At 65.8% G+C, this 54,235-nt stretch carries 59 protein-coding genes (2 of these 59 cut by a window edge); 24 read left to right on the top strand and 35 right to left on the bottom strand.

The window, feature by feature from the left end; translation table 11 throughout:
* On the top strand, positions 1-37 hold the 3' end of the coding sequence (locus B6S44_RS26955) for a sulfite exporter TauE/SafE family protein (protein ID WP_248309778.1). It extends 821 nt beyond the left edge of the window; only the last 37 of its 858 coding nucleotides appear in the window; the start codon falls outside the window, past its left edge; the stop codon is at positions 35-37.
* A 62-nt stretch (positions 38-99) separates the two neighbouring features.
* Positions 100-1,728, top strand: a complete 1,629-nt coding sequence (locus B6S44_RS26950) for an acyl-CoA synthetase (protein ID WP_129159932.1) — start codon at positions 100-102, stop codon at positions 1,726-1,728.
* 13 nt (positions 1,729-1,741) lie between these two features.
* Here B6S44_RS26950 and B6S44_RS26945 read toward each other — a convergent pair whose 3' ends face one another.
* The 6 genes from B6S44_RS26945 to B6S44_RS26920 all read right to left on the bottom strand — a co-directional run bounded on the left by B6S44_RS26945 (position 1,742) and on the right by B6S44_RS26920 (position 6,873).
* A complete protein-coding gene (locus B6S44_RS26945; RefSeq protein ID WP_129159931.1) occupies positions 1,742-2,644 on the bottom strand; it encodes a sensor domain-containing diguanylate cyclase in 903 nt (300 codons plus the stop codon).
* A 111-nt stretch (positions 2,645-2,755) separates the two neighbouring features.
* Entirely contained in the window at positions 2,756-3,859 is a 1,104-nt protein-coding gene (gene argE / locus B6S44_RS26940; RefSeq protein ID WP_129159930.1) for an acetylornithine deacetylase, read from the bottom strand.
* 8 nt (positions 3,860-3,867) lie between these two features.
* Positions 3,868-4,815, bottom strand: coding sequence for a DMT family transporter (locus tag B6S44_RS26935; RefSeq protein WP_129159929.1), 948 nt, complete (start codon positions 4,813-4,815; stop codon positions 3,868-3,870).
* Between the two features lie 8 nt (positions 4,816-4,823).
* The gene (locus tag B6S44_RS26930) at positions 4,824-5,543 is read right to left on the bottom strand and encodes an alanyl-tRNA editing protein (protein WP_129159928.1); all 720 of its coding nucleotides are present in this window, start codon (positions 5,541-5,543) and stop codon (positions 4,824-4,826) included.
* A 68-nt stretch (positions 5,544-5,611) separates the two neighbouring features.
* Positions 5,612-6,460, bottom strand: a complete 849-nt coding sequence (locus B6S44_RS26925) for an AraC family transcriptional regulator (protein ID WP_206735248.1) — start codon at positions 6,458-6,460, stop codon at positions 5,612-5,614.
* Positions 6,461-6,684: 224 nt separating this feature from the next.
* Complete coding sequence (locus B6S44_RS26920) at positions 6,685-6,873, bottom strand: YdcH family protein (RefSeq protein ID WP_057190633.1); 189 nt, start codon at positions 6,871-6,873, stop codon at positions 6,685-6,687.
* A 231-nt stretch (positions 6,874-7,104) separates the two neighbouring features.
* Here B6S44_RS26920 and B6S44_RS26915 point away from each other — a divergent pair, with 231 nt between their 5' ends.
* From B6S44_RS26915 to B6S44_RS26895, 5 genes are all read left to right on the top strand, one after another.
* The gene (locus tag B6S44_RS26915; protein WP_110488657.1) at positions 7,105-7,323 is read left to right on the top strand and encodes a YdcH family protein; all 219 of its coding nucleotides are present in this window, start codon (positions 7,105-7,107) and stop codon (positions 7,321-7,323) included.
* Positions 7,324-7,542: 219 nt separating this feature from the next.
* Positions 7,543-8,040, top strand: a complete 498-nt coding sequence (gene purE / locus B6S44_RS26910; RefSeq protein ID WP_129159927.1) for a 5-(carboxyamino)imidazole ribonucleotide mutase — start codon at positions 7,543-7,545, stop codon at positions 8,038-8,040.
* A complete protein-coding gene (locus tag B6S44_RS26905; protein WP_129159926.1) occupies positions 8,037-9,137 on the top strand; it encodes a 5-(carboxyamino)imidazole ribonucleotide synthase in 1,101 nt (366 codons plus the stop codon). The genes purE and B6S44_RS26905 overlap by 4 nt, the downstream gene beginning before the upstream one ends.
* Positions 9,138-9,305: 168 nt before the next feature.
* Entirely contained in the window at positions 9,306-9,560 is a 255-nt protein-coding gene (rpsU, locus tag B6S44_RS26900) for a 30S ribosomal protein S21 (RefSeq protein WP_126116403.1), read from the top strand.
* Between the two features lie 182 nt (positions 9,561-9,742).
* Positions 9,743-10,591: a tetratricopeptide repeat protein gene (locus tag B6S44_RS26895; protein WP_248309777.1), complete on the top strand. Its 849-nt coding sequence runs from the start codon at positions 9,743-9,745 to the stop codon at positions 10,589-10,591.
* Between the two features lie 10 nt (positions 10,592-10,601).
* Here the strand turns inward: B6S44_RS26895 and B6S44_RS26890 are convergent, their stop codons facing one another.
* The 6 genes from B6S44_RS26890 to B6S44_RS26865 form a co-directional block, all read right to left on the bottom strand.
* The gene (locus B6S44_RS26890) at positions 10,602-11,456 is read right to left on the bottom strand and encodes an alpha/beta hydrolase (protein ID WP_129159924.1); all 855 of its coding nucleotides are present in this window, start codon (positions 11,454-11,456) and stop codon (positions 10,602-10,604) included.
* Positions 11,457-11,544: 88 nt separating this feature from the next.
* Positions 11,545-12,951, bottom strand: a complete 1,407-nt coding sequence (locus B6S44_RS26885; RefSeq protein WP_129159923.1) for an NAD(P)(+) transhydrogenase (Re/Si-specific) subunit beta — start codon at positions 12,949-12,951, stop codon at positions 11,545-11,547.
* A gap of 5 nt (positions 12,952-12,956) precedes the next feature.
* Positions 12,957-13,388, bottom strand: a complete 432-nt coding sequence (locus B6S44_RS26880) for an NAD(P) transhydrogenase subunit alpha part 2 (protein WP_126115929.1) — start codon at positions 13,386-13,388, stop codon at positions 12,957-12,959.
* A gap of 25 nt (positions 13,389-13,413) precedes the next feature.
* Positions 13,414-14,553 carry a Re/Si-specific NAD(P)(+) transhydrogenase subunit alpha gene (locus B6S44_RS26875; protein WP_129159922.1) on the bottom strand — a complete coding sequence of 380 codons (1,140 nt, stop codon included), beginning with the start codon at positions 14,551-14,553 and terminating at the stop codon, positions 13,414-13,416.
* Between the two features lie 20 nt (positions 14,554-14,573).
* Positions 14,574-14,858, bottom strand: a complete 285-nt coding sequence (locus B6S44_RS26870) for an aa3-type cytochrome c oxidase subunit IV (RefSeq protein ID WP_129159921.1) — start codon at positions 14,856-14,858, stop codon at positions 14,574-14,576.
* A gap of 238 nt (positions 14,859-15,096) precedes the next feature.
* Positions 15,097-16,461, bottom strand: coding sequence for an ABC1 kinase family protein (locus tag B6S44_RS26865; protein ID WP_129159920.1), 1,365 nt, complete (start codon positions 16,459-16,461; stop codon positions 15,097-15,099).
* A gap of 510 nt (positions 16,462-16,971) precedes the next feature.
* On the opposite strand from B6S44_RS26865, the gene B6S44_RS26860 reads away from it, so the two are divergent.
* The gene (locus B6S44_RS26860; protein WP_129159919.1) at positions 16,972-18,195 is read left to right on the top strand and encodes an acyltransferase family protein; all 1,224 of its coding nucleotides are present in this window, start codon (positions 16,972-16,974) and stop codon (positions 18,193-18,195) included.
* 60 nt (positions 18,196-18,255) lie between these two features.
* On the opposite strand, the gene B6S44_RS26855 is transcribed toward B6S44_RS26860, so the two are convergent.
* Both B6S44_RS26855 and B6S44_RS26850 read right to left on the bottom strand, forming a co-directional pair.
* Positions 18,256-19,143: a beta-keto acid cleavage family enzyme gene (locus B6S44_RS26855; protein ID WP_129159918.1), complete on the bottom strand. Its 888-nt coding sequence runs from the start codon at positions 19,141-19,143 to the stop codon at positions 18,256-18,258.
* Positions 19,140-20,156 (bottom strand): cupin domain-containing protein, encoded by a 1,017-nt coding sequence (locus B6S44_RS26850; RefSeq protein WP_129159917.1) that lies wholly within the window; start codon positions 20,154-20,156, stop codon positions 19,140-19,142. Before B6S44_RS26850 ends, B6S44_RS26855 begins: the two co-directional genes overlap by 4 nt.
* Positions 20,157-20,359: 203 nt before the next feature.
* Between B6S44_RS26850 and B6S44_RS26845 the strand changes: the two genes are divergently transcribed.
* Positions 20,360-22,726, top strand: coding sequence for a xanthine dehydrogenase family protein molybdopterin-binding subunit (locus tag B6S44_RS26845; protein ID WP_129159916.1), 2,367 nt, complete (start codon positions 20,360-20,362; stop codon positions 22,724-22,726).
* Between the two features lie 55 nt (positions 22,727-22,781).
* On the opposite strand, the gene B6S44_RS26840 is transcribed toward B6S44_RS26845, so the two are convergent.
* Positions 22,782-23,471 carry a hypothetical protein gene (locus B6S44_RS26840; protein ID WP_129159915.1) on the bottom strand — a complete coding sequence of 230 codons (690 nt, stop codon included), beginning with the start codon at positions 23,469-23,471 and terminating at the stop codon, positions 22,782-22,784.
* 298 nt (positions 23,472-23,769) lie between these two features.
* Between B6S44_RS26840 and B6S44_RS30155 the strand changes: the two genes are divergently transcribed.
* A complete protein-coding gene (locus B6S44_RS30155; protein WP_349236389.1) occupies positions 23,770-23,898 on the top strand; it encodes a hypothetical protein in 129 nt (42 codons plus the stop codon).
* Positions 23,899-23,952: 54 nt separating this feature from the next.
* On the opposite strand, the gene B6S44_RS26835 is transcribed toward B6S44_RS30155, so the two are convergent.
* Positions 23,953-24,834, bottom strand: coding sequence for a L,D-transpeptidase family protein (locus B6S44_RS26835; RefSeq protein WP_248309776.1), 882 nt, complete (start codon positions 24,832-24,834; stop codon positions 23,953-23,955).
* Between the two features lie 373 nt (positions 24,835-25,207).
* Here B6S44_RS26835 and B6S44_RS26830 point away from each other — a divergent pair, with 373 nt between their 5' ends.
* The 3 genes from B6S44_RS26830 (at position 25,208) to B6S44_RS26820 (ending at position 26,580) form a co-directional block, all read left to right on the top strand.
* Positions 25,208-25,507 carry a PepSY domain-containing protein gene (locus tag B6S44_RS26830; protein ID WP_129159913.1) on the top strand — a complete coding sequence of 100 codons (300 nt, stop codon included), beginning with the start codon at positions 25,208-25,210 and terminating at the stop codon, positions 25,505-25,507.
* A 26-nt stretch (positions 25,508-25,533) separates the two neighbouring features.
* Complete coding sequence (locus tag B6S44_RS26825; RefSeq protein ID WP_129159912.1) at positions 25,534-26,067, top strand: general stress protein; 534 nt, start codon at positions 25,534-25,536, stop codon at positions 26,065-26,067.
* 213 nt (positions 26,068-26,280) lie between these two features.
* Entirely contained in the window at positions 26,281-26,580 is a 300-nt protein-coding gene (locus tag B6S44_RS26820) for a SemiSWEET family sugar transporter (protein ID WP_129159911.1), read from the top strand.
* Positions 26,581-26,602: 22 nt separating this feature from the next.
* On the opposite strand, the gene B6S44_RS26815 is transcribed toward B6S44_RS26820, so the two are convergent.
* Genes B6S44_RS26815 through B6S44_RS26805 form a run of 3 tightly spaced genes read right to left on the bottom strand, consistent with a single transcriptional unit; the run spans position 26,603 to position 28,236 of the window.
* Positions 26,603-27,193: a CinA family protein gene (locus B6S44_RS26815; RefSeq protein ID WP_129159910.1), complete on the bottom strand. Its 591-nt coding sequence runs from the start codon at positions 27,191-27,193 to the stop codon at positions 26,603-26,605.
* A gap of 58 nt (positions 27,194-27,251) precedes the next feature.
* Positions 27,252-27,680, bottom strand: coding sequence for a low affinity iron permease family protein (locus tag B6S44_RS26810; RefSeq protein WP_129159909.1), 429 nt, complete (start codon positions 27,678-27,680; stop codon positions 27,252-27,254).
* A 49-nt stretch (positions 27,681-27,729) separates the two neighbouring features.
* A complete protein-coding gene (locus B6S44_RS26805; RefSeq protein WP_129159908.1) occupies positions 27,730-28,236 on the bottom strand; it encodes a YciE/YciF ferroxidase family protein in 507 nt (168 codons plus the stop codon).
* 523 nt (positions 28,237-28,759) lie between these two features.
* On the opposite strand from B6S44_RS26805, the gene B6S44_RS26800 reads away from it, so the two are divergent.
* Complete coding sequence (locus B6S44_RS26800) at positions 28,760-29,503, top strand: Crp/Fnr family transcriptional regulator (protein ID WP_248309775.1); 744 nt, start codon at positions 28,760-28,762, stop codon at positions 29,501-29,503.
* 27 nt (positions 29,504-29,530) lie between these two features.
* Positions 29,531-29,776 carry a DUF6894 family protein gene (locus tag B6S44_RS26795; protein WP_129159907.1) on the top strand — a complete coding sequence of 82 codons (246 nt, stop codon included), beginning with the start codon at positions 29,531-29,533 and terminating at the stop codon, positions 29,774-29,776.
* A gap of 204 nt (positions 29,777-29,980) precedes the next feature.
* Here B6S44_RS26795 and B6S44_RS26790 read toward each other — a convergent pair whose 3' ends face one another.
* From B6S44_RS26790 to argH, 8 genes are all read right to left on the bottom strand, one after another.
* Positions 29,981-30,610, bottom strand: coding sequence for a DUF4286 family protein (locus B6S44_RS26790; protein WP_129159906.1), 630 nt, complete (start codon positions 30,608-30,610; stop codon positions 29,981-29,983).
* Entirely contained in the window at positions 30,607-31,611 is a 1,005-nt protein-coding gene (locus B6S44_RS26785) for a zinc-dependent alcohol dehydrogenase (RefSeq protein ID WP_129159905.1), read from the bottom strand. The genes B6S44_RS26790 and B6S44_RS26785 overlap by 4 nt, the downstream gene beginning before the upstream one ends.
* A gap of 10 nt (positions 31,612-31,621) precedes the next feature.
* Complete coding sequence (locus B6S44_RS26780; RefSeq protein ID WP_129159904.1) at positions 31,622-32,602, bottom strand: Bug family tripartite tricarboxylate transporter substrate binding protein; 981 nt, start codon at positions 32,600-32,602, stop codon at positions 31,622-31,624.
* A gap of 87 nt (positions 32,603-32,689) precedes the next feature.
* Positions 32,690-33,583: a LysR family transcriptional regulator gene (locus tag B6S44_RS26775; protein WP_129159903.1), complete on the bottom strand. Its 894-nt coding sequence runs from the start codon at positions 33,581-33,583 to the stop codon at positions 32,690-32,692.
* An 80-nt stretch (positions 33,584-33,663) separates the two neighbouring features.
* Positions 33,664-34,494 (bottom strand): ABC transporter substrate-binding protein, encoded by an 831-nt coding sequence (locus B6S44_RS26770; protein ID WP_129159902.1) that lies wholly within the window; start codon positions 34,492-34,494, stop codon positions 33,664-33,666.
* Positions 34,495-34,523: 29 nt separating this feature from the next.
* Positions 34,524-35,288 carry an amino acid ABC transporter ATP-binding protein gene (locus B6S44_RS26765; protein ID WP_129160020.1) on the bottom strand — a complete coding sequence of 255 codons (765 nt, stop codon included), beginning with the start codon at positions 35,286-35,288 and terminating at the stop codon, positions 34,524-34,526.
* 5 nt (positions 35,289-35,293) lie between these two features.
* Positions 35,294-36,187 (bottom strand): amino acid ABC transporter permease, encoded by an 894-nt coding sequence (locus tag B6S44_RS26760; RefSeq protein ID WP_129159901.1) that lies wholly within the window; start codon positions 36,185-36,187, stop codon positions 35,294-35,296.
* A complete protein-coding gene (gene argH, locus B6S44_RS26755) occupies positions 36,184-37,599 on the bottom strand; it encodes an argininosuccinate lyase (protein ID WP_129159900.1) in 1,416 nt (471 codons plus the stop codon). Before argH ends, B6S44_RS26760 begins: the two co-directional genes overlap by 4 nt.
* Before the next feature lie 96 nt (positions 37,600-37,695).
* Between argH and B6S44_RS26750 the strand changes: the two genes are divergently transcribed.
* The 3 genes from B6S44_RS26750 to B6S44_RS26740 all read left to right on the top strand — a co-directional run bounded on the left by B6S44_RS26750 (position 37,696) and on the right by B6S44_RS26740 (position 41,136).
* A complete protein-coding gene (locus B6S44_RS26750; protein WP_129159899.1) occupies positions 37,696-38,601 on the top strand; it encodes a LysR family transcriptional regulator in 906 nt (301 codons plus the stop codon).
* A 55-nt stretch (positions 38,602-38,656) separates the two neighbouring features.
* Positions 38,657-39,550 (top strand): dTDP-4-dehydrorhamnose reductase, encoded by an 894-nt coding sequence (rfbD, locus tag B6S44_RS26745; RefSeq protein WP_129159898.1) that lies wholly within the window; start codon positions 38,657-38,659, stop codon positions 39,548-39,550.
* 158 nt (positions 39,551-39,708) lie between these two features.
* Positions 39,709-41,136, top strand: a complete 1,428-nt coding sequence (locus B6S44_RS26740; RefSeq protein WP_129159897.1) for an FAD-binding oxidoreductase — start codon at positions 39,709-39,711, stop codon at positions 41,134-41,136.
* Between the two features lie 16 nt (positions 41,137-41,152).
* Here B6S44_RS26740 and B6S44_RS26735 read toward each other — a convergent pair whose 3' ends face one another.
* Positions 41,153-42,823 (bottom strand): thiamine pyrophosphate-dependent enzyme, encoded by a 1,671-nt coding sequence (locus B6S44_RS26735; protein WP_248309774.1) that lies wholly within the window; start codon positions 42,821-42,823, stop codon positions 41,153-41,155.
* Between the two features lie 43 nt (positions 42,824-42,866).
* Entirely contained in the window at positions 42,867-44,036 is a 1,170-nt protein-coding gene (locus B6S44_RS26730) for an amino acid aminotransferase (RefSeq protein ID WP_129159896.1), read from the bottom strand.
* A gap of 152 nt (positions 44,037-44,188) precedes the next feature.
* Between B6S44_RS26730 and B6S44_RS26725 the strand changes: the two genes are divergently transcribed.
* The gene (locus B6S44_RS26725; protein WP_129159895.1) at positions 44,189-44,656 is read left to right on the top strand and encodes an Lrp/AsnC family transcriptional regulator; all 468 of its coding nucleotides are present in this window, start codon (positions 44,189-44,191) and stop codon (positions 44,654-44,656) included.
* Between the two features lie 38 nt (positions 44,657-44,694).
* On the opposite strand, the gene hpaD is transcribed toward B6S44_RS26725, so the two are convergent.
* From hpaD to B6S44_RS26710, 3 genes are read right to left on the bottom strand one after another with little or no spacing between them, the layout of a single operon-like run.
* A complete protein-coding gene (gene hpaD / locus B6S44_RS26720; protein WP_129159894.1) occupies positions 44,695-45,675 on the bottom strand; it encodes a 3,4-dihydroxyphenylacetate 2,3-dioxygenase in 981 nt (326 codons plus the stop codon).
* Positions 45,676-45,720: 45 nt separating this feature from the next.
* Complete coding sequence (hpaE, locus tag B6S44_RS26715) at positions 45,721-47,259, bottom strand: 5-carboxymethyl-2-hydroxymuconate semialdehyde dehydrogenase (RefSeq protein WP_129159893.1); 1,539 nt, start codon at positions 47,257-47,259, stop codon at positions 45,721-45,723.
* The gene (locus B6S44_RS26710) at positions 47,256-47,651 is read right to left on the bottom strand and encodes a 5-carboxymethyl-2-hydroxymuconate Delta-isomerase (RefSeq protein WP_164985976.1); all 396 of its coding nucleotides are present in this window, start codon (positions 47,649-47,651) and stop codon (positions 47,256-47,258) included. The genes hpaE and B6S44_RS26710 overlap by 4 nt, the downstream gene beginning before the upstream one ends.
* Positions 47,652-47,848: 197 nt before the next feature.
* Here B6S44_RS26710 and hpaR point away from each other — a divergent pair, with 197 nt between their 5' ends.
* Positions 47,849-48,280 (top strand): homoprotocatechuate degradation operon regulator HpaR, encoded by a 432-nt coding sequence (hpaR, locus tag B6S44_RS26705; protein WP_129159891.1) that lies wholly within the window; start codon positions 47,849-47,851, stop codon positions 48,278-48,280.
* 18 nt (positions 48,281-48,298) lie between these two features.
* Here the strand turns inward: hpaR and B6S44_RS26700 are convergent, their stop codons facing one another.
* Complete coding sequence (locus B6S44_RS26700; protein ID WP_129159890.1) at positions 48,299-49,213, bottom strand: dihydrodipicolinate synthase family protein; 915 nt, start codon at positions 49,211-49,213, stop codon at positions 48,299-48,301.
* Between the two features lie 96 nt (positions 49,214-49,309).
* On the opposite strand from B6S44_RS26700, the gene B6S44_RS26695 reads away from it, so the two are divergent.
* From B6S44_RS26695 to B6S44_RS26680, 4 genes are all read left to right on the top strand, one after another.
* A complete protein-coding gene (locus tag B6S44_RS26695) occupies positions 49,310-50,056 on the top strand; it encodes a FadR/GntR family transcriptional regulator (protein WP_129159889.1) in 747 nt (248 codons plus the stop codon).
* Positions 50,053-51,021, top strand: a complete 969-nt coding sequence (locus tag B6S44_RS26690) for a Bug family tripartite tricarboxylate transporter substrate binding protein (RefSeq protein ID WP_129159888.1) — start codon at positions 50,053-50,055, stop codon at positions 51,019-51,021. The genes B6S44_RS26695 and B6S44_RS26690 overlap by 4 nt, the downstream gene beginning before the upstream one ends.
* A gap of 75 nt (positions 51,022-51,096) precedes the next feature.
* Positions 51,097-51,570 (top strand): tripartite tricarboxylate transporter TctB family protein, encoded by a 474-nt coding sequence (locus B6S44_RS26685; protein WP_129159887.1) that lies wholly within the window; start codon positions 51,097-51,099, stop codon positions 51,568-51,570.
* A gap of 6 nt (positions 51,571-51,576) precedes the next feature.
* On the top strand, positions 51,577-53,082 hold the full coding sequence (locus tag B6S44_RS26680) for a tripartite tricarboxylate transporter permease (protein WP_129159886.1): 1,506 nt from the start codon (positions 51,577-51,579) through the stop codon (positions 53,080-53,082).
* A 33-nt stretch (positions 53,083-53,115) separates the two neighbouring features.
* On the opposite strand, the gene B6S44_RS26675 is transcribed toward B6S44_RS26680, so the two are convergent.
* Positions 53,116-53,799 carry a class II aldolase/adducin family protein gene (locus B6S44_RS26675; RefSeq protein ID WP_248309773.1) on the bottom strand — a complete coding sequence of 228 codons (684 nt, stop codon included), beginning with the start codon at positions 53,797-53,799 and terminating at the stop codon, positions 53,116-53,118.
* Positions 53,796-54,235: the 3' portion of a VOC family protein gene (locus tag B6S44_RS26670; RefSeq protein ID WP_129159884.1), read on the bottom strand. 418 nt of this gene lie beyond the right edge of the window; 440 of the gene's 858 nt are visible here — the last part of the coding sequence; its start codon lies off the right edge, out of view; its stop codon occupies positions 53,796-53,798. Before B6S44_RS26670 ends, B6S44_RS26675 begins: the two co-directional genes overlap by 4 nt.

Genomic DNA, 54,235 nt, shown 5'->3' with positions numbered 1-54,235 from the left:
ACTCGTCTTCGACGGGCTGCGTCCGCTGTTCAGCTGATTGCCCGCAGCAAGGCGCGCTTCTAGGCTGACCAGCAACGACAGCCGGGAACGCCGAACGCCATGCCGATTTCGCCCTACGATACCGATCTCGACCGTAACCCGGCGAACTTCCAGCCGCTCTCGCCGCTGCCCTTCCTCGAGCGCGCCGCCAGTGTCTTCCCGAACCATATCGCCGTCATCCATGGCCCGCTGAAGCGGTCTTATGCCGAGTTCTATGCCCGCACACGCCGGCTCGCCTCCGCCTTGAAGCAGCACGGCATTGGCAAGAACGACACGGTCGCGGCGATGCTGCCGAACACGCCGGCCATGCTCGAATGCCATTACGGCGTGCCGATGTGCGGCGCGGTGCTGAACACGCTCAACACCCGCCTCGACGCCGCGATCATCGCCTTCTCGCTCGACCATGGCGAGGCCAAGGTGCTGATCGCCGATCGCGAATTCTCGAAGACAGTCAGGGAGGCGCTTACGCTCTGCAAGGTGAAGCCCCTCGTCATCGACTATGACGACCCGGTCTATGACGGGCCGGGCGAGCGCCTCGGCAGCATCGAGTACGAGGAGTTCCTCAAGCAGGGCGATCCCGAGTTCGACTGGGTCATGCCATCGGACGAGTGGGACGCGATCGCGCTGAACTACACTTCCGGCACCACCGGCGACCCCAAGGGCGTGGTCTACCATCATCGCGGCGCCAACCTGCTGGCGACCTCGAACGTGCTCACCGGCGGCATGGGGCGGCACCCGGTCTATCTCTGGACCTTGCCGATGTTCCACTGCAATGGCTGGTGCTTCCCCTGGACGATCTCGCTGCTCGCCGGCACCCATGTCTGCCTGCGCCAGGTCCGCGCCAAGGCGATGTACGACGCCCTCGCCGACCATGGCGTCACCCATATGTGCGGCGCGCCGATCGTGATGTCGGCGCTGCTCAACGCGCCCGATGCCGAACGCCGCCGCTTCGCCCAGAAGGTCAACTTCTTCACCGCCGCGGCCCCGCCTCCCGAAGCCGTGCTCGCCGGCATGGCGCAGGCCGGCTTCAACGTCGTCCATCTCTACGGGCTGACCGAGGTCTACGGCCCCGCCGTGGTCAACGAATGGAACGGCGCCTGGGACGCCCTGCCCGGCGGCGAGCAGGCCGCGCTGAAGGCCCGCCAAGGCGTACGCTATCCGGCACTGGAGGGGCTCGACGTGCTCGATCCCGAGACGATGGAGCGTGTGCCGCATGACGGCCAGACGCTGGGCGAGGTGATGTTCCGCGGCAATGTCGTGATGAAGGGCTATCTCAAGAACCCGAAATCGACCAAGGCCGCCTTCGAGGGCGGCTGGTTCCATTCCGGCGATCTCGGCGTGATGCATCCCGACGGCTACATCCAGCTGAAGGACCGCTCCAAGGACATCATCATCTCCGGCGGCGAGAACATCTCCTCGATCGAGGTCGAGGACGCGCTCTACAAGCACCCGGCCGTGCAGGCCGCCGCCGTCGTCGCCCGCCCCGACGAGAAATGGGGCGAGACGCCCTGCGCCTTCGTCGAGCTGAAGCCGGGGCAAACAGCCACGCAGGACGAGATCATCGCCTGGTGCAAGACCCTGCTCGCCTCGTTCAAATGCCCACGGACCGTGGTCTTCACCGAGGTGCCCAAGACCTCGACCGGCAAGATCCAGAAGTTCAAGCTGCGCGAGATGGCGCGGGCGTTGTGAACTCGCCCTACCCTCAGGCGGACATCTGCCGGCCACGGCCGCCGACCTTGGCATCGTAGAGGGCAGCGTCGGCGCGGTGATAGACCTCTGCCAGCGTATCGCCTGGCCTGATCTGCGTCAGGCCCGCCGAGAACGAATAGTGGAAGCCAGGCTGCGACGGTAGCGATCCAGGCCGGCCGACCGCTCTGAACAGACGCTCGATCAGAAGCTCGGCTGCCGCCGGCCCGAGCTGCGGCAGGATCAGCAAGAACTCCTCCCCGCCGACCCGGCCGAAGCTGTCGGCAGGACGCAGATTCCTCTGCACGCTCTTGCCGAAATCGATCAGCACCGCGTCGCCGAACTGATGGCCGAAACGGTCATTGATCTGCTTGAAGCGATCGATATCGAGCAGCGCGACGCAGGTTTCGCTAACCTCGCCAAGGCTCGCCTTCGCAATGGTCTCCTGCAGCACACTCATGCAGTAGCGCCGGTTCGAGATGCCGGTCAGTTCGTCGGTCTGCGAGGCCTTGCGGGCGCTGTCCCGGTCCTGGCGCAGGCTGCGCTCACCCGTTCGCAGCTCGGTGATGTCGGACGCAATGCACAGCATCCAGCCGGTCGGCGACACCGTCTCGGTCATCCATAGCCAGCGGCCATCGGTGACATCGGTCTCGAAGGCGCGGTATGGGCTCTTCCCGCGGCGGGACCGGGCCGAGGTCAGCCAGTGCTCGAAATCCTCGGTCGCGACGGCGACGCCGCGTCGCTGCTCGAAATTGCGCCGCAGGATCTCGGCCCAGCTGATCTCCTCATTGGCGGCGACACCATAGGTCTCGCGATAGGCCGCGTTCGACCGCCGCAGGATGTCCTGCGGATCGAAGAGCGCCACAAGCGTGCCGCTGGTCTCGAAGAGACTCTCGGTGATATCGCCGAACAACGCCATGTACGCCGCACTCCTGACGATACGCTAAGCTGGAGTCTTTAGCGGCGGGTAAAACCGGGCTGTCGAAAGTGCAATGTCGGCTACAACACGGCTCGCCGGGAAGTCTTCGCCTCACAGCTCCGCGGCTGCCCAGTCTCCGACACGCGCGAGGAAGCGGTCAGCCGCCGCGAGCTCGGAGATGGCGATCCACTCATTCGGCTGATGCGCCTGCGCGATCGAGCCGGGGCCGCAGACCAAGGCCGGGATGCCCGCCTGCTGGAAAAAGCCGGCCTCGGTTCCGAACGGCATCGTGATCGGTGGCCATAGGCCGCCAAGCTGGCGTGCCACGCCGACTGCCGGACTGTCGGGGTTGCAATTGAGCGGCGGCACGCTCGCGAGCGGGACCGTTTCGACGCTCACCCCGGCCTCCAGCCCAGCCGCCAGGCCCTCCACGACGGCGAGAACAGCCTCGGCGGCAGTTGCGTCGGGCGGCCGAAACTCCCAGACAATCTCGCAGCGCTCGGGGACGATGTTGATGGCGCTGCCACCCTCGATCCTGCCGATGTTGACTGTGGTTCCACCGCCACCGCTTCGCTCGTCTCCGAATGCAGCAAGCGCCGCGACCAGCGCCGCCGCCGGCTCGATCGCGCTGGCGCCGAGGCGCGGGTCGCTCGAATGGGCCGCACGGCCACGAAAGACGCTGCGGTAGCCGTAGAAGCCGCGATGGCTGAGACCGATGCGCATCTGCGTCGGCTCGCCGATGATCGCGAGCGCCGGTCGTGGGCAATGCGCGAGCATGTCGGCGATCAGCAGCGGCACGCCCACACAGCCGACCTCCTCGTCATAGGACAGGGCAAGGTAGATCGGCCGGCGCAGATCCCGGGCCAGCCATGCGGGGATGGCTGCAAGGCAGGCCGCGACGAAACCCTTCATGTCGACGGCGCCGCGGCCATGGAGGCGCCCATCCCGGCTGATGAGCGAGAAGGGGTCGCTATCCCAATCCTGGTCGTCGACGGGAACGACATCAGTATGTCCGGAGAGGATGATGCCGCCCGGTGCATCGGGGCCGACCGTCGCCAGGATATTGGCTTTTTCGCCCGAGGCATTACTGGTCAGACGGACCCGCGCTCCTGCGCTGTCGAGATAGTCGGCGGCCCAGTGGACCAGATCGAGATTGGAGCGCCGCGAGGTGGTGTCGAAGGCCACAAGCCTGCGCAGGATCTCGGTGGTATCCATGACAGCCCTCAGAGCCGAGACGCGCCGGGTTGCCGTGCCGGCCGCAGCCGAGCGCCTATCCAGTTGCCGGTCGCGAGGAAGAATCCGGCGAGGATCAGCGCCATGCCCACGAGGTGGAAGCCGCGCACCGGCTCGCCCAGAACCGCGACCGCGAGCAGGGCCGTGAACAGCGCCACCAGATGGAACGAAACGCCGGTGACGCTTGGCCCGAGGGTCGCCACGCAATGGCCCCAAAGGATGAAGGCGATGAGCGAGGCGAACACACCGATATAGAGAACCGCCGCAACCGAGCCCGCATCGGTCGGAATGTGAGCACCCTGCATCAGCTCGAAGGCCCAGAACGGCGCGAGCACGACGAGCCCCGCCGCCATGGTGGCGGCCAGGAACACCAACGGGCTCAAGGCTGCCGGCTTGCGCCGAAGCAGGACGGAATAGACGGCATAGTTGGCAACCGCGATGAGCACGAGGAACTCGCCGCCATCGGCCCGCAATCCGCCGAGCTGCTGCAGATCGCCCCGCGCGACGATCCAGACCACGCCGGCGAAGGACACGGCAATGCCGGCGAGCGTACGGCCGGAAACGCGCTCGACGCCGAGCACGAAGGCTGCGAGTGGCACCATCAACGGCAAAGTCGAGTTCAGGAAGGCGACGCTGGCGGCAGGCGTCGTCCGCAGGGCGAGATATCCGAGCGCATTATAACCGGCCACGCCGAACGCGCCGCAGGCGACGATCAGGGCAAGGTGCTGCCGCAGCAGCGCCCGCTCCCGCCAGGCCTGCCGGCCGATGAAGGGCGCAAGGCAAGCCAGCGCCACGAGCCAGCGCGCAAGCGCGAGCGAGACAGGTGGAAAGCTCGCGCCGAGAGCGCGACCAAGGACGAGGTTTCCGGCCCAGAACAAGGGCGGCAGCCACAGCAGCAGCAGCGGTCGTTCCCAGAGCCCTTTGAGGATGGCGGGCATGGTCGACTTCACGCGCCTTCAAGGCCGATGCGAAGGCGCCGGTTATGGCGGCCCTTATTGTCGATCTTCAGGATGCGCAGCGGACGTGACGCGCCCGTCGCCGACAAATGCGTGCCGCCGCAGGCCTGGCGATCGAGGCCAGCGATCTCGACGACCCTGATCCTGCCATCAGCCGTCGGAGGCGGCGTGACCGAGCGCGAGCGGATCAGGCCTGGCTCGTCGAACGCCTCATCCTCGGTGACATAGGTCTCGAGGACCGGCAGGTCCTGTCTGATCACATCGTTGATCGCGCCTTCAAGGCCGCGCAAACGCTCATTATCGGCTTCCGGTAGATCGAAATCGATCCGCGCGGTGCCATCCTCGTTCATCTGCACGCCAGTCACGAGCGCGCCGTCGAAGCCCTGGTAGACGAGCGCATTGACGATGTGCAGGTCGGTATGGAGCTCGCGCATCAGCTGCCGGAACGGGCGATCGACCTGCGCGACCACGGCGCCCGAGGGCACGACCGGCTCGGCGAGCAGGTGCCAGATGCCGTCTGCCTGCGTCTCGAATCCGGTGATCGCGACCTCGCCGCCCGACCAGTGCAATCTGCCCCGGTCGGCAAGCTGGCCGCCACCGCCGGGATAGAACGGCGATCGGTCGAGCCGAACGCGCCCCGGCTCGGCAGCCGTCACCGCGGTTTCGAGCTCGAACACCTCCGGCTCGTCCAGACAGAAATAGCGCGTCACCCGAAGACTCCTTTTCGATGAGGAGTCTGGCGACCTGGCTCAGTGCGGTATTGGCGGAAATTGAAAGATCATCGCCCGGCGCTGATACTCGCCCGCTGGAACTGCAGCGGCGTGATTCCGAACGAGCGCTTGAAGTGCCTGGTCAGCGCGCTCTGGTCATAAAAGCCGCTGGCCAGCGCGGCTTCGGCAATGGGCACGCTGGCTTTCAGTTGCCGAACCGCCGTCTTCAAGCGAAGCTGTGTCAGATAGGCGTGAGGCGTCAGCCCGACCGTGCGCTTGAACAGGCCGATGAGCTGGAACGGCGTCAGGCCGACCCAAAGGCCCATCTCGGTCAGGGTCAGCGCGCTTTCGGCGTGCCGGGACGTCATTCCCTTCGTCACCAATGAGACCGCCGCCTCGTCGCGTGGCGCAGTTGGGATCGATCGGGCGCCGTCGCCATGGCGGGCAAAGAGCTGGCCGAAGCTGGCGACGAGCAGTTCGCGCTCCTCGAGCGGGTCGTGGCCATCGTCGAGGACATGGTGCAATCGAGCGAACGCCGCGATCAGGTCGGCATCGGCAAGAACATTGCGCATGAAATAGGCCGGCCGGGCGATCCCCAGATCGGCGCTCACCGCCTCGATCGCGGGCTGCGTCAGATAGAGCGAGCGATAGCGCCAGTTTTTGCTCCAGCCCATCCGGCCGGAATGGGGCTCGGCAGGATTGAAGACCAGCAGAACGCTCTCGCGGGCTTCATCGCAGCGCCCGCGGCTCTTGAATTCGGAGCCGCCGCTCTCCGTCACGGCGACGACGAAGGCGTCGTGCTGGTGAGGCGCGTAATCATGCGTCGTGAAGTCGGCGTGAAGGCAGCTGAGGCCGTCGATGCCGGGCACGTTCCAGTAGCGGGTGGTGTTGCGTGGATCGACGCGAGGCAACGGCACGTCTCCCTGTCTCGATTGATTCTTGCATTGTTGGCGGAGCGCTTCAAACCCCTCTGGTTCCGGAGCATCGGGTCGCCGCCGATTCTGCCGTTCTCACCCCCCGATCCGTCAGCTCGCAACAAATCCGGCACCCGATTTCTCTTAAAGAAAAACCGGCCCCTCTCGGGGCCGGCTATCCGCATTTTGCGTGAGTTCGATGCGGGCCGCCGCGGCCCGCTGTCATCTTAATGTAGTGTCGGCGACGGCATGGTGAGCCGCACGCGCTCGATCTCATCCTTCAGCAGCAGCTTCTTTCGCTTGAGCTCGGCCACGCTGAGATCGTTCGACGAGGGGCTTGATACCGCCTGGGCGATAGCGTCCTCGAGCTGGCGATGCTTGCGTTCGAGCTCGGCGAGATGTGTCTGCAGCGACATCTGGATCCTCCTGATGAGCGTTCTGGCAGGGTGAAGTCTGACACAGAGCCGGCTTCACGTCTGCGGGGCAGACGTGCACCGCACCATGAGTTTCTGTGATCCCTTCCGAGACCTTTCCCGAGGCGCGTGAATGCGAGCGAGCCGGCCCGCATCTGCCCGGGCGACACCCTTGCCGCGCCGCCCGTGCCTGCGCATAGTCGCGCCCGATCGCGGCGATGATGAGACGGCTTCATGGGATTCGAACTGAGCCCGGAGGAGATCGAAGTCCTGGAGGCGGAGCTGGCCCGCTTGCGCGAGGAGCATCGCGATCTCGACAGCGCGATCGACGCCCTCGAGCGGCTCGGCCCGGTGAACCAAATCCAGATCCAGCGCCTGAAGAAGCGCAAGCTCTATCTGCGCGACCGCATCTCCTATCTCGAAGACCAGCTGACGCCGGATATCATCGCCTAGAGCCCGCTCCGATCAGCTTGTCTGCAAGCTGATCGGCAAAAGCGGTCTCTAAACCAGAAGTAAGAGACGGATTCACCCATCAGGCCGCTTCGGCCTGATGGGTGAATCCGTCTCTAGAGCGCGGGAATTCCGCAGGAATCTCGATTCGGCCCTTGCCTGTGACGCTGCGGCCGGTCTAGATCGCGCGCTTCCTCCCTCCTGCCGGGAAGCACGTATTTCATGGCCGAGCCGACCCCTCCCGTCGCCATCATCATGGGCAGCCAGTCCGACTGGGCGACGATGCGCCACGCCGCCGAGACACTCGGCGAACTCGGCATTGCGTTCGATGCGCGCATCATGTCGGCTCATCGCACGCCCGACCGGATGTACGCTTTCGCCAAGGGCGCAAGGGCGGAAGGCTTTAAGGTCATCATCGCTGGCGCCGGCGGCGCCGCGCACCTGCCGGGCATGACGGCCTCGTTGACGCCGCTGCCCGTCTTCGGCGTGCCGGTCGAATCCAAGGCGCTCTCCGGCCAGGACAGCCTGCTCTCGATCGTGCAGATGCCGGGCGGGATTCCCGTCGGCACGCTCGCCATCGGCAAGGCCGGCGCGATCAACGCCGCCCTGCTCGCAGCCGCGGTCCTGGCACTCTCCGATTCCGATCTTGCCGAACGCCTCGACGCCTGGCGCGCCCGGTTGAGCAATGCTGTCGCCGAACGCCCGAAGGACGAGGCATGAGCCAGCCCGATCCGCGGGGCTTAGGCCCCGGCGCCGTCCTCGGCATCCTGGGTGGTGGCCAGCTCGCCCGCATGCTGGCACTGGCCGCGGCCGATCTCGGCGTGCGTGCCCATATCTTCGCGCCCGAGCCCGACAGCCCGGCCTATGAAGTCGCCGCCCGCCACACCATCGGCGCCTATGAGGACGAGGCGGCGCTCGCCAGCTTCGCCGACGCCGTCGACGTCGTGACCTACGAATTCGAGAACGTCCCGGCCGCGACCGCGGCCTTCCTCGCCGCCCGCACCCCGCTCCATCCCGGCGCCCGGGCGCTCGCGGTGACGCAGGACCGTCTCAGCGAGAAGCGGTTCGTCGCCGGGCTCGGCCTCGCGGTCGCACCGTTCGAGCAAGTCGATTCGCTCGCCGATCTCGATAAGGCCGTGGCCAGGCTCGGCCGCCCGGCCGTGCTCAAGACGCGACGCTTCGGCTATGACGGCAAGGGGCAGGTGAAGATCACCGATAGCGTCGATCTCGCGCAGGCCTGGGATGAGATCGGTCATTTTCCAGCTGTACTCGAAGGTTTCGTCACCTTTTCGCGTGAGGTCTCGGTCGTCGCCGCACGTGCCGCTGACGGCTCTTCCGCCGCCTTCGACGTCTGCGAAAACGAGCATCGCGACCACATCCTGGCGCTGACGCAGGTGCCAGCGCGCATCAGCCCAGCAGCCGCCGACGCCGCCATCGAGGCCGCCAGACGCATCGGTGACGCGCTGGGGTATGTCGGCGTCTTCGCCGTCGAGTTCTTCCTGGTCGAGGGTGAAAGCGGCGAGCAGGTGGTCGTCAACGAGATCGCCCCACGTGTGCACAATTCCGGGCACTGGACCAGCGAGGGCGCGCAGACCTCGCAGTTCCACCAGCATGTCCGCGCCGTCTGCGGCTTTCCGCTCGGCGCGACGGCGCGGCGGGGCCATGTCACCATGCAGAACCTGATCGGCGATCAGGCGAACGACTGGCAGGCCATCCTGGCGGAACCCGGCGCGCACCTGCACCTCTACGGCAAGCGCGAGGCGAGACCCGGCCGCAAGATGGGCCACGTCACCCGCATCCTCCCCGAAGCCGGCTGAGGGAAGAACGCCCGCAACCCGCCAAAACCGCGCATTTGCGGCGGTTTTGCCGTGGTGCAGCGTGGACAGCTCGCGGGAATTCTGGTATCCGCACCAGCTTCGCGGCGATCTTTCCCTGGAGAGGTCGCCGCCCGGATTCCGGACCACCGATAACGACGGACACTAGACGTGCAGGTTCTCGTTCGCGACAACAACGTCGATCAGGCGCTGCGGGCGCTGAAGAAGAAGATGCAACGCGAGGGCATCTTCCGTGAGATGAAACTCCGCGGCCATTACGAGAAGCCGTCCGTTAAGAAAGCACGCGAGAAGGCCGAAGCCGTCCGCCGCGCCCGCAAGCTGATCCGCAAGAAGCTGCAGCGCGAGGGCCTCCTGCCGGCGCCGGTCAAGCCGAAGCGTCCTGAGCGCCCCGCTCGGCCGGTCTGACCAGCTATCGCCGCCCAGAGCCTCTCTGGTATCCATCCGCGCCTGGAGCTTCTCCGGGCGCTGTCATTTTTGTAGGGCCGTTAACCAAACTTTGTCAGGGCTTGGGCGTTTTGGAAGACGGGCGGTGTGCCGGGGCGGTCGTGCCGCATGGCAGGCGAGAGCTTGAGCGGATGGGTAAGAACATGGTCACAGGCAGGAACTGGCTGATCGCGACGGGCCTCGCGCTCGCGCTCGCAGGCTGCGACACGGTGAGCATGGGCTCCGGCGCCGGCATCGCCGAGCTCCAGACCGAGAACACCGAGGCTGCAAGCGTCAATATCGGCTCGCTCAGCGAGGTGGTCAGCCGCAACCCGAACGACCCGCAGGCTTATAATACGCGTGGCGCGGCCTATGCCCGCGTCGGCCGCTACTCCGACGCCATCTCCGACTTCACCAAGGCGGTGCAGATCGATTCCAATTTCGCGCCGGCCTACACCAATCGTGGCCTGGCCCTGCGCCAGACCGGGCGCAACGACGCCGCACTACAGGACTTCAATCGCGCGACCACGGCCAATCCGAACTACGCCCCGGCCTACATTGCCCGTGCCAATCTGCTGCGGGTGCAGGGCAACAGCCAGCAGGCGCTGGCCGATCTCAACGCCGCGATCCGCCTCAACCCGGAAGCGGCCGAAGCGTTCCACGCCCGTGGGCTGGTCTACCAGAAGGAAGGCCAGCACCAGCACGCCGTCACCGATTTCGACTCGGTGATCGACCGCAACCCCTATACCGCCCCGCCCTACATCGCCCGCGGCGAAAGCCTCAACGCATTGGGCAAATACGACCCGGCGCTCGAGGATTTCACCGCCGCGCTCAACGTCGACAACCGCAATGCCGCCGCCTGGGCCGGCCGCGGCTTCGCCTTCGAGAAGCAGGGCAAGAAGACCGAGGCGAGCGAGGCCTATCAGCGCGCCCTCGGCCTCGACGGCAACAACCAGATCGCCCGCGCCGGCTCAGCCCGCCTCGGGGGCGGCGGTGGCATGTTCCGCTTCTGAGACGCTCTGCTCAGGGCCTCTCTGCCGTCTTCATCTCACTGCCCGTCAGGCGGTTGGCGTCGAGATCGGCGAGGAAGCGCCTGATTTCCGGCACCGAGCCATGCGCCGGCAGGTTCTCGTGATTGCCTTCCGGGAACCGGATGAAGCGCTTCGGCGGGTTGGCCAGTTCATAAAGAGCCCGCCCCTGCGCGAAGGGAATGACCCGGTCACGCTCGCCATGCAGCACCAGGAGCGGCGCCCGCACCCTGCCGATCACCGTGTCAGAGCGGAACTGGTCCTTCATCAGGAGCGCGACCGGGACATAGGGATAGGTCAGCTGCGCGACCGCGGCTGTCGATAGATAGGGCGCATCGAGAATCACGGCCTTGAGCGGCTGCTCGGCCGCAAGCTTCAGCACCACGCCGGTCCCGAGCGATTCGCCATAGCCGATCAACCGCCCGGCCCCGAAGCGTGCCACCGCGGCGGTATAGGCGGCACGTGCATCGAGCAGCAGGCCCGCCTCGCTCGGCGTCCCGGTCGAACCGCCATAGCCGCGATAGTTCACGGCGAAAAGCCCGGTGCCGTCCTCGGTCAGCGCGCCGAAGCGCGTCCGGCGATTGCCACGGGCGAAATTGCCGCCATTGCCGTGAAAATACAGCAATACAGGCTTGCCCTCGCGTGGCGGCACCACCCAGGCAATAAGCCGTTCGCCGTCGGAGGTCGTCAGCTCGGTTTCCTCGACGCCCGGCAGGTCGACCGTCGCGATATCGATACGGGCCGGGTTGCGCGGATAGAGCAGGTCGCGCTGCTTGACATAGAGCAGCGCCAGCACGGCGACATAGGCGCCGAGCCCGCCGATCACGAGAAGCTTCAGGATCCTGCGCATCGCCTGTTGCCTTCGGCAGTCGCTCGAAGCGAAAGGGCCGGCATCGAGCCGGCCCCTTGCAACATCGCTGTGACGATCGCTGCGCTGGTCAGTGCGCCATCGCCTTGACGATGTCGTCAGTGACCTTCTTGGCGTCGCCGAACAGCATCATCGTGTTGGGCCTGAAGAACAGCTCGTTCTCGACGCCGGCATAGCCGGCCGCCATGCCGCGCTTGATGAAGAGCACGGTCTTGGCCTTCTCGACGTCGAGGATCGGCATGCCGTAGATCGGCGAAGCCTTGTCGGTCTTGGCAGCCGGGTTGGTGACGTCGTTGGCGCCGATGACGAAGGCGACGTCGGCCTGGCCGAACTCCGAGTTGATGTCCTCGAGCTCGAAGACCTCGTCATAGGGCACGTTGGCCTCGGCCAGCAGCACGTTCATGTGGCCGGGCATGCGGCCCGCCACCGGGTGGATGGCGTACTTCACCTCGACGCCCTCCTTCTTGAGGAGATCGGCCATCTCGCGCAGCGCATGCTGGGCCTGGGCCACCGCCATGCCATAACCCGGCACGATGAGAACCTTGGCAGCGTTCTTCATGATGTAGGCCGCGTCGTCGGCCGAGCCCTGCTTGACCGGCCGCGCCTCGGCCGTGCCGCCCGCGCCGGCCGCGGCGTCATCGCCGCCGAAGCCGCCGAGGATGACGGAGATGAAGCTCCGGTTCATCGCCTTGCACATGATGTAGGACAGGATCGCGCCGGACGAGCCGACGAGCGCGCCGGTGATGATCAGCGCCATGTTGCCGAGGGTGAAGCCGATGCCCGCCGCTGCCCAGCCTGAATAGGAGTTCAGCATCGAGACGACGACCGGCATGTCCGCGCCGCCGATCGGGATGATCAGCAGCACGCCGAGCGCGAAGGAGACCAGCACGATCAGCCAGAAGACGAGATGGCTCTCCGTCTTCAGGAAGATCAGCAGCATCACCAAAAGCGCGATGCCGAGGCCGATATTGATGCCATGGCGCTGCGGCAGCATGATCGGCTTGCCGCTCATCCGCCCGTCGAGCTTGAGGAAGGCGATGATCGAGCCGGTGAAGGTGATCGCGCCGATGGCGACGCCGAGCGCCATCTCGAACAGGCTGGCGCCCTTGATCTTGCCGACCTGGCCAATGCCGAAGGCCTCAGGCGCATAGAGCGCTGCCGCTGCCACCAGCACCGCGGCGAGGCCGACCAGCGAGTGGAAGAAGGCGACGAGCTGCGGCATCTGCGTCATCTGCACGCGCTTGGCCATATAGGCGCCAAAGCCGCCGCCGATCGCGATGCCGAGGATGACGAGAAGCCAGCCGGAGAAGCCGGCCGGCGGATAGAAGATCACCGTGGTCAGCACGGCGATCGCCATGCCGATCATGCCGTAGCGGTTGCCCTGGCGCGAGCTCGTCGGATGCGACAGCCCGCGCAGGGCCATGATGAACAGGACACCTGAGACGACGTAGAGAAGGGCGGCGAGATTGGCGGCCATGCGCGTCAGCCCTTCTTCTTGTACATCGAGAGCATGCGCTCGGTGACGAGGAAGCCGCCGAAGATGTTCACCGAAGCGAGGATCAGCGCGATGAAGCCGAAGACCTTGGCCCAGAGCGGCCCGTCGCCCATGGCCGGCGCGGCCTGGACACCGACCGCCAGCAGCGCGCCGACCACGATCACCGAGGAGATCGCGTTGGTGACCGACATCAGCGGCGTGTGCAGCGCAGGGGTCACCGACCAGACGACATAGTAGCCGACGAAGACCGCGAGCACGAAGATGGCGAGCCGGTAGACGGTCGGGTCGACGCCGGTCGCGGCGCCGGCGGCGGCGGCGGCCTGCTCGGCGTATTTCTCCGCGAGCTCGGCCGCCTGTTTCGCCAGGGCCGCGGCGGAGCGGGCCTGTTCGAGCGCCTGTTCGGGTGTCGGATTAGCCATGACGTGACACTCCCCTTTGTGCGCTTCAGGCCTTGGCCACGAAATTCGGGTGGACGACGGCGCCGTCCTTGGTCAGGCAGGTCGCCTTGACCAGCTCGTCGTCCCAGTTCACCGCGAGCTTCTTCTCGGCCTTGTCGATCAGCGTCTCGACGAAAGCGAAGAGGTTCTTGGCATAGAGGCTGGAAGAGGTTGCCGGCAGCCGGCCCGGCACGTTGAGATGGCCGACGATCTTGACGCCGTTTGCGGTGGTCACGACCTCGCCCGGCTTGGCGAGCTCGCAATTGCCGCCGCGCTCGACCGCGAGGTCGATGATCACCGAACCCGGCTTCATGCTCTCGACCATCGCCGCCGAGATCAGCTTCGGCGCCGGGCGGCCCGGAATCAGCGCGGTGGTGATGACGATGTCCTGCTTGGCGATATGGCTCGCCGTCAGCTCGGCCTGCTTGGCCTGGTATTCCTTCGACATTTCCTTGGCGTAGCCGCCGGCGGTCTGCGCCTGCTTGAATTCCTCGTCCTCGACGGCGAGGAATTTTGCGCCGAGCGACTCGACCTGCTCCTTGGTGGCCGGGCGGACGTCCGTCGCAGTGACGATGGCGCCCATGCGACGCGCGGTGGCGATCGCCTGCAGGCCGGCGACGCCGACGCCCATGATGAAGATCCTTGCCGCCGGCACGGTGCCGGCCGCGGTCATCATCATCGGCAGCGCGCGGCCGTATTCAGCGGCGCCGTCGATCACGGCGCGGTAACCGGCGAGGTTGGCCTGCGAGGACAGCACGTCCATCACCTGCGCCCGGGTGATGCGCGGCATGAACTCCATCGCGAAGGCCGCGACATTGGCCTTGGCCAGCGCCTCGACCTGCGCCTCGCTGCCATAGGGGTCCATGATGCCGACGATGAGCGCGCCGGCCGGCAGGCCCGCAATCTCGCTTTCGGCCGGACGGCGCACCTTCAGCACGATCTCGGCGCCCTTGAGGGCGTCCTTGGCGTTCTTGGCGATTGTCGCGCCAGCCGCCTCGTAATCGCCGTCGGTAATCCCGGAGGCGAGACCCGCCCCCTTCTCCACTGCGATCTCGGCCCCGAGGCCAATGAACTTGCGGACGGTTTCCGGCGTCACGGCGACGCGGGTCTCCGCCCCTTGCGTTTCGGCTGGGACAGCGATGCGCATGGAGGCCAGGCCTTTCGGGCTTAGTAGAGGAGGAGCGCGAGCAGCATCAGAACGAAGGGAACGAGCGTGGCGCGCCAGCCGATCGACGGGGCGGCGATGCCGACGCCGGTGCCGACCAGAGTCAGCAGCGTGCCGATGATGGCAGTGCCCCAGGCGTGCTTGGTGCCACCGACGGCGAGCGCGGCGACGATCGCGAGGCAGGCCACCGTGCCGACCTCGGCAAAATGCACGAAGCCCACATAGGTGCGCTCATGCTCCGGGTAGTCCATCTGCGGAATGTCGGCAGCGTGTCCGTGGTCGGCCATGAAAAGAGTCCCGAGTTCAATCCTATCCTTACGCCCTGTACCGCACCTGCCAAGGGTCGGCAACGGAGCGTCGGAGCGGCCACGCCCATTTTCTCGGCAGCAGCGTCATGACGCTAAGGAAAAACCGCATCGACAACGACTTAAATCGATTTAAATCGCGATATCAAGCATAACCTTTGGCAGCAACTCTGGCGAAACATGTGGTGCCCCGTCACAACTGTATTGACGATTCCGATCGTCAGGAACTGCTGAGACCAACTGCAGCCAGCGCAGCGCCCTGTTCGCTAGCCACGCGCGCGACGCTGAACTCCGCGATCTCCTGCTCGAACAGCCGGTGGAAATTGAGTTCCGCGTCGAGATGCAGGAAGACGCCCCCTAGCCCGATCGCGGCGCGATCCATGAAGACGAACTCGCGCGGCACGGTCACCGGCCCACGCGCTTTCAGGGCGGAATGGACCTGGAAAGCCTGCTTGCGGCCGTATTCCGACGGCTTCACGTCCTCGGCGATCCGGCGCGTGCGATCCTCCAGCAGTGGGCCGTAGATAAACTTCGCCCAGATGTTGAGGGTGTCGATCAGCTCCTTGTTGAGCCCCTTGAAGCCCCAGACCTCATAGGCGTGGACGACGCGCGCCTCCTCGCCCTCGAGCAGGCCGCGGTAGAGGTCAACCACGCCGCCGACGAAACTCGGCGGGAAAATCCGGATGCAGCCATAGTCCAGCAGGTTTATGCCTCCCGGCTCGCCGCCCTCCTGGAAGACCGTGTAATTCCCGAGATGCGGATCGCCATGGATGACGCCGTGATGGCTGAACGGCCGCCACCAGGCGCGAAACATCGCGGTCGAGATCCGGTCGCGGACCTGCTGGCTCGCCTGCTTGTGGTTGAGGATCTTGTCGCCATCGAGCCAACCCATGGTCAGGAGCCGACGCGTCGACAACTCCGGAACGACATCGGGTACGCGAACCTCGGGCGTGGCAGCCAGCATGTTCTGGTAGAGCGCGACATGCTTGGCCTCGCGGCGATAGTCGAGCTCCTCGCGGACGCGGGCGCTGATCTCCTTGGCGATCTCGCTGGTGTCGATCACTGCGCCCATGCGCCGGTGCAGCCCGAACAGGATCTCAAGCTGGGATATATCGGCCTCGACCGCCGATTCCATATCGGGATATTGCAGCTTGCAGGCAAGCTGGGCGCCATCGAGAGAGATCGCCCGGTGCACCTGCCCGAGCGAGGCGGCCGCAGCCGGCTTGAGATCGAACTCGGCGAAGCGCTCGCGCCAGCTCGGGCCGAGCTCGGCCTGCATGCGGCGCTTGACGAAGGCGGCGCCCATCGGCGGCGCCTCCGATTGCAGCTTCTGCAGTTCGGCGGCGTATTCCGGCGGCACCACATCGGGAATGGTGGCGACGAGCTGGGCCACCTTCATCAGCGGGCCCTTCAGCCCGCCGAGCGCCTTGGCCAGCGCCTCGGCATTGGTGGCATTGCGACCCTCCAGCCCGAACAGCTTGGTGCCGGCGATCCGCGCCGCCACGCCGCCGACATTGGCGCCGACGCGGGCATAGCGCGCCGCGCGGGCAGAGAACCGATTGGCTTCGCTATCGCGTTCGGACATTAGGCACTCACTGGCGTCGTTACAGGCAGCATGTAGGGGGCGCTGCGGCCGGTGCCAATGCGACCATTGCAGCGGCAACGCTCCACCAGCCGCTTTTAAGGCCGTAATCGTGCGGAAATCCCTGCCTTTTCCGAGCGCAAGCTTTTCGGCGCTCCAGCGTTCCAAAGTGGTACAGTTATTGCTGCGACCGCCATGGCCAGAGAGGCCTGGCGGGTTTTCGGCGTTCCAGTCGAGGATGGGAGAACGTAACAGCGATCGACCCGAGGGCTGTCGCCGACAGGCGATCGCTCGCGGATCGTCACCGGCCGTCTTCGCCAGGGTGTTCGGGCTGCTGCCAGAGCAGGATTGATGCGAAAAAGTGGAAACCGGTTTTTCGCATCAATCCTGCTCTAGCATTTTGATAAGAGACGGATTCAGACCTCAGATGGGATCGCAAGGCGATCCCATCTGAGGTCGTCCGGCTCTAGCGTGTGCCGATGCGTTCCTTGCTCCTGCTTCGCTCGAGGATGAATGCGCCCGAATCGGATCGCCGGCTACTACGGGGTCGATGCCGTGCCAGGCTTTCTGGGACGGGCGTCGGATCTGAGCCATACCCATCTGCCCGAACTCACCGGACTGCGCGGCGTCGCGATCCTGATCGTCGTCATCGGCCACTTGTTGCAGCGCGTCGAACGCTTCTACGGCCGCGAGGCGCTGAGCGGGATGGAGACATTGGTGCTCGGCATCCTGGCGACGCCATTTTCCGGCTGCAGGCTGCTGTTCTGCATAACCGGTTTCACGATGATCATATACATCGAAAGGGAAGCAAAAAAGCATTCGAAAATCGATGATCTGAATCTGCTGAAAAATAGACTGACTCGGCTATGGCCACCATACTTCATAGTATTATTTGGAACTTTTACATTCATTTCACTCACTGGGTTTAGGCCAGAGGGAACTTATCAATTCTACGCAGCGCCCGATTCCTTAATTTTAAGCTTCTTGGCAAGCAGCTTGTACGTTCATGACCTGGTCTTTGATACATTTCCACGTCTTTTCCCACCCGGTTGGTTTTTGGAGGTCCATTTCCAATTCCTGATTGTCGGGCCGGCTCTCTGGAGATTCTATCTCAGAGCCTCCGAACGGAACGGCAGGGCAGTCACGAGCCTGCTGTTCCTATCGGCAACGGTACTCATCGCCATCATCGCGGAATCGTATGGCTCGAGAGGCATTCAGTATTCGCTTCTGGCTTTTTTGCCTTACTTCGTCATCGGCGCGCTGATGGCGGAGCTCGGGGCGAGCGGTCGAAGCCGGGCTTTGGATCTCACCCCGGCTGCGAAATGGCCCATCGGGTCGCTCGGCGTGCTGGCACTCATCCTCCTTGGTACACCGTGCGGCGCGATATGGTGGCAACTGCCCGCTCAACTCATCGCCATCGCCGCGATCATGCTGGCTTGCCTGACCGGGCAGTCGACTTTCCGACGCACCATGAGCAACCGGGCCTTGGCGAGAATCGGCACCGCGTCCTTTTCGATCTATCTGATTCACCTACAGATTCTGCAAGTCACCATGCCGATCGTCGTCGAACACTACAGGCACCTGCCGTTCTTCGCGCTGGTTCTGATTTGCACGATTGTTGGTCTTGTCCTGGTATTGGTACTGTCGCTAGGCTTCTACTGGCTTGTCGAGCGGCCATGTGTGGCACTGTCGCTGGACTCGAAGCGCTGGCGGAGCCGGACAGCGCGATTCTCATAGAACGCCCGTAGCCTGTCCCCGCCGCATTTCCCAGATGCCAACGCCAGCTTCGTCGACGACCTATGCGAGGCGGCTTGTGCGCAAATCAGTCCTGACCTCCGCCACGCTCGCCGCTCTCCCGCCGGCCGCTTCGACCTTGCGCACCATGTCGGCGATCAACTGTGCATTGCTGCGCGTCTCGCCGAAAAATGCATCCTCCAGCCCGGCACGGACATGGACGCCGCGCGCGACCGCAGGCGCGACGATCTCGCCGAGATCGACGCCCAGCCCCGCGATCATCACGGGCGCCTGCGGCGCGCAGTCGGCCAGCAGGGCAAGATGCGCCTCCAGCGCATAGGGTTTCGGCGGAAAGCCCCAGGCAAAGGCATCGGAGAACATCAATCGGTAGATCGGCGTCGGCATGCCGGAATAGGCCTTCGCCAGCGCTGCGCCCAGACGGGCGAAGCCGGGCTCGTAGATCGCATAGCTCGGATGGATCTTGTGGCGCTGCGCGACGTCCATCCCCTCGCGGATATGCTCGCCGGGGTTCTGGTAGATGAAGCCGGCCTCGCCGCCCGGAATGCCGGCGAAAGTCGTCCAGTTGCACGAGCCCGGATCGAGCACGCCCCATTCGACCAGGCGGCGCTTGGCCAACTCCTCCAGATGCGTGTAGCGGCCCGAGCCGATCATGTCGCCGGCATAACCCGAGCCGAGGATCGGGATGGTCGGATAGACGATCGCGTCGACCTTGGCCCTGATGCCCTCGATCGCCTGCGCATAGAGTTGCCAATCGTCGCGCTGTCGGCCGGTCTCGACATCGTAGACGTGCAGATGGACGATCGCCGCGCCGGCCTCGACCGCAGCGATCCCGTCGGCGACGATGTCGGGGATCGTGATCGGGATGCCGGGCTGGCGCTCCTTGCCCCAGGGGCCGTTGATCGCGGCCTCGATCCAGATCGGCTTGGTCATGCGGGCGCATCCCTCGTCGGGCCGATCTCAAGCACGACCACCTCGCAGACCTCTTCGAGCGCGGTCGGACAGCGTTCGACGCCGTGCGGCACGACGATGAATTCCCCTTCCCCGATGGTCTCGTCGCGGTCGCGGAACTTCATCAGCAGCCGGCCCTTGTGAACGAAGAAGACCTCGTCCTCGCGGCTGTTGAAATGCCAGCCGGCCTCGCCCTCGAATTTCGCGAGCTTGATCTGCAGATTGTTGACGGACGCGGCGAGCCGAGGCGGCCAGCTGTCGGAAAATTGCCCGAAAGCGCTCTCCAAATTCTCCTTGCGAAACGGCGAGATGTGCCGGTTGAGCATCGCGACGTCTCGGATGATCGTCTTCAGCTGGCTTGGCACGTCGCTGCCATCGGCCGGATATTTTCCATCGAGTGCGGCCGTGCCGATGGTGAAGCCAGCCGCCCCAGCCTGCTTCAAGGCTTCGATGCGACCCGGGGTGTCGATCGATCCGGCGACATAGACGGGCTTCGATACCGCGGAGCAGACAGCCGCGATAAGAGCCGGGACGTTCTCGTGCGAGCGATAGGCCAGGAGATCGAGGCCGTGCACCCCGTCGCGTGCGGCCATGGCCTGCGCGCTGGCGACGATTTCGTCGATGCTGCCCTCCAGCACGCTCGGATGTCCGGAGATCGTGCCCGGGAACGGGCAGTACTGGATCGTCGTGCCGGCGATGATCGGCAGCACGTCGTCGACCCTCGTCCCGCCAAGGAGAATGTCGATGCCGATCTCGACCGCAGCTCTTGCCGATGCGACCTCGCTGTCGCGATCGAGCGAGACGACCTCGAGATAGGACGTCGCGCCACCAGCCCTGATAGCTGTGTTGAGTGTTTTCAGCGTGTCGAGTGGCAGGCCGATATCCTTGAAGCCGATATGCCGGACTCCCAGAGCCAGAGCCGTCCGAAGTTGCTCCATCGCATCGCTGACCGTCCGGTCGTTGCGAGTGAGCATGAAGATGAAGCGAAGGCCCATCAGGACACCTGTTCCGTTCCGTTCGTCCGGTCTGCGCGGCAACGAGCCGCCAGGCGCTGGCAACTATGCTGGCCCAGTCAGCGCATTTCGCAACCGCTGGGCGCTGGGCGGGGCTGCAGTCGGCGCTCTTTCAGCGGATCGGACTGCCGCCCTATCAAGGGTATCCTGATATCCCTGTCTTGTTTGCCCACGGCTGGTCCTCGATGAACCATAGCGATTCCCGCGACAGCGATCTCATGGCTTCGGTCGGGATCGGTCAACCTGTGCCGCGCCGAGAGGATGCGATCCTCGTGCAGGGGCACGGGCGCTACACGGACGATCTGACCGTCGAGCGGCAGCTCTTTGCGGCCTTCGTTCGCAGCCCTCACGCGCATGGCCATCTGCGCGCCCTCGATATCTCAGAGGCCCGAGCGATGAAGGGCGTCGTCGCGATCTACACCGCGGCGGACCTGACCGGTCACGGCTACAATGCGATCGCGACGCCGATCGCTGTGCCAGGCCGCGATGGTGCGCCGATGAGAAAGCCCCAGCGGGCGGCACTGGCGACCGACAAGGTCCGCTTCGTCGGCGACCCTGTCGCGATGGTGGTCGCCGGCACCGCCGATCAGGCCCGGAGCGCCGCGGAGGCGGTCAGGCTCGACATCGACGTCCTGCCTGCCGTCACCGATGCCGAGCAGGCGCTCAGGGCCGACGCCCCGCAACTTTATGACGATGTCGCCGGCAATCTGATCGTCGATTTCCAGTCCGGCGACGGCGAGAAGGTCGCTGCGGCCTTCGCCGAGGCCGCGCACATCGCCCGGGTGCGGATCGTCAACAACCGCGTCGTGGTCAACCCGATCGAGCCGCGCAGCGCCATTGCGAGCTTCGATGGCAAGTCGAAGCGCTACACGCTGCACGCGCCGAGCCAGGGCGCCTTCGGCATGCGCAACAACCTGGCCGCGGCCATGGGGGTGAAGCCTGCCGAGCTGCGCCTGGTCACAGGTCATGTCGGCGGCTCCTTCGGCATGAAGGCCTCCGTGTTTCCCGAATACGTCACGCTCCTCCACGCAGCTCGCATGTTGAAGCGGCCGGTCAAATGGACCGATCAACGATCGGAGAGCTTCGTCTCGGATCACCATGGGCGCGACATGGTTTTCGAGGCCGAGCTCGCCCTGGACGCTCGCGGTCGCTTCCTTGCGACGCGCTTCACCGGCGTCGCCAACATGGGCGCTTATCTCACGCCGGTCGGAGCCATGATGCCGACGGCGAATATCGGGAAGAACTCCGTCGGCATGTACCGGACGCCGCTCGTCGAGGTCAGGACGCGTTGTGCGGTGACGAATACGCCGCCGATCGGTGCCTATCGCGGCGCGGGTCGCCCGGAAGGCAACTATTTCATGGAGCGCCTGATCGATACGGCGGCCCGCGATATGGGCATCGACAGCGCGAGCCTGCGGCGCCGCAACCTGATCCCGCCTGCCAAGCTCCCCTGGGCCACGCCGGTGGGGACGGTCTACGACAGCGGCGATTTCCCGGCGCTGTTCGAGCGGGCCCTCGAAGCGGCGGACTGGAAGGGATATGCCGGACGACTACGGACGAGCCGGAAGGCGGGCTTGCTGCGCGGGCGCGGCATCGGCTGCTATCTCGAGGTGACCGCGCCACCGACGAACGAAATGGGGGGGATCCATTTCGAACCGGACGGCAGCGTGAGCATCGTCACCGGCACCCTCGATTATGGCCAGGGACATTGGACGCCCTTCGCCCAGCTCCTCACCAGCCAGCTCGGCGTTCCCTTCGAGGCAATCAGGCTCGTCCAGGGCGACAGCGATCGGCTGATTGCCGGCGGAGGCACCGGCGGCTCGAAATCGCTGATGGCGAGCGGCTCGGCGATCATCGAGGCGAGCGAGCTGGTCATCGAAAAAGGCAAGCTGCTCGCCGGTCATTTCCTTGAGACCAATGCCGCCGATATCGAGTTCGCGAACGGCCGGTTCACCATCATCGGTACCGACCGCTCGATCGAGATCATGGACATCGCGGCCAGGCTGCGTGGTGGCGCCGCGGTGCCACCCGACCTGCCACAGTCGCTCGACGTCGATCATGTCTTCAAGGCAGCGCCCTCGGCCTATCCCAATGGCTGTCACATCGCCGAGGTCGAGATCGATCCCGAGACCGGGCATGTCGAGGTCGCGCGCTATGTCATGATCAACGACTTCGGCACCGTGGTGAACCCGATGATCGTCGAGGGGCAGCTCCATGGCGGCGTTGTTCAGGGGATCGGCCAGGCGCTGTTCGAGCGGACAGTCTATGACGACAGCGGCCAACTCCTCACCGGATCCTACATGGACTACGCCTTGCCTCGGGCGGCGGACGTCCCGTTCTTCTCATTCGTGAGCCGGGGGGTGCCGACCCTCAACAATCGGGTCGGCGCCAAAGGTTGCGGCGAAGCCGGTTGCGCCGGCTCGCTGCCTTCGGTCATGAACGCAGTCGTCGACGCCCTGGCGCCGTATGGCATCGCGCATCTGGACATGCCTGCGACCCCTCAGGCGGTCTGGCGGGCGGTTCAGTCCGGACGGATCGGATCTCTGACTTGAGCCCCTGGGAGGTGGCTTCCTGATCGGGACGATCGCATCTTTATTGCGCTCATGATCAAAGGCGGCCCACATGACCACCCATCATGTGGTCAGCCAGGCTGTAGCAGTGGCTCGCCTGATAGGCGTTCCGGCCCCGGTTCATATGCGTCAGGTTGAACACCCGGATGGCCTGCAACGCATCGCGCGCCGCGAGGAATTTGCCGATCGAGGAGAAGCCGCGGATCTTGATGCCGAAAATGTCCTCGCCGCGGGGGAAGACATAGCTGACGTCTTCCGGCGTCATCACGCAGCGCTCAAGCAAAGCTTCGTCCACCTGGCCCGGGTCGAGCGAATGGTCCTTGGTGAAATCGGAAAGATGCACCAGAAATAGCGCGCGGATACCCTCGCCGTCCGCATAGAGCGAGAAAAGCTCCATCCAACTCGCGTTGACGCGAACGAGCGCCTTGCCCGGAGTCGAGGGCAGACAGGAAACCGACCAATAATGCCTCTCGGTCCGGCGCGGGATCGGAATGCAGTCGCGGCCGTATCGCCCGAGAATTTCCAGGACCTCTTGCGCCTGCGGCCGGCGCAGCAGCTTCTCGAACCGCGCAATGTATTTGAGACGCAGTTCCAGGGACTCGCAGCGCTCGTCGGCGTCGCGCAGGATCGTCTTGCCCTGCATCCAATCGCGCTGCTGCTCGAGATCCAGGAATCGACACAGACCGGTGGTGCTTGGGCGGCGATTCGCGCTCACATCAGGTACCATATCGGCCCGGTCGGTTCGGATGGGCTGTCGGCCACTCGATCCGCCTCTTCGGCCAGCATGTCGACAAGCGCATCGAGCCGCAGAACCCGGAGCTGGTCGCGAAAGCGATCAAGCCGGACTATGCGCTCGGCTCGCATACCGCCTCGCTTTCGTCAAGGCAGGGACGTTCGATCGGACGTTCCTGGACGGAGCGATCATCGGCCAGCATGGCTCATGGAACCGCAATCCGCCCGCCGGCTATCGCGTCATCTTCATCCGGTTCGAAGGCGGCAAGCCGATCGGGCAGCCGGAAACACTGATGGGCGGTTTCCTCAATGGAGCCGGCGAAGCGCGCGGCCGGCCTGTCGGTGTGCTTCCGGATTCCCGCGCCGGGTTGCTGGTTGCCGACGATGTGAGCAATGTGATCTGGCGCATGGTTCGCGGTTGATCCGCCCGGGCGCTGAGCTGCCGAGACGCTGTCCGGAGGCGCGCCCCTATGGCTTCAGTCTACGAAGCGCACGGGCACGCCCGGCTTCACCATTGCGGCGAGATACTCAGCATCCCAGTTCGTCAGCCGGACGCAGCCATGCGAGGAGTTCTTGCTCACCCGGGATGGTTCAGGCGTGCCATGGATGCCGAAGGTCGGTCTCGACAGAGCGATCCAGACCGTGCCGACGGGGTTATTGGGACCGGCCGGCAGGACGAGCTTCCTGGTATTGTTCCCCTGCTGGAAATTCTTCTCCGGATCGTAATGATAGGTCGGGTTTCTGACGACCCGCTCGATACGAAATTCGCCCTGGGGTGATGGCGTCTCGCCCGAGCCGATCGTAGCGGGAAAGCTCGCGAGGATTCGGTCAGCTTCGCCGTAGACGACAACCCTGCCCGTGCCCTTGACGGCCTCGACGCGTTGGGCGCTGCCTGGCGGGTCGACGCGCGCCGCCGCGATGACGAAGATCGATCCGCCGGCTTTGCGAAGGTTTGTTCGAGGATTGAGAGCGACGAGCAGCTGCTCGCTCATGTGAAAGCGCTCGGCGAGCATTTCCCGCGCGCTGGTATAGGCCAGTCGCCTCATGGCAGCCTGCCTGGCGTAATCGCGCGGGATCCTCTTGGCGAAGTTGTGGGCGCTGTCCTCGGCCGAGATTTTGTATTCGACAACGATATCGCCGGCCGCATCGCCACCAAGCGCTTGCCAGGTCTTTGGATCCATTGCGTCGGCCTCCCCCAGCATCTCCTGCCGGCGGAACTGGGTGATCGCCTTGCGGTAGTTTTCGCCGTCGAGGCCATCGACCAGGCCGGGCGAAATCCCGCGCCGGCTGAGAAGCACCTGGGCCTTGACGATGGCGGGGGCCGGCCTGGTTGTCTTCTTGCGGAGATCGCGAGCCATGGTCGCCTTGTTCATTTCATCCACAGTAAGCGCCGAGACCGGCCCCACACCGAAAAGCAGGGAGAATGCCACGGACACCGTGAACAGTTGACGGGAGTTCATGGGCGCCCCACGGGTTACGCTGCGATATTGCTATTAGACCGCGGACTGCGCCGCTTGTTCCCCTCTGCGAGATGTGGAGGGACGAGCGCGGTGTCGCGCTGGCCCTGCCCATCTTCCTGGCCTCCGGGCTGCTCGCCTCATCGCACCCTTCGAGACGACCTGTCCCCGCCGGCATCCGTCAGTGGGACTTTTTTTGATCGATGGAACCACTTCTCGAAACAGCCGTTTCTCTGAGCAGTGACTTAACTAACTGACAAGCAAGGAGAAACCTATGCGAAACGTGATTTTCACGTCGCTGTTCTGCGCGCTGATTTCGGGCGGCGCCGTGGCACAGACTTCGACGACTTCACCAACGCCGTCACCGACTGCGCCGGCAGATGCCAATGCGCCGCTGCCGGGTGCCAACAGCTTCACCGAAGGTCAGGCGAAGAGCCGCCTCGAGGCGAGCGGCTACACAAATGTCGGCGGGCTGAAGAAGGACGACAACGGCGTCTGGAAGGGCATGGCCACGCATTCCGGAGCCCAGGTGAACGTCTCGCTCGATTACCGCGGCAACATCACCCGCAACTGACAAATTCAGCTGCCAGGAGACCGAACATGCAAACGATCACTCGCTCATATGACGACTACGAGACGGCCCGTGGCGTGGTCGAGGCCCTGCAAGCCGCTGGTTATCCCGCGGCGAATATCAGTCTCGTCGGTCGGCACGAGGACGCCGACGACAGCAATGCCGGCGAAGGTGCTGGCGTCGGGGCAGCGATGGGCGGCGCTGCGGGGCTGCTCGCCGGTCTCGGAATGCTGGCGATCCCCGGAATCGGCCCGGTCGTCGCGGCGGGCTGGCTCGCGTCGACCGCTGCCGGCGCTGCGGCAGGCGGTGTGGCGGGCGGCATCGTCGGCGCCCTGACCAGCGCCGGCGAGGACGAAGAGAACGCCCACTACTACGCCGAAAGCGTCCGGCGCGGTGGTACGGTGGTATCGCTCAAGGTGTCCGAAGATCAGGCGCCGGCAGCCGAGGCCATCATGGATGGTGCCACCCCCATCGACCGCGACACCCGCCTGACCGAATACCGTGAAAGCGGCTGGAGCCGTTTCGACGAACACGGCGCGCCCTATCGCTCCGGCCCACTCTAGTTCGCGGGATAAACCCTGCCCCGCCGGCATCGTCGGCGGGGCTTTTGGCGCCGCTCGCGGCGGCCTTTGGGCGATGGCGGCAAGGATATCCCAAGCTCACGCAATTTCCGCGCTGCGATCCGAGCCACCACGCCGACAAGACGGCTAGCGTGACGCTGAGTTGGCGCGAGGCAGGAACCTCGGTCGCCACTGGACCGGGTTCGGAGGTTTTCTGTGAACTGGATCGCCCTCGCAGGAACATTGGCCGCAGCCTGCTCGATGATCAGCTTCGTTCCGCAGGCGTGGCGCATCGTCAAAAGTCGCGATACCAGCTCGATCTCGCCCGTCATGTACAGCCTGACGGTCTCAGGCTTCGGGCTTTGGACAGTCTATGGCTGGGGATTGGGCGAGTGGCCGCTCATCGTCACGAACAGCGTGTGCTTCCTGCTCTCGGCGTTCATTCTTTTCATGACGCTGCTTCCGCAGAACAAGAAGGACGCGGTAGCGAGATCGATTGATCCGGAAGCACGGTAGGGCTTGCGATCGCAGCTACGATCTACGAAGCGAGTTTCCTCACGACGACGGGATTTCCGCCGCTGTGCTGTTTCAGGAGATCTGTGCCGAGCGCAAGCGCCGTACGTAGCGCGGCGTCGAGCAGAACGGCCGGCGGAAAGGCGCCAAATTCGCAATGGCAATCGATGCCGACGCCCCCCTTCATAACTGCGGCGATGTAGACGCGTCCTCGCGGATTGCCACGCTCGTCGGCGACCGGACCGGTCACACCGGTAAGAGCCAGCGCAAGATCGGCAGGGGTGCTCGCAAGGACGCCGCTCGCCATCGCGCGCACAACCGGTCGTGAAACCGCGGAGTGGCTCTCTATGAGATCGGCAGGGACACTCAGGAGCCCGGTCTTTGCAATCGCCATATAAGTCACGAGGCCGCCAATGAGAACGTCTCCGGCTCCTTCCGCCTTCGACAGGCAGTTGGCGAGCGCCCCCGCGCTGCAGGATTCAGCGACTGCAACCATGAGCCCGGCATGGCCTAGCTCCGTAACGAGACGTTGAGCGAGATCCTGGAGCTCGGGCAAATCGGAACCGGGCAAGGCTTCGACCGAACGGGAGCGCCATGAATGCACCAACTCTTTCATCGTCCTGATCCTTGGCGGTGTCAGGATCTGCGCGCTTCCCGCGCGCAACCTGGCCCGTTTACGTTAGGCCCGGTACGCTGCAGTTTGGCTGGCGCCGCGCCCGAGCGGCTCGCTTTTCATAGTCATCGCGGATCGTCGCGAGCTTCTCTTCGTCGAGTTCCTCGATGTCCATCAACTCTTCCCGCGCGCCCTCGACCTTGGATAGAAGCTCGTCGAGCTTGATCTGCATCGCCGCCGTGTCACGGTTCTGGCTGTTCTGGATCACGAAGACCATCAGGAAGGTGATGATCGTCGTCGAGGTGTTGATCACCAGCTGCCAAGTGTCGTTGAAGCTGAAGATCGGGCCAGACAGCGCCCAGACGATAACGACCGACAGGGCGACGAAGGATGCGGCGGGCTTGCCGGCGTAACGGGCAACTGCCTGCGAAAGCCTGGTGAAGAAGGACGAGCGGACGATGTCGGAAATCGGATCGGACTTGTCTGGCATGGCGATCCCATAGTGAAAGGCGGCTCCGGCGAACCGGAGCCGCGGGAGATCAGGCCGCCTTGGGCTGGGCTTGCTTGTTGACCTTGCTTTCGCCGAGCTGGGAGAGCGCCTGGTCGGTGTTCAGCTCCTCGGTGAGCGTCAGGTCGAGAAGCTTCGCGGCCTTGCCGAGACCGAGCTGCTGAGCCCAGGCCTTGAGCGTACCATAGCGCGAAATCTCGTAGTGCTCGACGGCTTGGGCAGCTGCCAGGAGGCCGGCATCGAGAGCCGGGCTGCCCTCGAATTCCTCCATGATCGATTTGCCCTCTTCGATAATGCCGAGGATGGCGTCGCAGGTCTTGCCGCGCGGTGCCTTGCCGATGATCTCGAACACGTCGCCCAGGCGTTCGACATGGGTTTCGGTCTCGTCCCGATGCTTCTCGAAGGCCTGCTTGAGCTCGGGCGACGTCGCCGCCTTCGCCATTTTCGGCAGCGCCTTCAGGATCTGCTTCTCGGCATAGTAGATGTCCTTGAGCGTATCCAAGAACAGGTCGTTCAGAGTTTTCGGTTCGCTGGCCATGACGCACTCCCTCGATGGATGGACCGGACATGGAACGAGGGAACCCTGACGCGGTTCCCCGCGCCGGACGGATATTGTGAGCGAGGCATTTTCTGAGCCGCGCGCCTGCTTATCAAAAGACATCGCGTCGGCGGCTCGTTTGCTCACTATTCTCCAAAATGAACGATTGGTCCCCTGCCCTCATCGCCGAATTGCGCGTGTGCTACGACGCACTGCTTGTCTCTGTCCGCCATGCGATCGAAGCGCTCGGCGCGATGTCGTCAGCGGACCCGGTTAGCCCGGAGCCTCGCAGGATCGGTAGAAGGCGCCGATGGGCGGTTTGCCCTCCATCTATCGACTTCTTAGCGGCCACGACGATTGCGCCAAGTCTTCGCTCTCTGCGATATGTCGACGGTGGATGTCGCAATCCCGAGCGGGCGGGCGCAACTCATCTGTGAAGATGGCGTCGTTGCCCTCGCGGCGGTGTCGGGCGCCAGTCATTACGTCTGAGGACAGCGGACGCAGCGATCCGAACAGGAATTTGATGGAGCTCGCGCGCGGGATGGCAACACAAGAGCATCTTGAAGGGCTCGTTCTAAAGCTTGAAACCGTCACTCCTCTTTCGGAAGAAGAACGCAGGCTATTGCTTGGCCTGCCTCTCAGCGTCCGCCGGTTCGAGGCCTATCGTGACATAGTCAGTGAGGGCGAGCGGACCAAGCAATGCTGTTTGGTCATCGAAGGGCTCGTATGCCGCTATAAATTAGTTGCCAACGGCGAGCGGCAGATACTGTCATTGCACATTCCCGGCGATATCCCGGATCTGCATTCGCTTCATATCGAAGAGATGGATCACAGCCTCGGCACCTTGACCGCGGCTACCGTCGGATTCATCCCGCACGAGGCTGTCCGCAACGTCACCCGCGCGTCTTACCGCGTTTCGGAGGCATTCTGGCGCGAGGCATTGATCGACGCGGCGATATTTCGTGAGTGGATGGTCGGTATCGGGCGGCGCTCTGCCACAAGCCGCATCGCTCATTTCCTATGTGAGTTCGTTACGAAGATGAAGGCCATCGGACTGTCCGACGGCGTGACTTGCGATCTCCCGATGACCCAGCCGGAAATCGCCGATGCACTCGGGTTGTCGACCGTTCATACCAACAAGAAGCTGCGTGAGTTGCGCCAGGCGAAGCTTGTCCGGATTCGTGCCAACCGCGTCACCGTGATGGACTGGGACGGACTTTGCGAGCTCGGCGAGTTCGACCCGCGCTATCTCCATCTACGAAAATGATTTTCCTGATCCGGAACAGGATAGGTGTTGCCGCATTCTGCAAGGATGGCACGATATTTTTTCCATACGCACGACGGCGACAAGTCCGACCTGGACGATGACGGCGTCGATCTGCCCGATGATCAGAGCGCCAAGGACGCCGCGAAGGAACTTCTGGCTGTGATGAACCGGGAGAAGCTGCCGAATGGCAACTTCCTGGCGCTTTCGGTAACAGTCCGGAATTCGAACGGGGCGCAGATTTATGTCGCCACCTTGAAGCTCGAGGGCAGTTAGCTCGCCCGTCCAAGCCCGTCATCGCACAGTTTCGCCTGCCGTTTTGGCTCAGTCGCTTGAGCCTTCCTTCCGCGACTGAAGTTGTCTTCGGAGGATGGCCAGATCGCCCGTACCGATCATCATGGTGCTCAAGAAACCTAGATGGCGTGCCAAGGCATGAGCCGGTTGGAGTGGCCACTCCGCAACTGGAGCCGGGCGACCGGCTCAGGGAAAGCTCTCGATCCGCTCGTAGATCAGGCCCGAGCCGGGAGCCGACAGGAGCTCCGCCTGCACCGCATCCCGCATGACCTCGGCCGTCGCCCGCGCTGTCTCGAGAGAAGCGGCGAAGACGAGCGCCACAGCCTCCTGCGGCACGCTCTTCTGCCCCATGATCGGATGCCCGCCGGCCTCGGGCGCGGTCCGGCCGAGCCTGACCGTCGCGGTTTTCTCGGCCGCCAGCCATTCGCCTATTCGCATGGCGCTCTCATCGGCCATGCGGAGCATGATGAGAATCCCGCCGTGCCGATAGTCGGCGCCGACCAGAGCGCGGCAGGCGAGCCTAAGCGGATTGCGCAGATAAGGGCGCATCGCCTGCGTCACCGCATCGGGCTGCTCGGCGAGCAAGCGATAGGCCGGTGAATCGAGCACGGCTAGATCGGCGAGATCATAGACCGTCAGGTATTCCGGTGTGCCACCGCTCACCCGATAGCGCGTGGCGCGCAGGATGCCCGGCACCGTCAGCCGCTGCGGAACATGATGGCCGCCATGCCAACGTTCATAAGCCTCGCGCTGCGCCGGATCGACATCATTGGCGAAGACGAGGAAAGCGCTGCTCCCTGAAGCGGTGGATGTCATGGCTGCAGCATGACCTTGATCGCGGCGCGGCTGCGCATCAGCGCGAAACCATCGAGCGCCTCGCCCAGCGGCAAGCGATGGCTGATCAGCCTGCGAAAGCGCTCGGGCTCATCGGCGATCGCCGCGAGCACCTCGCTCCAGCGCGCCACCGGAGCGCGGTACGATCCGACGACGCTCTGCTCCAGCCGCACCATTGCGGTGAGATCAAAGCTGGCCGGCCGGGCATGGATACCGCAGATCACGAGGACGCCGCCGGGAGCGAGCAGGCGCTGCGCCGCGCTGGCAACCTCCGGCACGCCGGTCGCCTCGAAGATCACGTCGAAGCCGGTGGGCGCCAGCGGCTCGTCATCAGCGAGCGCGTCCCTGGTATCGGCGAAGCCGAGCGCACGGGCGCAAGCCAGCCTCGCCGCATCGTCGCGCCCGGCGATCGTCAACGCGGCCGCTCCGGCCCGCTCAGCGAAAAGCGCCACGCCAAGCCCGATCGGCCCCGGCCCGAGCACAAGCACGCGCTTGCCCGCGACCGCACCGGCGCGCGCCACCCCTTGCGCCGCGACGGTCAGCGGCTCGGTCAAGGCCGCGAGTTCCGGATCGAGCCCGTCGGGCACGGCAACGCAATTGCGCGCAGGCACGTGGGCCAGCTTGGCGAAGCCGCCATCGCGCCGGATGCCGATGCCAGTGCGCGCCGTGCAGCCATCCTCGCCGCGCTGCCGGCAACCTTCGCAGTGCCCACAGGTTACCGAAGGCCTGACCACCACGCGCCGCCCGATCCACTCGGAAGGACCGCGCTCGATCAGCCCAGCGAACTCATGACCGAGCGTGACCGGCATCGCGCTCGCCATCGCCTCATAGCCTGGCGTCCAGTCGGCTATGTGAAGATCGGTACCGCAGATGCCAGCGGATTCGACACGGACCAGCACCTCGTCGTCGCGACCGAGAGCGGGCGCCTCGACCTTGCGGCAGACGAGCCCCGGCTCCGGCGCGGCCTTGCGGATGGCGAGCATTCCAACAGCCCTACGGATCGACCTTGACGCCGGCGTCCTTGACGACCTTGCTCCAGATCTCGCTTTCGCGCTTGAGGAAGCCGTCGAAGTCGAAGCCGACAGCCGCAGGGATCGAGCCGCTGGCCGCGAGCTTGCGCTGCAATTCGGCGTCGCCCAGCGCCGTCGCCAGCGCGGTTCGCAATTTCTCCGTCACCGCAGGCGGCGTGCCCTTCGGCGCCATCAGGCCGACCCAGGCCGAGACGTCGAAATCGGCATAGCCCTGCTCGGCGACGGTCGGCACCTTCGACAGCAATCCCGCGCGCTCACTGGTGGTAACGCCGAGCGCCTTGAGCGAGCCACCCTCGACCTGTCCCGCGACCGCTGCCAGCGTCGCGAAAGTAACGTCGAGCGCTCCGCCCGCGACATCGGCGAGCGACGGTCCCTCGCCCCGATAGGGCACGTGCTGCATCTTGCTGCCGGTGCGCATGGCAAAGAGCTCGCCGGCGAGATGGGCGACGGTCCCGGTGCCGCCCGAGGCGAACAGGACAGGCTCGGGCCGCTTCTTCGCCAGCGCCTCCAGGTCTTTCATCGTGTTCACCGGCGAATCCGGCCGGGTCACGACCACGAAGGGCAGCTTCGCCATCAGCCCGATCGGGATGAGATCGCTGCGCCAGTCGAACGGCATGCTGGCCCGCAGCGCCGGGTTGATCACCATCGTCGTCGGCGCGGCCAGCAGCGTGTAGCCGTCCGGATCGGCCTTGGTCACGGCTTGCGTGCCCGTCATCGTCGCGCCGCCGCCGCGATTGTCGATGATGACGCGCTGGCCGAGGATCTGGCTCAGCGACTCCGCGATCAGGCGCGCCGTGACATCGACGCCGCCGCCGGCCGCGAAGGTGACGATCAGGGTGACGGGCTTGGCCGGGTAGGATTGCGCCAGCGCCGGGCAGGCCAACGTGGCCGCCATGCCGGACAGGACGAACCGCCGGCTCACGGCCGGCTGACGCTTCTGCATACTGAAATCCTCCCTGGATTTTTCTGCGCGCACTCAAACGGAGCCGGCTGGCCGATTCAAGTGACGTTCTATTCCAGAGCTATAGCTTCAGGACATGGATCCTGCTTGCAGCTCATCCTTCAGGCAATGCTCGAAGCGCTCCGTCAGTTCGCCAGGCGCGGCGAGCGGACGGTGCAGATAGGCCTCGTAGCGCCGGTTCGTTGGGACCGGCAGACAGCGCAAACGCGACATGTCGGCGGCACGCGCCGAGAACTCGTCGACGATGCAGACGCCGATCCCGGCCTCGACCAGCGCGACCGCCGTCTCGGCGAAACGCACCATATGCGTCCGAGCCGGCCGCAGCCCGTGATCCGACAGGATACCCGCCGCCATATCGCCATGGACGGACCGAGGCTGGAAGACGATCCAGGCACGGTCAGCGAGGCCGGCGAGACTCACCTCGCCGGAGGGCACATCCTCCGTCCCGGCCGGCATCAGCAGCACCGGCCGGCCGCTACCGACGGGCGTGCTGACCACCTCGTGATGCATGACCGGAAACAGCGTCACCGCCGCATCGGCTGAGCCGTCAAGTAGATAGGGCAGCACCTGGCTGACGGTCAGGATGTCGAGCTGCAGCGAAACCGCCGGCATGCGCGAGAGCAAACGCGCCAGCGCCGCAGGAACGAGCCCGCGGCCGATGCTGGGCGAGGCGCCGCAACGGAACACCGAGCGTTCCGGCAGTGCCGCCTGCGCCGCCCGCTCCACCGCCGAACGCATCTGCTCGAAGGCGCGGTCGATGTCGGCGAGGAAGCGCGATGCCTCCTGGGTCGGTGTCAGCCGGCCGCGGACCCGGTTGAACAGCCGGGCGCCGAGCTGATCCTCCATGCGCAGGATCATGCGCGTCACCGTCGGCTGCGCGATGCGCAACTCGCGTGCGGCACCGGCGAGGCTGCCGGCGGCCATCACCGCCTTGAACACCTCGATCTGGCGGAAGGTCAGCACGCTATCCTCGCTGGCGTTCCGGCGAGGAGGCCGCCGGCATCGACGGCAGCGAAGCCGCCGAGGCCGGCAGGGTCAAGCGATCACTCGCCCTTGTTGACCGAGATCGGCTTCAGCACGTTGCTTGGCTGGACATACTTGGCGACCAGCGCGTCATAGGTACCGTTCGCCTGCAGGCGTTCGAGCGCGCCCTTGACCGCATCGCGCAGCTGGCCGCCCTCGGCCGTCTTCGGGAACGGGATGCCGGTCAGCGAGCGGGTGAAGGGCTCGCCGAGCGGGATATAGGTGTTCGGCTCGAGCTTGACGAAATGGTTCATCGTCTCGCTGCCCTGGACACCGCCCTGCAGGCGCTGCGTCTTCAGCTGGGTGCGGGCGTCGACCGAGCCTTCGGTGCCGACCACGGTGATCGCCGGCTTGCCCTTGGCGACGCAGTTGGCATCGCTCCACTCGCCGATCTGCTTTGGCCAGTTGGTCGAGCGGCTGGCGCCGACGCTCTTGCCGCAGAGATCCTCCACCGACTTGATCGTCGAGGCGAAGGCGGTGACCGTATAGAACTGCGCGCCCGATACCATGTAGTCGACGAAGTCGACCGTCTCGCGCCGCGCCGGCAGATCACTCATCCCGGCCATCACCATGTCGACGCGTCCGGTCGTCAGCGAGGGCAGCATCTGGGCGAAGGCGGTGTCCTGCCACTCGGCCTTGACGCCGAGTTCCTTGGCGATCGCCTCGCCGAGCTCGTAGTCGAAGCCGGCCATCGTGTTGGTCGCCGGGTCCTTGTAGACGATCGGCGCATAGTTCGGCTGGGTCGCGATGACGATCTTGCCGGCGGTCTTGATCCGGTCCGGCAGGGCCTGGGCCTGGGCGGCGAGCGCGGTGCAGGCGAGCAGCGCGGCGGCGAACGAAAGGCGAAGCATGGTGATCTCCCTGTTTGTCTTAGCTGGATTCACTTGAGGACGGCGGCGATGAAGTCGCGGGTGCGGGGCTGCTGCGGCGAGACCAGCACCTGCTGCGGCGGGCCCTGCTCGACGATCTCGCCCTTGTCCATGAAGACGACGTCGTTCGCGACCTCGCGGGCGAAGCCGAGCTCATGGGTGACGACGATCATGGTCATGCCGGAGGCGGCAAGGTCGCGCATCACGTTCAGCACCTCGCCGACGAGCTCGGGATCGAGCGCCGAGGTCGGTTCGTCGAACAGCATCAGCTGGGGCTTCATCGCCAGCGCGCGGGCAATCGCGATGCGCTGCTGCTGGCCGCCGGAGAGCTCGATCGGATAGGAATCGCGCTTCTCGGCGAGGCCGACGCGCTCGAGCAGCGCCATGGCCTCAGCGATGGTCTCGCGCCGCGGCCGTTTCAGCACCGTGAGCGGGCCCTCGATGATGTTCTGCAGAACGGTCATGTGGTTGAACAGGTTGAAGCGCTGGAAGACCATGCCGGTCTTGAGGCGCTGGCGCGCGATCTCGACGTCGCTGAGCTCGTGCAGCTCATTGCCGACGCGGCGATAGCCGATCAGCTCGCCTGCGACCATGATCGCGCCAGCATCGATCTTCTCGAGCTGGTTGATGCAGCGCAGCAATGTCGACTTGCCCGAGCCGGACGGGCCGATGATGCATTGCACCGCGCCCGGCAGGACCGAGAGCGAGACCTTGTTCAGCGCCTTCAGCGGGCCGAACTGCTTGGTGACGCTGGCGGCGACGACGATCGGGGACAGGGCGGTCACGCGGCGGCCTCCTCGGCGATTTGAGGCTTGGCGCGGCGCTCGCCCCGGCCCTTCGAGAAGGCGCGTTCGAGGAAGAACTGGCCGATCTGCAGGAGAGTGACGACGAGCAGGTACCAGCCGGCCGCGACGATCAGCAATTCGATGACGCGGGCATTGGCGTAATAGACATTCTGCGCATTGCGCAGGATCTCGGAAAACTGGATCACGCTGGCGACCGAGGTCAGCTTGACCATGCTGATCACCTCGTTGCCCACAGGCGGGATGATCACCCGCATCGCCTGCGGCAACACGATCCGGCGCAGCGTCGTCAGCCTTGTCATGCCGATCGCCTTGGCGGCCTCGGTCTGGCCGAGGTCGACCGAGAGGATGCCCGAGCGGACAACCTCGGCGGTGTAGGCGCCCTGGTTCATGCCGAGCCCGAGCAGCGTCGCCATGAACGGCCCGATGATGTCGATGGTCCGCCACTCGATCACGCCGGGGATGCCGATCGTCGGGAAAACCAGCGCCAGATTGAACCAGAGCAGCAATTGCAGCAGCAGCGGCGTGCCCCGGAAGAACCAGATATAGAACAGCGCGACGCCGCGCAGCACCGGGTTCGGCGACATGTACATGATCGCGAAGACGACGCCGAGCACGATGCCGAGCCCCATCGCGCAGGCGGTCATGATCAGCGTGTTGACGAGGCCGGCGAGGATCGCCGGCGCAGTGAAGAACTGCGCCACCACCGGCCAGGCGATCTGCCCCTGCGCGAACGCCTTCACCACCCAGGCCAGCACGAACAGGATCGCAGCAGCGGCGATCCAGCGCCCATAGAAGCGCTTGGGGACAATGGTCAGGCCGGCGATCTCGGCAAGGCCGCGATCCGGCATGGTCCGGCTTGCGTCGCTCATGCCGCGCCCTCCCTCGTCCACTGCGAGAAGCCGGCGAGCCAGTCGCGGAAGCGGCCGATCTGCTCGACGACCCTGGCCGGGGCCGTGCCGCCATGGCCGCTGCGCGCCGCAACCGCCGCATCGAGCGTCAGCACTTTCAGCACGCTCTCGTCGAGACGCGGATCGATCGCACGCAATTCCACCGGCTCCAGCCCTTCGAGCTCGCGGCCCATCTCCTCGCAATAGCGCACCAGCGCGCCGCTGATCTCATGCGCCTCGGCGAAGGGCACGCCCTTGCGGGCGAGATGATCGGCGACTTCGGTCGCGAGCGCAAAGCCGGTGCTGGCCTGCGCCCGCATCACCTCGGGCTTGGCTTCCATCGTCGCGACCAGCCCGGCGAAGGCCGGCAGCACCTCGCCGAGCACGTCGACCGCGTCGAAGGCGGCGCGTTTGTCCTCGGCGAGGTCGCGGTTATAGGCCAGCGGCAGTCCCTTCAGCGCGCCCAGCATGGCGACGAGATCGCCGGTCAGCCGTGCCGCCCGGCCGCGCGAGATCTCGGCGATATCCGGATTCTTCTTCTGCGGCATGATCGAGGAGCCCGTCGCGAAAGCATCGTCGAGCACGACCCAGCCGAACTGGCGCGAGGTCCAGAGCGTCACCTCCTCCGCCAGCCGCGACAGGTTGGTCGCCAGCATCGCCGCGACGAACAGGAATTCCGCGACATGGTCGCGCGCGCCGACGGCGTCGACCGAGTTCTCGCAGGGGCCGTCATAGCCGAGCGCCTTGGCGCTGAGTTCGGGTGTCAGCGCAATCGCCGAGCCGGCGAGCGCTGCTGCGCCCAGCGGCGAGAGCGAGGAGCGCTTTTCCCAATCCTGCAGGCGGGAAGCGTCGCGCGACAGCGCCTGGCCGTGGGCCATCAGCCAGTGTCCGAAGGTGACGGGCTGGGCGCTCTGGAGATGGGTGAAGCCCGGGCAGACCGAGCCTGCGTGCCGCTCGGCCTGACCGGCGATGGCATCGAGCAGCTCGGCCAGCATCGCGCCGATCGCGCGGGCCTCGGCGCGGAGATAGAGCTTGAGATTATTGGCGGCCTGGTCGTTGCGCGAGCGGCCGGCCCGGAGCTTGGCGCCGGTCGCGCCAATCCGCGCGGTCAGCACGCGTTCGATGAAGGTATGGACGTCTTCGTCGTTCTCGTCCGGTGCCAGCGCCCCGGCGGCGAGATCGCTGGCGATCGCTTCGAGCGCTGCGACGATGGTCCTGAACTCGTCCTGGCTGAGCAGTCCGGCGCGCTCCAGTTCGGCCGCATGCGCCTTGCCGCCAGCGATGTCCTGTGGCGCGAGCCGGGCATGGGCGCCGGCTGCGCTCGACAATTTCATCATGCGCGGATCCGGCGGCTTGCGAAAACGGCCGCCCCAGAGACGCGTGGTCTGGTTCATGATGTTCTTCTCCCCTATCGAAAACACTGCCCTCTTGACCGCGCAACCGGCAAACGAAACGATCTCCTCAAGGGTAGTCGCTGAAGGAATATCTGCTTGGCCGGCCGCAACCTCCCGCCGTCGACCACGGCACTCAGGGTCTTCCTCGCCGTCGCCCGCCTCGGATCGACGGCGAAGGCGGCCGGCGAGGTGCACCTGACCCAGAGCGCCGTCTCCAAGCAGATCCAGGCGCTGGAGGAGCATCTCGATACAGAGCTGTTCGAGCGCAGCCCCGCCGGACTCAAACCCACCGAGGCCGGCACGATCTACCGCCCCTATGCCGAGGCTGCGATCGAGCAGATGGAGCGCGGCGCCCGCCGTCTCGCCGAGCGCGCCGCGATCGGTCGGCCGATCCGCCTGCACATGATCGCCATAGCCGGCGAGCGCTGGCTGATGGAGCGCTTCCCGGAATTCGCCCAGGCGCATCCCGAGATCGACGTACAGTTCACCAACTTCGTCAGCGAGAAGGAGATCGAGGAAGCCGACCTCGAGATCGTCCATGGTTTCGGCCCCTGGCCGGATCGCGAGTCGCACTATCTGTTCGGCCGCCGGGTCGCGCTGGTTGCAGCCCCCGCAGCGCTCGAACGTCTGGGCGGCTTCGCCCGTGCCGCCGACATCCAGAAGATGACGCTGCTGCAGCATTTCCAGATGCCGGCCTTCTGGGCCGAGTTCACCGAAGCGCACGGCCTGCGTGGTGCCGTGCCGGCCCATACCGTGCGCTACGGCTATTATTCCGTGATCATCCGCGCCGCCGTCGCCGGGCTCGGCGTCGCGCTCGCGCCACGCTGCTATGTCGCCGAGGAACTGGCCTCGGGCGCGCTGGTCAATCCGCTCGGCCTCGATTTCGACAGCGCTACCGGCTGCTGGCTGACCGTCAATTCGCAAAGCGAGCGCAGCCCCGCCCTCGATACGCTGATCGCCTGGCTCTGCGAGGAGGCCCGCCGCTTCGAGGCAGCGGGTTGAGCCCACAAGGCGCATGCTCTAGACCGGCCGCCATGCTTCCGATGGCGAAGGCCCGATGCGCATAGCCGTGACCGGACGGACCGGGCAGGTCGTCCAATCCCTCCTCGCCCGCGCCGAGGCGGCCGGCATCGCGGTCGTCCCGGTCGGCCGGCCCGAGCTCGATCTGGCGCAGCCGGAAAGCGTTCGGCAGGCACTCGCCGCATCAAGCCCCGACTGCATCGTCAACGCCGCCGCCTACACCGCCGTCGACAAGGCCGAGACCGAACCGGAGCTCGCCATGCGGATCAACGGCGCTGGCGCCGGTGCTGTGGCCGCAGCGGCTGCGGCCCTAAGCGTGCCGCTGATCCAGATCTCCACCGACTACGTCTTCGACGGCATGGCGCCGCGCCCCTGGCGCGAAGACGATCCGACCGCCCCGCTCGGCGCCTATGGCCGCTCCAAGCTCGCCGGCGAGGAAGCGGTCGCAGCCTCCGGCGCCGACTGGACGATCCTGCGCACCGCCTGGGTCTACAGCCCCTATGGCGCCAACTTCGTGAAGACAATGCTGCGCCTCGCCGAGAGCAGGGACGAGATCGGCGTCGTCTCCGATCAACTGGGCTCGCCGACCAGCGCGCTTGATCTTGCCGACGCGATCATCGCAATGGCAAAGGCGCTGGTCGCCCGCCCCGGCGCTGCCTCGCTGCGCGGCGTCTTCCATGCAGCCGGCACCGGCGAGGCAAGCTGGGCGGATCTCGCCGAGACCGTCTTCGCCACCTCGGCAGCGCTGGGCGGGCCGAGCGCGACCGTCAGGCGCATTGCGACTTTGGACTACCCCACCCCTGCCCGCCGGCCGACCAATTCCAGGCTCGACTGTAGCCTGCTCGCGCAACGTCACGGCCTGCGCCTGCCGCCCTGGCAGGACTCGGTAAAAACCTGCGTCGCCACGCTGCTCGCGCAATCGCGAAGCTGAAGGATGTTCGGGTGGCCACGCGCGACTAGTCGGCCTGACGCCACACTTCCCCTGCCGGTGCAGAGCGCTCATGCTGCATCGGCTGTGGCCGAAGACGACATGACGGTCGAGATTGCACCGCAGCCGCGACGAAGACGTGCACGAGGATCGAAGGCCCTATGAACGCTCCCGCCACCACCCCCGGCACCCCTCGGCATCCCGCCCTCGATGGCCTCACTACTGCCCTGCGTGAGCTTCTCGGCCCGCGCTGCTCGACTTCGGATAGCGAGCGTGAGCATCACGGCCATGGCGAATCCTATCACCCGACCAAGGCGCCCGATGTGGTCTGCTATCCGCAGACCACCGATGAGGTCAGCAGGATCGTAAAGCTATGCCATCAGGCCAAGGTGCCGGTCATTCCGTTCGGCGCCGGCACCTCGCTCGAAGGCCATGTCGTCGCGCTGCATGGCGGTGTCTGCATCGATCTCTCGCGCATGAATGCGATCACCGAAGTCAACGCCGAGGACCTCGACTGCACGGTCGAGGCCGGCGTCACCCGCAAGCAGCTCAACGAGCACCTGCGCGACACCGGCCTGTTCTTCCCGGTCGATCCCGGCGCCGATGCCACGCTTGGCGGCATGACCGCGACGCGCGCCTCCGGCACCAATGCAGTCCGCTACGGCACGATGAAGGACAATGTGCTGGCGCTCACCGTCGTGCTCGCCGACGGCACGATCGTGAAGACCGGCGGCCGGGCCCGCAAATCCTCGGCCGGCTACGACCTCACCCGCCTCTTCGTCGGCTCGGAAGGCACGCTTTGCGTCATCACCGAGATCACGTTGAAGCTCTACGGTATCCCGGAGGCGAGCTCGGTCGCGGTCTGCTCCTTTCCGGACATCGCCAGCGCTGTCAATTGCGCCATCGAGACGATCCAGTGCGGCGTCCAGGTCGCCCGCGTCGAACTGCTCGACGAGACCTGCATGCGCGCGATCAACCGCCACAACAATCTGAGCTATCCAGAGACCGTCGCGCTCTTCCTCGAATTCCACGGCACGGACGCGGCGGTGGTCTCGCAGGCGCAGATGGTCGAAGCGCTCGCCGAGGGCCATGGCGGCGAAGGCTGGCGCTTTGCCGCCACCGCCGAGGAGCGCAGCAAGCTCTGGCAAGCCCGCCACAACCTGCATTACGCGCTGCTCGCCTTGCGCCCCGGCGCCAGCAGCTGGGGCACCGACACCTGCGTGCCGATCTCGCAGCTCGCCGCCTGCATCACCGAGATCAGGGAGCACGCCAAGGATGCGCCCTTCCCGGTCACGGCGCTCGGCCATGTCGGCGACGGCAATTTCCACATGGGCTTCCTGATCAGGATGGATTCGCCCGACGAGATCCGCGAGGCTGAGCGGCTGAACGGCCTGCTGGTCAACCGCGCCATCGAGCTCGGCGGCACCTGCACCGGCGAGCACGGCGTCGGCTACGGCAAGGCGAAGTTCCTGCGCAAGGAGCACGGCGACGCCGCCGTCGAGGTGATGCGCACGCTGAAGGCGAGCCTCGACCCCGACAACATCATGAACCCCGGCAAGGTGCTGCCGCCGGCCCTCGATCGGGTCTAGGGCCGCGCCGCCCCGATCAGTCGAACCGAGGGTGGATGAATGGCCAGGGCGAGGCTTCCGAGCCGCGCTCGACCTCGACGACGATCAGGGTCGGCTCGTTCGACGCGATCGCCTCGGACAAGGCCGGCCGCAGCGCCGCTGGTGACCTCACGCTGTGCGCCTTGACGCCGAAGCTCTCCGCCAGCTTGACGAAGTCGGGATTGACCAGCGCCGATCCGATCTCGCGGCCGCCGAAGCTGTTGGTCTGGTCGCGCAGCACATTGCCGTAGGCGTTGTTGTTGAACAGGATGGTGACCAGCCCGATCTTCTCCTGCACCGCCGTCGCCAGTTCCTGCACGGCGAACATGAAGCCGCCATCGCCGGTGACCGAGACCACGGCTCGCTCGGGATGGGCGACCTTGACGCCGAGCGCCGTCGGGAAGCCGAAGCCGAGCGTGCCCTGATAGCCCTCGCTGACATAGGTCCGCGGCTCATAGACCGGGAAGCCGAAATAGGAGGTGAAGCCGACCTGGCAGAGCTCACCGACGAAGAAGCCATCGCGCGGCAGGATCTCGCGGATCGCATCGAGATAGGAGAGCTGCGGCTGGACCTGCTCGGTCTCTTGCCGGGTCGAGGCGCGGAGCTGCTGCAGCTCGGCTTTGCGTTCCGGTAGCGCTGAACTGCCGAGGCGGCGCACGGCCGTGAGCAGCGCAGAGACGGCCGCCTTCGCATCGGCGACGATGCCGATGGACGGCACCAGCCGCTCCATCTCGGCCGGGTCGATGTCGATGCGGATGAGCTGGCGCGCCTCGCCCGGCGCCTGGACATAGCTCATCGGGTTGGCCCAGCGCATATAGGGCGCTTCCAGGCGCGAGCCGATGCCGAGCAGGAGATCGGTCTTCGCCCAGCGCTTTGCTGCGGCATAGGAGGAGATGCTGAAGAGGTGGTCTTCCGGCACGGCGCCGCGCCCGCCGCGGAAGGCCGCGACCGGCGCGCCGACCGCCTCGGCCAGCGCAGCGATCTCGGCGCCGGCATCCTGTGCGCCGGTGCCCAGCATGATCAATGGCGAGCGGGCTGAAAGCAGCGCTCGCGCCGCCGCCTCGATCGCGGCCTGATCCGCAACCGGGGCTGCATCTTGTGTCGCCGCCGGGAAATGTTCGGGCGTCCTGCCCGCCCCGGCCATCACATCCCAGGCCATCTCGACCGCGACCGGCCCGGGCCGCCCGCTCAGCATCTGCCGGAACGCCTCCGCGAGAACGTCGCCGGTGTCCTCGACCCGCTCGATCCGCTCAGCCCATTTGGTCACGGTGCGCAGCGTCGCCAGCTGGTCCGGCAATTCGTGGAGATGGCCCCGGCCGCGGCCGATGAAGGCCGTGGGCACCTGTCCGGTGATGCAGAGCACCGGCGCGTTGCAGCCGAGCGCGGTCGAGAGCGCCGCGGTGGTGTTGAGCATGCCCGGCCCCGGCACCACCGAATAGACGCCCGGCCGCCCGGTCGAGCGGGCATAGCCGAAGGCCATGTAGGCGCAGGCCTGCTCATGCCGCGCGCCGAAGGTCCTGATCGCGTCGGAGCGCTGCTGCAATGCGTCGAAGAAGGCGTACATCTGGGCGCCGGGCAGGCCGAAGACGGTGTCGACCCCATTGGCGATCAGCGCTTCGACGATCGCGGCGCCACCGGTCATCTGCTGCGGCAAAACAGGTTTCAGCATGATCTCAGGCATCCCGGCTGGGTTGGAAGGGAGCAGGCGAAGGTCAGGTCTGGGCGAGCACGCCGACGGCGACGAGCGCCTCGACGAAACGCAGCGCATCCTCGCTGCGCAGACCGGCAAGGTTGATGCGCCCGCTCGGCACGAGATAGACGGCGTGCTCGGAGCGCAGCGCCTCGGCCTGCTCGCGCGTCAGCTTGAGCGTCGAGAACAGCCCGCGCTGCCTGGCGATGCCGGCGAGTGCCGGATGCAGGGCCGCGAGCGCAGAGCGAACCGAGTGGATGCGCTCGGCCATGCCGGTGAGCTCCTTGCGCCAGCTGGCGGTCAGCGCCTCGCTCTCAAGGATCGCGCGCACCACGGCAGCGCCATGATCCGGCGGCATCGACCAGCTCACCCGCGCCGCAGCAGCCATATTGCTGGCGACCGCTGCGGGCGTGCGCGACTTGACGTAGAGCGCGCCGGTCCGTTCGCGATAGAGCCCGAAATTCTTGTCGCAGGAATGGGAGACCAGCACCTCGGGACAGGCCTCGACGATGCGCCGCGCTCCGGCTGCATCGAGCTCGAGCGTCTCGCCGAGACCCTGATAGGCGAGGTCGACGAAGGGGATGAGGCCGCGTTCGAGGCAGAGTGCAGTCACCGCCTCCCACTGCGCCGCATCAAGGTCGAGACCGGTCGGGTTGTGGCAGCAGCCATGAAGCAGCGCGACGTCGCCCGCCAGCGCCGAGGACAGCGCCGCCATCATCGCCTCGAAAGAGAGGGTCTGGGTCGTCAGGTCGGCGAAGGCGTAGTCGCGCACCGCCAGCCCGGCAGCCTGGAAGATCGGGGCGTGGTTGGGCCAACTCGGCAGTCCCAGCCAGATCTGCGCCTGCAGCCGTGCCGCGGCGATCAGGTCGGCGCCAAGCCGGAGTGCGCCGCTGCCGCCGGGCGTCTGGAAGCCGACGATGTCGTCCTGCGGGATTCGCTGGCCGAAGACGATCGGCCTCAAGAGATCGACGAAGACCGGATCGCCTTCGATGCCGAGATAGGACTTGCTCGGCTGCTCATCGAGCAGGATGCGCTCCGCCTGCTTGACCGCTGCGAACACCGGCGTGCGGCCCTGCTCATCGCGATAGACCCCGACGCCGAGATCGATCTTGCCGGTCCGCTCATCTGCCCTGAACGCGGAAATCAGAGCAAGGATCGCATCTGCCGGCTTCGGCTTCAGGCTCTCGAACATGATGGTCTCCCGATTTCGGTGAACGTAGCGCGCATCGGACGCAATGTCCGCGCTTTCCAGGTGATGAAGCGAGCGGTCGATGCTAGCTTCCCGCACGAATGGAGTATTCCGCGCGCGAAAGCCGCACAATGCTCGCTGCGGGGATATCGCACATGCTCGACGCTTATGACGTGAAGCTCCTCTCCGCGCTCCAGCGCAAGGGCGACGCTGCCCATGTCGAGCTCTCCGAGAGCGTGCATCTCTCGCCGAGCCAGTGCGCCCGTCGCATCGAGCGGCTGCGCAAGCTGGGCTATATCGAGAAGGTCGTCTGCCTGCTCAGCCCGGCGGCGCTCGGCCTGCAGGTCATGGCGCATTCGCTGCTCAGCCTGCGGGCGCATGATGCCGCGCAGAACGCCTCGCTGCAGCAATTCCTGCTGGAGTCGCCGGAGGTGCTCGAATGCCATGCTCAGACCGGCGATGCCGACATGATCCTCAAGATCGTCGCGCGCGATCTCGCCCATCTCAGCGACTTCATTGATCGTCTGATCGCGGTCACCGGCGGCCTCGCCTCCTTGCGGACGGGCGTGGTGCTGAAGTCGATCAAGACGACGACGGAGCTGCCGCTGCGGGTCGTTGGCTGATCGGCAGCCCGTCCTCGGCCGACCGGGTCGTGTCGACCTCAGGCCGCAATGATCGGAGAAGCGGCGTAGGCCGGCTGGCGCACCGGCGTGCCCTCGAAGGCGGTACCTTCCTCGAACCAGCTCTTTGGCGCGGGGGCACCCCACAGCGTCTGGCGCTGCGGATCGCGCAGATCCCAGCGGATCGGCTCGTGATCGGGATCGATCGTCTGATAGTCCGAGCAATAGATCTCGATGCGATGGCCGTCGGGGTCACGGATATAGAGGAAGAAGGCGTTGGAAATGCCGTGGCGGCCCGGGCCGCGCTCGATATTGCCGACATAGCCGGTGGTCGCCATCAGATCGAGCAGGTCGATGATGTTCAGCGGCGTCGGCACCCAGAAGGCGACATGGTGCAGGCGCGGGCCGACGCCGTGGGTGAAGGCCATGTCATGGACGCCGCCCTTGCGGTGCATCCAGGCGGCCCAGAGCCGGGTGCGGTCCTCGTTCTCGGTGTATTCGGTCACGCGGAAGCCGATCTCGTTGTAGAACGCGACCGAGGCGTCGACATCGTCCGAGAAGCAGTTGAAATGGTCGATACGCAGGGGTTTCACCCCCCGATAGAGCGCGTATTTCTGGTGAACCGACGGTAGCTTGTCCATGCGGAAGTAGAACTCCAGCGGCACGCCAAGCGGATCGGTCGTGCGCAAGGTCCGCCCTTGATAAGGCTCCTCGACGAACTCGGCCTTCAAGCCCTTGGCGCGGAAGAAGCGCTGGGCCCTGTCGAGGTCTTCCTCCGAGAAGACCTTGAAGCCGAGATGGCGGGCGGTGGGCTCGGCCCCTCTCTCCAGGACGATGCAGTGGTGGCCACGCTCTTCCATGGCCCGGAAGTAGAGTCGCTCCGGCGTCTCCTGCGTGAGCTGCAGGCCAAGCGTGTCGCCCCAGAACCTCTTCGCAGCGGCGAGATCACCGACCGTCAGCACGACATGGTTCAGCCGCACGACGTGGAAGGGCGGATTGAGGACGCTGGACGGGACGGGCATGGTTCCTCCTGGGGATTGTTCTTTGCTGTCTTCTTGGCCGCGACGTCAGGCTCCCAGCCGCGGCACCTGGTGGGTATCGAAGGCCACGGCGACGTTCTTCGTCTCCATGTAGAAATCGAAGGAATAGTCGCCGCCATCCCGCCCGATACCGGATGACTTCACCCCGCCGAACGGCGTCGGCAAATGGCGGACATTCTCCGAATTGACCCAGATCATGCCGGCGTCGAGATCGCGCGCGACACGATGGGCGCGGCCGACATCGCGGGTCCAGATATAGCCCGCCAACCCGTACTGGACGTCGTTGGCGATCGCGATCGCATCGGCCTCGTCCTCGAACGGGATCATGGTCAGCACCGGCCCGAAGATCTCCTCCTGCGCGATCCGCATGCCATTGCTGGCACCAAGGTAGAGCGTCGGCTCGACATAATTGCCGGCGCCGTCCAGCGCGCGGCCACCGCCACAGGCGACACGGGCGCCGTCGCCCTTCGCCAAAGCGGGATAGGACAGGACCTTCTCGACATGGCGTGGATGGATCAGCGGCCCGATCTCGGTTGCCGGGTCGAGCGGATGGCCGACGCGCAGGCGCTTTACCCGCTCAGTGACCTTGGCGGAGAAGGCGTCGTAGATCGAACGCTGGACGAGCGCGCGCGACGACGAGGTGCAACGCTCGCCATTGAGCGAGTAGATCATGAACAGCACCGCATCGAGGGCGCGGTCGAGATCGGCATCCTCGAAGACGATCACCGGGTTCTTGCCGCCGAGCTCGAAATGGACGCGCTTCAGTGTTTCCGCGCCCTGGCGCATGATGTGCTGCCCGGTCGCCGTCTCGCCGACGAAGGCCACCGCCTTGATGTCCGGATGCTCGGTCAGCGCCTTGCCGGCGCTCTCGCCGAGGCCATGAACGACGTTGACCACCCCTGCCGGAAAGCCATGCGCGCGGATGGTCTCGTCCATGATCTCGCCGAGCAGCGTGGCAGACAAAGGCGACCATTCCGCCGGCTTGTGGACCACCGTGCAGCCGGCGGCGAGCGCCGGCGCGATCTTCCAGGTCGAGAGCATGAACGGCGTGTTCCACGGCGTGATCACGCCCACGGGGCCGATCGGCTGGCGCAGCGTGTAATTGATATGACCCTCGTCCGGCAGCGACATGCCATTGCCGGCCTCCGGCGCCCGGTCGGCATAGAAGCGGAAATTCTCCGCGCCGCGCAGCGCCGCCTTCGACATGAAACGGATCGCCTGACCGGTATCGCTGCTCTCGACCAGGGCGATCTCCTCGGCCCGCGCCTCGATCGCATCGGCGATCGCATGCAGCACGGCGCGGCGCTTGGCGCCGGAGGCCTTCTTCCAGGCCGGGAATGCCGTGCGCGCCGCCTTGGCGGCACGATCGATCTCGGCATTGTCACCCGCGGCGACCACCGACTGGCGCTCGTTCGTGGTCGGGTCGAGCGTCTCGAAAGTCGCGCCCGAGGCCGAGTGGACGGCCTCGCCTGCGATCAAATGCGGCACCTTGCCTGCCGTAAAGCGTTCCATCGCCTTGCGTGCCCTGGCGAGGTTCGCGGTCAGCTTGGTATCGGTCGCGGTCATGGCTTCGCCCTCGCTTTCAGGCGTTCGTGCAGATTGTTGGTTTTCAGCGACGCAGTCCCGTCGATCTCGGCGACGTCGACGCTGAGCGCCAGGCCACGGCGCTGGAAGGTCTCGGCGGTCTCGCGTTCGAGCACCGCCATCAGCGCTTCGGCGACGCGTCGGCGGGTCGCGGCGTCGCGCCCCTCGCCGATCCGCACGCTCACGGCGATGAAGGCGTTTTCGGGATCACCATCGGCGACGAGGTAGAGATCCCGCCGCGCCGCGCGGGTCCGCAAGCCCGCCAGCGGAAACACGCCCGTCTCCAGGGCGGCAGCGTGCAGCGCCTCGACCAGCCGCATCGGACGAACCTCGTCTTCGAGATTGGCGGAATATTCGATGACGATGTGGGGCACGTCGCTCCTCCGTGTCCAAATTAGATAACATGTTAAATTTATCATCGCAAGCTGGTTTGGCTCGGACTGCCGCCTAGGCTAGGGTGGCGCAAATCTCAGATGGGTTTCAAGGTTTGACCGAAGATTCGAAGACAACGGGCGCCACGGGTCCAGCCGCGACCAGGCTCCGCCTCCGCCATTTCTCCAAATCGCTGCCGATGTCGCTGCTACGGGCGCGGGAATCGGTGATGCGGCACTTCCGCAAGTCCCTGCGCGAATTCGGCGTGACCGAGCAGCAATGGCGCGTGCTGCGCGCGCTCAGCACCATGCCGCAGATGGAGGTGGCGGAACTGGCGCGGGCGACGTTCCTGCTCGGCCCCAGTCTGTCGCGGATTCTCGTCGACCTCGATCAGCGCAAACTGATCGTCCGGACGGCCGACCCTGCCGATCTGCGCCGCTGGATGATCTCGCTAAGCCCAGCCGGAACCGCTCTCATCGATGCGGTCACGCCGGTTTCGGAGACGATCTATCGCGAGATCGGCCAGCGCTTCGGCGCGGACAAGCTGGCCAATCTGCAGAGCCTGCTCGCCGAGCTCGAGCAGGCCATGGTCGGCATCGGCAGCGACACGCCGGACGCCCCTGCCGATTGAGCGGACGAACGGTCGGACTCAACCGCGACCGGCTGCCGGCATCCCCGGGAAGACGCCGAGCTTCGCCACATGCTGGCGAACGAGCTCTTCGCCGAAGGGCGTCGGACGCATGGCAGGCGCACGGTCATGGATCGCGATACCGGCCCGCGCCCCGAAGATGCGCTTGCCGTAGCAGATCAGGCTCTCCAGCGACTGCATCATGAACACGATCACGGGCAGGATGTCGCGATAGATGCGTTCTGCCTCGGCCTCGTTGCCGGCGACGAAGCTGTCATAGGCTCTGGTGGTGAAATCGATGATCTCGGGGGCGAGGATCATGCCGACGCAGCCGGCGCGCAGGTTCTCGATCAGCTCGAGACCGCCGCGGCCGTTCATCACCGGCAGCCGGCCCTCGGTCGTCTCGATCAACTGCCGGATTTCGGTCGCCGGCCCCTCGCCCTTCACCAGCTTGATGTTGGGATGCTGCGCGACGAGGCTGCGAATATCCTCCGCCGACAGGCCGCGGCCCATATAGGCTGGTGCGTTCTGGATCGCGACGGGCAGGTGCGTGGCATCCGCGACCCGGCCGAAGAAGCGGATGTATTCGCCCGCCGCGAAGCTGCCGACCATGGGCGGTTGCAGGATGACCCAGTCGGCCTTCGCCGACTCGGCCGCCTTGACCAGTTCGATCTGCTCGCCGACCGAGGTGCCATAGATCGTGAAGCCGAGTGGCTTCAAGCCCCCGACATCCTCCGAGGTCCATTCCATCACAGTACGCCGTTCCGGCACGGTCAGCTTGGAGACCTCCGTGGCGAGGCCGAGTGCTGCGATGCCGTGGGCGCCGTGTTCCAGGCAGATCTCGACCTGCCGCCGCATCGCCCGCCGGTCGAGCCGCTCCTGCGCGTCGAACAGCGCATAGAGGATCGCATGGATGCCGGTGAATGCTGTGGTCATGACGTCACCTCCAATGATCAGATGTTAAACATCAGATGAATGCTTGCATGCAAGCCCCGGCCGTGACATTTTCCCGCCACGGGAGGGAACAGCGGCATGCAGCGTGGCAGCAAGCCAGGAAAGATCGGCGCCATGGTCGCGGCACTCGGGGCCGCGATCGTGCGTGGCGAGATCGCTTCGGGAACCGTGTTGCCGGCTGAACCCGAGCTGGCCGAGCGCTACAGTGTCGGCCGCAGCGTCGTCCGCGAAGCCGTCAAGATCCTCGTCGCCAAGGGCCTGCTCACCGTGCGGCCGCGTCACGGAACGCAGGTGCGCGCCCAGCATGACTGGACGCTGCTCGACCGCGAGGTGCTCGGCTGGATGCGCAGCGAGGACGGGCTCGACCGCGACCTCTTGCTCGCTCTGGAGGAGACGCGCGAGATCATCGAGCCGGAGGCGGCGGCCCTGGCAGCGATCCGCGCCACGCCCGCGGACCTCGCCAGCATCCGCGCTGCGCTGGCCGCCATGGAGGCTGACCAAGACGATCCTCAAGCCGCCATCGCCGCCGACAAGCGCTTCCACCTTGCGATCCTCGACGCCACCAACAACCCGATCCTGCGCAGCTTCCGCGGCGCGATCGATACGATCCTGAGCACGATGTTCGATTTCACCGTCGACGTCTTCGCCGGCAACCTCGCCAACCATGCCGCGGTCGTCGACGCGATCGCCGATGGCGATGCCGAGCGAGCTAACCAGGCGATGCGGCGGGTTCTCGGCTACACGCGCCGCCACATGCTCTCCAACCCTGCTTTGGCGGGTGGAACCAACCCAAACAAAAAAACTGCACCAGGAGAAACGCCATGAAATTCGCAAAACTGCTGCTCGCTGCCACCGTCGCGGCGGTGTCGCTGCCCGCCTTCGCCGCCTGGCCGGAGCGCCCGATCACGCTGGTCGTGCCATGGGCCGCCGGCGGCGGCACCGATGCGGTCGCGCGCATCCTCGCGGCCGGCCTCGAAAAGGAGCTCGGCAAGCCGGTCAACGTCGTCAACCGCACCGGTGGCGGCGGCGTGGTCGGCCACACCGAGATCGTCAACGCCAAGCCGGACGGCTACACGATCGGCCTTGCGACCGCTGAGGTGACAACCTTTTACTGGTCCAACACCGCGCCGTTCACCTATGAGAAGCTGACGCCGATCGCGCTGGTGAACTTCGATTCCGCCGCCTTCAACGTCGCCGCGAACTCACCCTGGGCCGATCTGCGCGCGGCGCTCGACGACATCAAAAAGCAGCCAGTCGGCAAGTACAAGCTCTCTGGCATGGGCGCGGGCGCAGCCTACCATCTCGCCTTCGCCGGCCTGATGCAGCTTGAGGGCATCGACCCGAAGGCAGTCGTCGTGGTGCCGAGCCAGGGCGCGGCGCCCGGCTTTCAGGAGCTGGCCTCCGGCGGCGTCCAGATCGTCCCGTCCTCCCTGCCTGAGGGCAAGCCGATGTTCGATGCCGGCCGCGTCAAGTCGCTGGCCGTGATGTCGAAGGAGAAGATCGGCGCCTTCCCGAGCGTGCCTACGGTCAAGGACGCGATCGGCAAGGAGTATGAGGGTGGCACCTGGCGCGGCCTCGCCGCCCCGGCCGGCCTGCCGGCTGACGTGACGGCCCGCCTCGTCGAAGCGACGGAGAAGGTCGCGAACTCCGAGGCCTACAAGTCCTTCCTGGCTGAGCGCGGCTTCGGCTACGCCTTCGCCAAGGGCCCGGCCTTCGGCACCTTCCTCGCGACCCAGCATAAGAGCAACGGCGAGATCATGGGCGCGCTCGGTCTGCGCCTGCGCCATTAGTCGATCGCACTTCGCAATGACCAGGGCGCGGCAGCCTTCGCCGCGCCCGCTTCCATCGCGCACACCGAGCTTGTCATGAAGTTCAACGATCTCTTCGGAGGCCTCGTCTTCCTTGCCCTCGCGGGCCTGGTCGCTTTCGCCTCCTGGAACCTGCCGAACCCGTCGCAGCAGCCGCTCGGCCCCTCGGCCTTTCCGTTGATCCTGTCCGGTCTGCTGGCTCTCTGCGCCGCGATCCTCGCCGTGGGCGGCGCCCGTGCGACGCAGGGCGGGCCGCTGATCGGCCTCGCCGACTGGGCCCGCAGTGGTAGTGCGCTTGCGCGCCTGCTGCTCGTGCCGGCGGCAGTGATCTTCTACATGCTCTTTGCCGAGACGCTTGGCTTCCTGGTCTGCGCGCCGCTGATCCTCGTCGTCCTTTTTCTTGCGGGGGGCACGAAGCCGCTGCTGGCGATCGGGCTGTCACTCGCGGCCGCGCTCGTCATCCACTCGATCTTCTATCTGGCCCTCGGCGTGCAATTGCCCTGGGGACCGCTCGAACCCTTGCGCTGGTAAGCCTCCATGCTCGACGCCTATGTCACCGCGCTGGGGATGGTGCTCGATCCCTATGTGCTCTTCGTCATCACCGCCTCGGCGATCTACGGCCTCGTGGTCGGCTGCATCCCCGGCCTCTCGGCCACGATGGCGACGGCGCTGCTGGTGCCGCTGACCTTCTTCATGCCGCCGGTGCCGGCGATCGCCGCGATCGTCACCACCTCGACCATGGCGATCTTCTCCGGCGACATTCCCGGCTGCCTCCTGCGCATCCCCGGCACGCCGGCCTCGGCGGCCTATGTCGACGATTCCTACCAGATGACGCTGAAGGGCAAGCCGGAGCTCGCGCTCGGCATCGGCCTGTGGTTCTCGGTGCTCGGCGGCCTGTTCGGCACCGCGGTGATGATGGTGGCTTCTCCGGCTATCGCCGATTTCGCGCTCGGCTTCGGCTCGGTCGAGTTCTTCTGGATCGTCATGCTCGGCCTCGGCGGCGCCGTCTTCATCGGCTCCTCGACGCCGCTGAAAGCCTGCATTTCTCTTCTGATCGGCCTGCTGATCGCAATGGTCGGCATGAACAACCCGGCCGGCCAGCCACGCTTCACCTTCGAATCCACCGAGATGCTCGGCGGCGTCTCGCTGATCCCGATGATGGTCGGCATGTTCGCCTGCTCCGAGGTGATGCGCCACATGGTCTCTGATGGCAGTGCCCCGCATGCGGTTGTCCAGAAGATCGGCCCGATCTTCGCGAACATGTGGCGCCTGACCAAGCAGTACCCCTGGCAGCTGATCCGCGGCAGCGCGCTCGGCACCATCATCGGCATCCAGCCGGGCAGCGGCGCCGACATGGCGGCCTGGATGTCCTATGCGATGAGCAAGCGCTTCTCGAAGGAGCCAGAGAAATTCGGCACCGGCCATCCTGAGGGCCTGATCGAGGCCGGCGCCTCCAACAATTCCTCGCTCGCCGGCGCCTGGATCCCGGCTCTGGTCTTCGGCATCCCCGGCGACTCGATCACCGCGATCGCCATCGGCGTGCTGATGATGAAGAACATGGCGCCGGGGCCGACGATCTTCGTCAACAACCCGGAGAACGTCTATGCGGTCTTCCTGGTCTTCGTCATCGCCAACCTTTTGATGCTGCCGCTCGGCTGGGCGATCATCAAGATCGCGACGCGCGTGCTCTCCGTGCCGCGGCGCGTGCTGATGCCGATCATCCTGCTCTTCGCCATCGTCGGCTCCTACGCGATCAACAACTCGCTGTTCGATGTCGGTGTCATGCTTGCCTTCGGCGTGCTGGCCTTCGTGCTCGAGGAGAGCGATTTTCCGGTGGCGCCGGTGATCCTCGGCGTCGTGCTCGGGCCGCTGCTGGAGGAGTATTTCATCAACTCGATGATCAAATCCGACGGCCGGCTGATCGGCCTGGTCGACCGGCCGATCGCCGCCGTCCTCGCCGCGATCACGATCGGCATCATCGGCTGGACGGTCATCGCCTCGCTGCGGGGCGACAAGCCCAGTAGGCAACCCGCACAAGGCTGAAGCAGCGCGGGCCAGGGCCGCTCAGCCTACCTCTCACCTGGCGGCTGTGAGATAGGCCCACATCCGTTCCAGGATGGCGCCGGACCAGGTCGCGCGCTGCGCGGCCTCGGCCTCGCCGAAGACCACCCCGGCCTCGGCGATGCCGGCCGCCCGCGCCTCGAACTCGACGCGCGCCGCATCCTCGAGATACCAGGTCAGCACGACGGCCTCTTCCAGGCTCTTGCCCGCCGTAACCGCGCCATTGCCGCGCATGACGATGGCGCGGGCAGCGCCCATCTGCTCGGCGAGCGCCGCAGCCTGTTCGTCATTGCGCAGCAATTGCGGATCGTCCCAGAGCGGCGGCTGCGGGGCGAAATAGCTGCCGAAGCCGTGTCGTGGCTGCGGTGTGATCCGAGCGGTGCCGAGCGTCATCACCCGCTGCGGCATCGACCGGATGACGCCGCCGATTTCGGGGCGCCGGCGATAGATCTCGCGATGGATGCGAACCTCGCCGAGCACGCCCTCCGGCAATGGCCCGTCCAGCGAGACGACGCTGCAGGCATCGTCGTCCGCGACGAGGCCCAGGGGCTTTGGCGGCGAGACCAGGAAATGCCCCACGTCGAGGCGCAGCGAACAATGACCATAGGCATGGACGAGGCCGTGGCGCGCCAGCGCGCGCCCGGCCTGCCGGACCAGGTCTTCCTGGGCGGCGCTCGGCCGCGGCGATGTCGGGCTCACTTGTTGAATTCGGCGATGTTGGGCTTGGCGCCCCATTTGCAGAAGCCCTTCGGCTCGAACATGTACTGGCGCTCGCGCCAGAGCAGCTCGTCGGCGATCTCGCGCACGCCGCTGGAGTACTCGAAGACCATGCCGTCCGGCCCCTCGAAATAGAGGAACTTGGCCGAGGAGGTCGGGTGCCGGCCGGGGCCGAAGACCATGCGCACCTGCCGGTCCTTCAGGAACTGGTGCGAGCGCATGATGTCGTCGCCGGTCTCGACCTGGTGGTTGATGTGCTGGATGCCGGGCTTGGGCGAGGGAAACAGCGCGATGGTGTGATGAACCTCGTCGATACGCAGCAGCGGCGCGTCGCCGATGCGGTCGCTGACCTGCGCGTTCGTCACCTTGGTCCAGAACGCCTCGTCGCGGGCAAGATCGCTGGAGCAGATCCCGACAT

The organism is Allobosea sp. Tri-44, from assembly GCF_004123845.1.
GTDB lineage: Bacteria > Pseudomonadota > Alphaproteobacteria > Rhizobiales > Beijerinckiaceae > Allobosea.
The sequence above is the reverse complement of the archived record's forward strand: the minus strand, read 5'-3'. Positions and strand labels throughout refer to the sequence as shown.

What these genes read in the sequence shown, in the direction of transcription:
- B6S44_RS26950 (WP_129159932.1), top strand. Translation starts at nt 100, where the DNA reads ATGCCGATTTCGCCCTACGATACCGATCTCGACCGTAACCCGGCGAAC.
- B6S44_RS26945 (WP_129159931.1), bottom strand. Translation starts at nt 2,644, where the DNA reads ATGGCGTTGTTCGGCGATATCACCGAGAGTCTCTTCGAGACCAGCGGC.
- argE (WP_129159930.1), bottom strand. Translation starts at nt 3,859, where the DNA reads ATGGATACCACCGAGATCCTGCGCAGGCTTGTGGCCTTCGACACCACC.
- B6S44_RS26935 (WP_129159929.1), bottom strand. Translation starts at nt 4,815, where the DNA reads ATGCCCGCCATCCTCAAAGGGCTCTGGGAACGACCGCTGCTGCTGCTG.
- B6S44_RS26920 (WP_057190633.1), bottom strand. Translation starts at nt 6,873, where the DNA reads ATGTCGCTGCAGACACATCTCGCCGAGCTCGAACGCAAGCATCGCCAG.
- B6S44_RS26915 (WP_110488657.1), top strand. Translation starts at nt 7,105, where the DNA reads ATGGGATTCGAACTGAGCCCGGAGGAGATCGAAGTCCTGGAGGCGGAG.
- purE (WP_129159927.1), top strand. Translation starts at nt 7,543, where the DNA reads ATGGCCGAGCCGACCCCTCCCGTCGCCATCATCATGGGCAGCCAGTCC.
- B6S44_RS26905 (WP_129159926.1), top strand. Translation starts at nt 8,037, where the DNA reads ATGAGCCAGCCCGATCCGCGGGGCTTAGGCCCCGGCGCCGTCCTCGGC.
- B6S44_RS26895 (WP_248309777.1), top strand. Translation starts at nt 9,743, where the DNA reads ATGGTCACAGGCAGGAACTGGCTGATCGCGACGGGCCTCGCGCTCGCG.
- B6S44_RS26890 (WP_129159924.1), bottom strand. Translation starts at nt 11,456, where the DNA reads ATGCGCAGGATCCTGAAGCTTCTCGTGATCGGCGGGCTCGGCGCCTAT.
- B6S44_RS26885 (WP_129159923.1), bottom strand. Translation starts at nt 12,951, where the DNA reads ATGGCCGCCAATCTCGCCGCCCTTCTCTACGTCGTCTCAGGTGTCCTG.
- B6S44_RS26880 (WP_126115929.1), bottom strand. Translation starts at nt 13,388, where the DNA reads ATGGCTAATCCGACACCCGAACAGGCGCTCGAACAGGCCCGCTCCGCC.
- B6S44_RS26875 (WP_129159922.1), bottom strand. Translation starts at nt 14,553, where the DNA reads ATGCGCATCGCTGTCCCAGCCGAAACGCAAGGGGCGGAGACCCGCGTC.
- B6S44_RS26870 (WP_129159921.1), bottom strand. Translation starts at nt 14,858, where the DNA reads ATGGCCGACCACGGACACGCTGCCGACATTCCGCAGATGGACTACCCG.
- B6S44_RS26865 (WP_129159920.1), bottom strand. Translation starts at nt 16,461, where the DNA reads ATGTCCGAACGCGATAGCGAAGCCAATCGGTTCTCTGCCCGCGCGGCG.
- B6S44_RS26860 (WP_129159919.1), top strand. Translation starts at nt 16,972, where the DNA reads ATGCGCCCGAATCGGATCGCCGGCTACTACGGGGTCGATGCCGTGCCA.
- B6S44_RS26855 (WP_129159918.1), bottom strand. Translation starts at nt 19,143, where the DNA reads ATGACCAAGCCGATCTGGATCGAGGCCGCGATCAACGGCCCCTGGGGC.
- B6S44_RS26850 (WP_129159917.1), bottom strand. Translation starts at nt 20,156, where the DNA reads ATGGGCCTTCGCTTCATCTTCATGCTCACTCGCAACGACCGGACGGTC.
- B6S44_RS26845 (WP_129159916.1), top strand. Translation starts at nt 20,360, where the DNA reads ATGAACCATAGCGATTCCCGCGACAGCGATCTCATGGCTTCGGTCGGG.
- B6S44_RS26840 (WP_129159915.1), bottom strand. Translation starts at nt 23,471, where the DNA reads ATGGTACCTGATGTGAGCGCGAATCGCCGCCCAAGCACCACCGGTCTG.
- B6S44_RS30155 (WP_349236389.1), top strand. Translation starts at nt 23,770, where the DNA reads ATGGGCGGTTTCCTCAATGGAGCCGGCGAAGCGCGCGGCCGGCCTGTC.
- B6S44_RS26835 (WP_248309776.1), bottom strand. Translation starts at nt 24,834, where the DNA reads ATGGCTCGCGATCTCCGCAAGAAGACAACCAGGCCGGCCCCCGCCATC.
- B6S44_RS26830 (WP_129159913.1), top strand. Translation starts at nt 25,208, where the DNA reads ATGCGAAACGTGATTTTCACGTCGCTGTTCTGCGCGCTGATTTCGGGC.
- B6S44_RS26825 (WP_129159912.1), top strand. Translation starts at nt 25,534, where the DNA reads ATGCAAACGATCACTCGCTCATATGACGACTACGAGACGGCCCGTGGC.
- B6S44_RS26815 (WP_129159910.1), bottom strand. Translation starts at nt 27,193, where the DNA reads ATGAAAGAGTTGGTGCATTCATGGCGCTCCCGTTCGGTCGAAGCCTTG.
- B6S44_RS26810 (WP_129159909.1), bottom strand. Translation starts at nt 27,680, where the DNA reads ATGCCAGACAAGTCCGATCCGATTTCCGACATCGTCCGCTCGTCCTTC.
- B6S44_RS26805 (WP_129159908.1), bottom strand. Translation starts at nt 28,236, where the DNA reads ATGGCCAGCGAACCGAAAACTCTGAACGACCTGTTCTTGGATACGCTC.
- B6S44_RS26800 (WP_248309775.1), top strand. Translation starts at nt 28,760, where the DNA reads ATGGAGCTCGCGCGCGGGATGGCAACACAAGAGCATCTTGAAGGGCTC.
- B6S44_RS26790 (WP_129159906.1), bottom strand. Translation starts at nt 30,610, where the DNA reads ATGACATCCACCGCTTCAGGGAGCAGCGCTTTCCTCGTCTTCGCCAAT.
- B6S44_RS26785 (WP_129159905.1), bottom strand. Translation starts at nt 31,611, where the DNA reads ATGCTCGCCATCCGCAAGGCCGCGCCGGAGCCGGGGCTCGTCTGCCGC.
- B6S44_RS26780 (WP_129159904.1), bottom strand. Translation starts at nt 32,602, where the DNA reads ATGCAGAAGCGTCAGCCGGCCGTGAGCCGGCGGTTCGTCCTGTCCGGC.
- B6S44_RS26770 (WP_129159902.1), bottom strand. Translation starts at nt 34,494, where the DNA reads ATGCTTCGCCTTTCGTTCGCCGCCGCGCTGCTCGCCTGCACCGCGCTC.
- B6S44_RS26760 (WP_129159901.1), bottom strand. Translation starts at nt 36,187, where the DNA reads ATGAGCGACGCAAGCCGGACCATGCCGGATCGCGGCCTTGCCGAGATC.
- argH (WP_129159900.1), bottom strand. Translation starts at nt 37,599, where the DNA reads ATGAACCAGACCACGCGTCTCTGGGGCGGCCGTTTTCGCAAGCCGCCG.
- rfbD (WP_129159898.1), top strand. Translation starts at nt 38,657, where the DNA reads ATGCGCATAGCCGTGACCGGACGGACCGGGCAGGTCGTCCAATCCCTC.
- B6S44_RS26740 (WP_129159897.1), top strand. Translation starts at nt 39,709, where the DNA reads ATGAACGCTCCCGCCACCACCCCCGGCACCCCTCGGCATCCCGCCCTC.
- B6S44_RS26735 (WP_248309774.1), bottom strand. Translation starts at nt 42,823, where the DNA reads ATGCTGAAACCTGTTTTGCCGCAGCAGATGACCGGTGGCGCCGCGATC.
- B6S44_RS26730 (WP_129159896.1), bottom strand. Translation starts at nt 44,036, where the DNA reads ATGTTCGAGAGCCTGAAGCCGAAGCCGGCAGATGCGATCCTTGCTCTG.
- B6S44_RS26725 (WP_129159895.1), top strand. Translation starts at nt 44,189, where the DNA reads ATGCTCGACGCTTATGACGTGAAGCTCCTCTCCGCGCTCCAGCGCAAG.
- hpaD (WP_129159894.1), bottom strand. Translation starts at nt 45,675, where the DNA reads ATGCCCGTCCCGTCCAGCGTCCTCAATCCGCCCTTCCACGTCGTGCGG.
- hpaE (WP_129159893.1), bottom strand. Translation starts at nt 47,259, where the DNA reads ATGACCGCGACCGATACCAAGCTGACCGCGAACCTCGCCAGGGCACGC.
- hpaR (WP_129159891.1), top strand. Translation starts at nt 47,849, where the DNA reads ATGTCGCTGCTACGGGCGCGGGAATCGGTGATGCGGCACTTCCGCAAG.
- B6S44_RS26700 (WP_129159890.1), bottom strand. Translation starts at nt 49,213, where the DNA reads ATGACCACAGCATTCACCGGCATCCATGCGATCCTCTATGCGCTGTTC.
- B6S44_RS26695 (WP_129159889.1), top strand. Translation starts at nt 49,310, where the DNA reads ATGCAGCGTGGCAGCAAGCCAGGAAAGATCGGCGCCATGGTCGCGGCA.
- B6S44_RS26690 (WP_129159888.1), top strand. Translation starts at nt 50,053, where the DNA reads ATGAAATTCGCAAAACTGCTGCTCGCTGCCACCGTCGCGGCGGTGTCG.
- B6S44_RS26685 (WP_129159887.1), top strand. Translation starts at nt 51,097, where the DNA reads ATGAAGTTCAACGATCTCTTCGGAGGCCTCGTCTTCCTTGCCCTCGCG.
- B6S44_RS26680 (WP_129159886.1), top strand. Translation starts at nt 51,577, where the DNA reads ATGCTCGACGCCTATGTCACCGCGCTGGGGATGGTGCTCGATCCCTAT.